General features: G+C 67.0%; 58 protein-coding genes and 1 pseudogene (2 of these 59 only partly in view). 25 read left to right on the forward strand and 34 right to left on the reverse strand.

Annotation, left to right across the window (positions count from 1 at the left end; translation table 11 throughout):
- From ACEN9N_RS09720 to ACEN9N_RS09730, 3 genes are all read left to right on the forward strand, one after another.
- On the forward strand, positions 1-186 hold the end of the coding sequence (locus ACEN9N_RS09720) for a universal stress protein (protein WP_495655957.1). It extends 384 nt beyond the left edge of the window; 186 of the gene's 570 nt are visible here — the last part of the coding sequence; the start codon falls outside the window, past its left edge; its stop codon occupies positions 184-186.
- Between the two features lie 48 nt (positions 187-234).
- Positions 235-846, forward strand: a complete 612-nt coding sequence (locus ACEN9N_RS09725; RefSeq protein WP_495655958.1) for a hypothetical protein — start codon at positions 235-237, stop codon at positions 844-846.
- A 67-nt stretch (positions 847-913) separates the two neighbouring features.
- Entirely contained in the window at positions 914-1,006 is a 93-nt protein-coding gene (locus ACEN9N_RS09730; protein WP_237726022.1) for a helix-turn-helix domain-containing protein, read from the forward strand.
- 7 nt (positions 1,007-1,013) lie between these two features.
- Here ACEN9N_RS09730 and ACEN9N_RS09735 read toward each other — a convergent pair whose 3' ends face one another.
- Together ACEN9N_RS09735 and ACEN9N_RS09740 are read right to left on the reverse strand one after the other, a co-directional pair.
- The gene (locus ACEN9N_RS09735; protein ID WP_495655959.1) at positions 1,014-1,856 is read right to left on the reverse strand and encodes a universal stress protein; all 843 of its coding nucleotides are present in this window, start codon (positions 1,854-1,856) and stop codon (positions 1,014-1,016) included.
- Positions 1,856-2,242, reverse strand: coding sequence for a hypothetical protein (locus ACEN9N_RS09740; RefSeq protein ID WP_495655960.1), 387 nt, complete (start codon positions 2,240-2,242; stop codon positions 1,856-1,858). Before ACEN9N_RS09740 ends, ACEN9N_RS09735 begins: the two co-directional genes overlap by 1 nt.
- 191 nt (positions 2,243-2,433) lie before the next feature.
- Between ACEN9N_RS09740 and ACEN9N_RS09745 the strand changes: the two genes are divergently transcribed.
- The 3 genes from ACEN9N_RS09745 (at position 2,434) to ACEN9N_RS09755 (ending at position 7,745) form a co-directional block, all read left to right on the forward strand.
- Positions 2,434-4,806 (forward strand): phosphoketolase family protein, encoded by a 2,373-nt coding sequence (locus ACEN9N_RS09745; RefSeq protein ID WP_495655961.1) that lies wholly within the window; start codon positions 2,434-2,436, stop codon positions 4,804-4,806.
- A gap of 103 nt (positions 4,807-4,909) precedes the next feature.
- Positions 4,910-5,638 (forward strand): winged helix-turn-helix domain-containing protein, encoded by a 729-nt coding sequence (locus tag ACEN9N_RS09750; protein ID WP_495655962.1) that lies wholly within the window; start codon positions 4,910-4,912, stop codon positions 5,636-5,638.
- Positions 5,631-7,745: a PAS domain S-box protein gene (locus ACEN9N_RS09755; RefSeq protein ID WP_495655963.1), complete on the forward strand. Its 2,115-nt coding sequence runs from the start codon at positions 5,631-5,633 to the stop codon at positions 7,743-7,745. The genes ACEN9N_RS09750 and ACEN9N_RS09755 overlap by 8 nt, the downstream gene beginning before the upstream one ends.
- Positions 7,746-7,778: 33 nt before the next feature.
- On the opposite strand, the gene ACEN9N_RS09760 is transcribed toward ACEN9N_RS09755, so the two are convergent.
- The gene (locus ACEN9N_RS09760; protein WP_495655964.1) at positions 7,779-8,546 is read right to left on the reverse strand and encodes a Crp/Fnr family transcriptional regulator; all 768 of its coding nucleotides are present in this window, start codon (positions 8,544-8,546) and stop codon (positions 7,779-7,781) included.
- A 236-nt stretch (positions 8,547-8,782) separates the two neighbouring features.
- Between ACEN9N_RS09760 and ACEN9N_RS09765 the strand changes: the two genes are divergently transcribed.
- The 4 genes from ACEN9N_RS09765 (at position 8,783) to ACEN9N_RS09780 (ending at position 11,330) form a co-directional block, all read left to right on the forward strand.
- Entirely contained in the window at positions 8,783-9,286 is a 504-nt protein-coding gene (locus tag ACEN9N_RS09765; RefSeq protein WP_478178971.1) for a Rossmann-fold NAD(P)-binding domain-containing protein, read from the forward strand.
- A 137-nt stretch (positions 9,287-9,423) separates the two neighbouring features.
- On the forward strand, positions 9,424-10,077 hold the full coding sequence (locus ACEN9N_RS09770) for a BON domain-containing protein (protein WP_413311906.1): 654 nt from the start codon (positions 9,424-9,426) through the stop codon (positions 10,075-10,077).
- A 2-nt stretch (positions 10,078-10,079) separates the two neighbouring features.
- Complete coding sequence (locus ACEN9N_RS09775; protein WP_413311904.1) at positions 10,080-10,253, forward strand: hypothetical protein; 174 nt, start codon at positions 10,080-10,082, stop codon at positions 10,251-10,253.
- 99 nt (positions 10,254-10,352) lie between these two features.
- Positions 10,353-11,330 carry a zinc-dependent alcohol dehydrogenase family protein gene (locus ACEN9N_RS09780; RefSeq protein ID WP_495656365.1) on the forward strand — a complete coding sequence of 326 codons (978 nt, stop codon included), beginning with the start codon at positions 10,353-10,355 and terminating at the stop codon, positions 11,328-11,330.
- 24 nt (positions 11,331-11,354) lie between these two features.
- Here ACEN9N_RS09780 and ACEN9N_RS09785 read toward each other — a convergent pair whose 3' ends face one another.
- On the reverse strand, positions 11,355-12,707 hold the full coding sequence (locus tag ACEN9N_RS09785; protein ID WP_495655965.1) for an MBL fold metallo-hydrolase RNA specificity domain-containing protein: 1,353 nt from the start codon (positions 12,705-12,707) through the stop codon (positions 11,355-11,357).
- 8 nt (positions 12,708-12,715) lie between these two features.
- Entirely contained in the window at positions 12,716-13,540 is an 825-nt protein-coding gene (locus ACEN9N_RS09790) for a universal stress protein (RefSeq protein ID WP_495655966.1), read from the reverse strand.
- Between the two features lie 187 nt (positions 13,541-13,727).
- Between ACEN9N_RS09790 and mgtA the strand changes: the two genes are divergently transcribed.
- From mgtA to ACEN9N_RS09810, 4 genes are all read left to right on the forward strand, one after another.
- Positions 13,728-16,334 (forward strand): magnesium-translocating P-type ATPase, encoded by a 2,607-nt coding sequence (mgtA, locus tag ACEN9N_RS09795; protein ID WP_495655967.1) that lies wholly within the window; start codon positions 13,728-13,730, stop codon positions 16,332-16,334.
- Complete coding sequence (locus tag ACEN9N_RS09800) at positions 16,331-16,597, forward strand: oleate hydratase (RefSeq protein ID WP_495655968.1); 267 nt, start codon at positions 16,331-16,333, stop codon at positions 16,595-16,597. The genes mgtA and ACEN9N_RS09800 overlap by 4 nt, the downstream gene beginning before the upstream one ends.
- An 82-nt stretch (positions 16,598-16,679) precedes the next feature.
- A complete protein-coding gene (locus tag ACEN9N_RS09805; RefSeq protein ID WP_413311898.1) occupies positions 16,680-16,883 on the forward strand; it encodes a YgaP family membrane protein in 204 nt (67 codons plus the stop codon).
- Positions 16,884-17,042: 159 nt separating this feature from the next.
- Positions 17,043-17,309: a hypothetical protein gene (locus ACEN9N_RS09810; RefSeq protein ID WP_413311896.1), complete on the forward strand. Its 267-nt coding sequence runs from the start codon at positions 17,043-17,045 to the stop codon at positions 17,307-17,309.
- 86 nt (positions 17,310-17,395) lie between these two features.
- On the opposite strand, the gene ACEN9N_RS09815 is transcribed toward ACEN9N_RS09810, so the two are convergent.
- Both ACEN9N_RS09815 and ACEN9N_RS09820 read right to left on the reverse strand, forming a co-directional pair.
- Positions 17,396-17,704 (reverse strand): high-potential iron-sulfur protein, encoded by a 309-nt coding sequence (locus tag ACEN9N_RS09815; protein ID WP_413311894.1) that lies wholly within the window; start codon positions 17,702-17,704, stop codon positions 17,396-17,398.
- On the reverse strand, positions 17,701-17,856 hold the full coding sequence (locus ACEN9N_RS09820; protein ID WP_413311893.1) for a hypothetical protein: 156 nt from the start codon (positions 17,854-17,856) through the stop codon (positions 17,701-17,703). Before ACEN9N_RS09820 ends, ACEN9N_RS09815 begins: the two co-directional genes overlap by 4 nt.
- A gap of 14 nt (positions 17,857-17,870) precedes the next feature.
- On the opposite strand from ACEN9N_RS09820, the gene ACEN9N_RS09825 reads away from it, so the two are divergent.
- Both ACEN9N_RS09825 and ACEN9N_RS09830 read left to right on the forward strand, forming a co-directional pair.
- On the forward strand, positions 17,871-18,407 hold the full coding sequence (locus ACEN9N_RS09825) for a BON domain-containing protein (protein ID WP_413311891.1): 537 nt from the start codon (positions 17,871-17,873) through the stop codon (positions 18,405-18,407).
- Between the two features lie 110 nt (positions 18,408-18,517).
- A complete protein-coding gene (locus ACEN9N_RS09830; protein ID WP_495655969.1) occupies positions 18,518-20,098 on the forward strand; it encodes an oleate hydratase in 1,581 nt (526 codons plus the stop codon).
- Positions 20,099-20,126: 28 nt separating this feature from the next.
- On the opposite strand, the gene ACEN9N_RS09835 is transcribed toward ACEN9N_RS09830, so the two are convergent.
- The 11 genes and pseudogenes from ACEN9N_RS09835 to ACEN9N_RS09885 form a co-directional block, all read right to left on the reverse strand.
- Positions 20,127-20,813: a sulfite exporter TauE/SafE family protein gene (locus ACEN9N_RS09835; protein WP_495655970.1), complete on the reverse strand. Its 687-nt coding sequence runs from the start codon at positions 20,811-20,813 to the stop codon at positions 20,127-20,129.
- Between the two features lie 2 nt (positions 20,814-20,815).
- Positions 20,816-22,189 carry an oxygen-independent coproporphyrinogen III oxidase gene (gene hemN, locus ACEN9N_RS09840; protein WP_495656366.1) on the reverse strand — a complete coding sequence of 458 codons (1,374 nt, stop codon included), beginning with the start codon at positions 22,187-22,189 and terminating at the stop codon, positions 20,816-20,818.
- A gap of 40 nt (positions 22,190-22,229) precedes the next feature.
- A complete protein-coding gene (locus ACEN9N_RS09845) occupies positions 22,230-22,481 on the reverse strand; it encodes a hypothetical protein (RefSeq protein ID WP_495655971.1) in 252 nt (83 codons plus the stop codon).
- Positions 22,478-22,762 (reverse strand): FixH family protein, encoded by a 285-nt coding sequence (locus ACEN9N_RS09850; protein ID WP_413311885.1) that lies wholly within the window; start codon positions 22,760-22,762, stop codon positions 22,478-22,480. The genes ACEN9N_RS09845 and ACEN9N_RS09850 overlap by 4 nt, the downstream gene beginning before the upstream one ends.
- Positions 22,763-22,773: 11 nt before the next feature.
- Positions 22,774-24,199, reverse strand: a pseudogene (gene ccoG, locus ACEN9N_RS09855) (cytochrome c oxidase accessory protein CcoG).
- Positions 24,200-24,221: 22 nt separating this feature from the next.
- Entirely contained in the window at positions 24,222-25,136 is a 915-nt protein-coding gene (gene ccoP, locus ACEN9N_RS09860) for a cytochrome-c oxidase, cbb3-type subunit III (protein WP_007832038.1), read from the reverse strand.
- Positions 25,137-25,149: 13 nt separating this feature from the next.
- The gene (locus ACEN9N_RS09865) at positions 25,150-25,290 is read right to left on the reverse strand and encodes a cbb3-type cytochrome oxidase subunit 3 (protein ID WP_007832039.1); all 141 of its coding nucleotides are present in this window, start codon (positions 25,288-25,290) and stop codon (positions 25,150-25,152) included.
- A gap of 14 nt (positions 25,291-25,304) precedes the next feature.
- Complete coding sequence (gene ccoO, locus ACEN9N_RS09870; RefSeq protein WP_495655972.1) at positions 25,305-25,943, reverse strand: cytochrome-c oxidase, cbb3-type subunit II; 639 nt, start codon at positions 25,941-25,943, stop codon at positions 25,305-25,307.
- Between the two features lie 9 nt (positions 25,944-25,952).
- On the reverse strand, positions 25,953-27,392 hold the full coding sequence (gene ccoN / locus ACEN9N_RS09875) for a cytochrome-c oxidase, cbb3-type subunit I (protein WP_007832041.1): 1,440 nt from the start codon (positions 27,390-27,392) through the stop codon (positions 25,953-25,955).
- A 65-nt stretch (positions 27,393-27,457) separates the two neighbouring features.
- Positions 27,458-27,595 (reverse strand): cbb3-type cytochrome oxidase assembly protein CcoS, encoded by a 138-nt coding sequence (gene ccoS, locus ACEN9N_RS09880; RefSeq protein ID WP_007832042.1) that lies wholly within the window; start codon positions 27,593-27,595, stop codon positions 27,458-27,460.
- A complete protein-coding gene (locus ACEN9N_RS09885) occupies positions 27,595-29,922 on the reverse strand; it encodes a heavy metal translocating P-type ATPase (RefSeq protein ID WP_495655973.1) in 2,328 nt (775 codons plus the stop codon). The genes ccoS and ACEN9N_RS09885 overlap by 1 nt, the downstream gene beginning before the upstream one ends.
- A gap of 101 nt (positions 29,923-30,023) precedes the next feature.
- Here ACEN9N_RS09885 and ACEN9N_RS09890 point away from each other — a divergent pair, with 101 nt between their 5' ends.
- A complete protein-coding gene (locus ACEN9N_RS09890) occupies positions 30,024-30,467 on the forward strand; it encodes a universal stress protein (protein WP_007832046.1) in 444 nt (147 codons plus the stop codon).
- A 251-nt stretch (positions 30,468-30,718) separates the two neighbouring features.
- On the opposite strand, the gene ACEN9N_RS09895 is transcribed toward ACEN9N_RS09890, so the two are convergent.
- Positions 30,719-31,411, reverse strand: a complete 693-nt coding sequence (locus ACEN9N_RS09895) for a GntR family transcriptional regulator (RefSeq protein ID WP_007832047.1) — start codon at positions 31,409-31,411, stop codon at positions 30,719-30,721.
- A gap of 94 nt (positions 31,412-31,505) precedes the next feature.
- Here ACEN9N_RS09895 and araD point away from each other — a divergent pair, with 94 nt between their 5' ends.
- From araD to ACEN9N_RS09935, 8 genes are all read left to right on the forward strand, one after another.
- On the forward strand, positions 31,506-33,233 hold the full coding sequence (araD, locus tag ACEN9N_RS09900; RefSeq protein ID WP_413334982.1) for an L-arabinonate dehydratase: 1,728 nt from the start codon (positions 31,506-31,508) through the stop codon (positions 33,231-33,233).
- A 46-nt stretch (positions 33,234-33,279) separates the two neighbouring features.
- A complete protein-coding gene (locus tag ACEN9N_RS09905; protein WP_495655974.1) occupies positions 33,280-33,990 on the forward strand; it encodes a ribonuclease activity regulator RraA in 711 nt (236 codons plus the stop codon).
- Positions 33,991-34,029: 39 nt separating this feature from the next.
- On the forward strand, positions 34,030-35,010 hold the full coding sequence (locus ACEN9N_RS09910; RefSeq protein WP_007832053.1) for a Bug family tripartite tricarboxylate transporter substrate binding protein: 981 nt from the start codon (positions 34,030-34,032) through the stop codon (positions 35,008-35,010).
- Positions 35,011-35,182: 172 nt separating this feature from the next.
- The gene (locus ACEN9N_RS09915; protein WP_007832065.1) at positions 35,183-36,016 is read left to right on the forward strand and encodes a DUF6502 family protein; all 834 of its coding nucleotides are present in this window, start codon (positions 35,183-35,185) and stop codon (positions 36,014-36,016) included.
- The gene (locus ACEN9N_RS09920) at positions 36,013-37,371 is read left to right on the forward strand and encodes a DUF5666 domain-containing protein (RefSeq protein ID WP_495655975.1); all 1,359 of its coding nucleotides are present in this window, start codon (positions 36,013-36,015) and stop codon (positions 37,369-37,371) included. Before ACEN9N_RS09915 ends, ACEN9N_RS09920 begins: the two co-directional genes overlap by 4 nt.
- A 308-nt stretch (positions 37,372-37,679) precedes the next feature.
- Positions 37,680-38,156: a hypothetical protein gene (locus ACEN9N_RS09925; protein ID WP_007832069.1), complete on the forward strand. Its 477-nt coding sequence runs from the start codon at positions 37,680-37,682 to the stop codon at positions 38,154-38,156.
- 238 nt (positions 38,157-38,394) lie between these two features.
- The gene (locus ACEN9N_RS09930; protein ID WP_495655976.1) at positions 38,395-40,077 is read left to right on the forward strand and encodes a sensor histidine kinase; all 1,683 of its coding nucleotides are present in this window, start codon (positions 38,395-38,397) and stop codon (positions 40,075-40,077) included.
- Positions 40,078-40,102: 25 nt separating this feature from the next.
- Positions 40,103-40,795, forward strand: a complete 693-nt coding sequence (locus ACEN9N_RS09935; protein WP_495655977.1) for a response regulator — start codon at positions 40,103-40,105, stop codon at positions 40,793-40,795.
- Between the two features lie 31 nt (positions 40,796-40,826).
- On the opposite strand, the gene ACEN9N_RS09940 is transcribed toward ACEN9N_RS09935, so the two are convergent.
- From ACEN9N_RS09940 to ACEN9N_RS10010, 15 genes are all read right to left on the reverse strand, one after another.
- A complete protein-coding gene (locus ACEN9N_RS09940; protein ID WP_495655978.1) occupies positions 40,827-41,741 on the reverse strand; it encodes a type II secretion system F family protein in 915 nt (304 codons plus the stop codon).
- A gap of 12 nt (positions 41,742-41,753) precedes the next feature.
- Positions 41,754-42,746, reverse strand: a complete 993-nt coding sequence (locus ACEN9N_RS09945) for a type II secretion system F family protein (RefSeq protein WP_495655979.1) — start codon at positions 42,744-42,746, stop codon at positions 41,754-41,756.
- Positions 42,747-42,755: 9 nt separating this feature from the next.
- The gene (locus ACEN9N_RS09950) at positions 42,756-44,126 is read right to left on the reverse strand and encodes a TadA family conjugal transfer-associated ATPase (RefSeq protein WP_495655980.1); all 1,371 of its coding nucleotides are present in this window, start codon (positions 44,124-44,126) and stop codon (positions 42,756-42,758) included.
- A gap of 36 nt (positions 44,127-44,162) precedes the next feature.
- Positions 44,163-45,314: a CpaE/TadZ family protein gene (locus ACEN9N_RS09955; protein WP_495655981.1), complete on the reverse strand. Its 1,152-nt coding sequence runs from the start codon at positions 45,312-45,314 to the stop codon at positions 44,163-44,165.
- Positions 45,315-45,333: 19 nt separating this feature from the next.
- Positions 45,334-45,762, reverse strand: a complete 429-nt coding sequence (locus ACEN9N_RS09960) for a TadE/TadG family type IV pilus assembly protein (protein ID WP_495655982.1) — start codon at positions 45,760-45,762, stop codon at positions 45,334-45,336.
- The gene (locus ACEN9N_RS09965) at positions 45,759-46,217 is read right to left on the reverse strand and encodes a TadE/TadG family type IV pilus assembly protein (protein WP_495655983.1); all 459 of its coding nucleotides are present in this window, start codon (positions 46,215-46,217) and stop codon (positions 45,759-45,761) included. Before ACEN9N_RS09965 ends, ACEN9N_RS09960 begins: the two co-directional genes overlap by 4 nt.
- Before the next feature lie 10 nt (positions 46,218-46,227).
- The gene (locus ACEN9N_RS09970) at positions 46,228-47,496 is read right to left on the reverse strand and encodes a pilus assembly protein TadG-related protein (protein ID WP_495655984.1); all 1,269 of its coding nucleotides are present in this window, start codon (positions 47,494-47,496) and stop codon (positions 46,228-46,230) included.
- Between the two features lie 42 nt (positions 47,497-47,538).
- Positions 47,539-47,715: a Flp family type IVb pilin gene (locus tag ACEN9N_RS09975; RefSeq protein WP_495655985.1), complete on the reverse strand. Its 177-nt coding sequence runs from the start codon at positions 47,713-47,715 to the stop codon at positions 47,539-47,541.
- Positions 47,716-47,806: 91 nt separating this feature from the next.
- The gene (locus ACEN9N_RS09980; protein ID WP_495655986.1) at positions 47,807-48,016 is read right to left on the reverse strand and encodes a Flp family type IVb pilin; all 210 of its coding nucleotides are present in this window, start codon (positions 48,014-48,016) and stop codon (positions 47,807-47,809) included.
- Between the two features lie 131 nt (positions 48,017-48,147).
- Positions 48,148-48,429, reverse strand: coding sequence for a hypothetical protein (locus tag ACEN9N_RS09985; protein WP_495655987.1), 282 nt, complete (start codon positions 48,427-48,429; stop codon positions 48,148-48,150).
- 11 nt (positions 48,430-48,440) lie between these two features.
- Complete coding sequence (locus ACEN9N_RS09990; protein ID WP_495656367.1) at positions 48,441-49,916, reverse strand: type II and III secretion system protein family protein; 1,476 nt, start codon at positions 49,914-49,916, stop codon at positions 48,441-48,443.
- A 73-nt stretch (positions 49,917-49,989) separates the two neighbouring features.
- Positions 49,990-50,841, reverse strand: coding sequence for a Flp pilus assembly protein CpaB (cpaB, locus tag ACEN9N_RS09995; RefSeq protein WP_495655988.1), 852 nt, complete (start codon positions 50,839-50,841; stop codon positions 49,990-49,992).
- 44 nt (positions 50,842-50,885) lie between these two features.
- Complete coding sequence (locus ACEN9N_RS10000; protein WP_413311844.1) at positions 50,886-51,470, reverse strand: A24 family peptidase; 585 nt, start codon at positions 51,468-51,470, stop codon at positions 50,886-50,888.
- Positions 51,471-51,486: 16 nt separating this feature from the next.
- Positions 51,487-51,633 carry a hypothetical protein gene (locus ACEN9N_RS10005; RefSeq protein WP_200955468.1) on the reverse strand — a complete coding sequence of 49 codons (147 nt, stop codon included), beginning with the start codon at positions 51,631-51,633 and terminating at the stop codon, positions 51,487-51,489.
- A 213-nt stretch (positions 51,634-51,846) separates the two neighbouring features.
- Positions 51,847-54,387 carry the 3' portion of an AAA family ATPase gene (locus ACEN9N_RS10010; RefSeq protein ID WP_495655989.1) on the reverse strand. It continues 96 nt past the right edge of the window, so only the last 2,541 of its 2,637 coding nucleotides appear in the window; the start codon falls outside the window, past its right edge; the stop codon is at positions 51,847-51,849.

A 54,387-nucleotide genomic window follows, 5' to 3' on the forward strand; every position in this document is an offset into this window, starting at 1 on the left:
ATCACGCAGGGCCGCGTCGCCGACATCGTGATCGAGGAAGCCGGCAAGGCCGCCTGCGACCTGATCGTGATGGGCACCCATGGCCGCCGCGGTCTCAGTCGGTTGGCTCTTGGCAGCGACGCCGACCGCGTCGCACGAAGCAGCCCAGTGCCGGTGCTGCTGGTACGTGCTGCAACCGCCCGTTGATCCGTTCGCAGTCCCCCAACCCCTTCATCTTCGACAGACTGGATAAACATGACATCCATCGCACTTCGCGCCCTCGTGGCGTCGACCGCCCTCGCATTCGGTGCCTGCGCCTTCGCCACGGACTACACAGCGCCCGCGCAACTGAGCTCGCCGGAAGGTACGGTCCAGAAAACACGCGATGCCGCCATCCGTGCCGCGCGAGACGCGGAGAAGGCGGCCCGCAAAGCGGCCGATGTCGCCAGGGCCGCCGCGGAAAAGAGCAAGGTCACCACCGGCAAGGTATCCAAGGCCCTGGCCGAAGGTATCCGCCAGGCCGCGCGCAAAGCCGCGCAAGCCGCGACGCGGGTGGAAGAAAAGACCGCCGCCTCGGCCAGCAAGGCGCTCGACGAGAGCAAGGAAGCGGCGCGCGCAGCGCAGGAAGAAAGCGCCAAGGCCGCGGCTGCGTCCAGGGAAGCGTTGGCCAGGGCCGAAGAGTCGGTCGGCCGCTCTGCTCAGGCCGGCAAGGAAGAAGCCGAGAAGGCGGCGCAGGCCACGCGCGAGGCGCTCGACAAGGCGCAGGAAGCCGCACGCTCGGCCGCCAAGGCCGCCGCAGACGCCTCCGCACGTACGCTCGAGGCCATCAAGCATGCGGCCCGCTCGGTGGGTGCCGACAAGAAGTAACGCCCACCCGATCTTCTGAAAGGAAAGCCAGGAGATCGCCGACCAGCTGTCGATCAGCGCGCGGACGGTGTGCGCGCACATAAAGAACATCTGCCGCAAGCTGCGGGTGCACACGCGCGCGCACGCAGTGAACTCAGCCGCCAGCCTGGGGCTGCTCTAGCGGTCCGTCAGTGCGCCATCAGGACCGGGAGGGTGGCGCGCGCCAGCACGTCGCGCGTCACACCGCCCAGCACGCGCTCGCGCAGGCGGGCGTGGCCATAGCCGCCCATCACGAGCAGATCGGCTTCCAGTGCCTCGGCGCGATGCAACAGGGCTTCGGAGATGCGCAGGGATGTCGTCGAGCGCTCGATCGTGGCCTGGACGCCATGACGCAACAACCAGCCGCTCATCGCCCAGGAGGCCGGCGCATGGGCTGTATCTGGTCCGTCGCGCACAAGGGAGAGCAATGTGACGTGCGCCGCCTTGCACAGTAGCGGCATCGCGCCGCGCAGCGAGATCGACGCTTCCCTGCTCCCGTCCCAGGCCACGAGAACCCTGTCAAGAACATGCGCAACGCGCCCCGCACGCGGAACGATGAGCACGGGCCGGCCCGCGTCCAGCATGACCTCCCCGGGCAGCCGGCGCTCCGCATCGCCCACAACTGCAGCTTCGTCCGCCTGCCCCGCGACAATCAGGTCGCTGGCACGACCGAGACGGACGATGGCCTGCGCAGGTTCGCCGTCCACCAGCCGCGTGTCGCAGGGCAGCGGGGTTGCACCCGCGAGCCGGCTGCGAAACACGTGCGCGACGGTTTCGGCCCGCCTGCGAAGGTACAGGGATGCCTCGACGAGGACATCGGCCCCATCTTTCGTGCAGGGAATCGGGCGTGCCGAAGCGCACTCAGCCGGCACGCTGGTCGGCACGATGCCTATGAGGTGGCTGCGATGCAGCCTGGCAAGCCGGGCCGCCAGCAGGGTACGGACCTCGCACCGCTCGGTGTGGTCGAGGTGAACAGAGATGGTCGAAAGCATCACGCTCTTCCTCGCGCTGCGGCCGCCTTGCGGCCGGCATGCTTCCGGTGCGCAAGCTCGGGCGAGGCTGTGACCAGTCTCTCGTGCAAGGTCCGCAAGGCATCGTTCACCACGGCCCGCCGGGTTGGTGCAGCGGCGACTGGAGCAGCCGGCGCGGTTTCATGCGAAAGGCGACCCTCGTCCGGATGCCGGAACGCCTGCATCGGCGCCATGGCCAGAGCCGGCCAGTCCTCGGCCCGCATGACGGCATCCGTCTCGGCGCGGGTCAGTGCGATGCCGTCCTGCAGGATGCGCGATCCGATCGTCTCGAACATCTCGAGCGAGTGCAGCCAGATGCCGTACTGCGCCTTGCACAGCGCCAGCGGAAAAGTGAAGCCGGAGTTCATGGTGTGTCCTCTTGCCCGACGGGGCGTTCACACGAATGCTGACGCCGCACCGCCCTGCCCGGCTTGCGCGGGATCAAGGCAACACAAAGCCACGCCTCCTGTATCGGTTGTTACCGGTTTGAGCGACATCAACCCTGCACACGCTCGCATGCCCATACTGGAACGTCCGTCCACCCAGAAAGCAGCTCGACATGGCCTTCTCCCCTGCACCGGCAATTCCGGACGACGACTTCACGCTGCTCGATGCCTGGTGGCGCGCCGCCAACTACCTCTCGGCGGGCCAGATCTACCTGATGGACAACCCCCTGCTGCGCGAGAAGCTCTCGCTCTCGCACATCAAGCCGCGCCTGCTGGGGCATTGGGGAACGACGCCGGGCCTGAACTTCATCTACGCGCACATGAACCGCGCCATCAATGCGCGGGACCTCGATGCCATCTTCATCGCGGGCCCGGGCCACGGCGGGCCGGGCGTGGTCGCCAACACTTACCTCGAAGGGACCTACAGCGAGGTGTATCCCGCCATCGGGCAGGACGCCGAGGGCCTGCAGCGCCTGTTCACTCAGTTCTCGTTCCCGGGCGGCATTCCGAGCCACGTCGCGCCCGAGACGCCGGGCTCCATCCATGAGGGCGGCGAGCTGGGCTATTCGCTGCTGCACGCCTACGGCGCGGTGTTCGACAACCCTTCGCTGCTGGCCTGCTGCGTGATCGGCGACGGCGAGGCCGAGACCGGTGCGCTGGCGGCGAGCTGGCACTCCAACAAGTTCCTGAACCCGCAACGGGACGGAGCGGTACTGCCGATCCTGCATCTGAACGGCTACAAGATCGCCGGCCCCACTGTGCTGGCGCGCATCGGCGAGGAAGAACTGACGCAGTTGCTGCGTGGCTACGGGCACGAGCCGTACTTCGTCGTGGGCGACGAGCCGGCCGGGATGCACAGGCAGATGGCGGCCGTGCTCGATACAGCGCTGGACAGCATTCGCGCCATCCAGGCCAGCGCCCGCAAGGACGGTTTTCACACGAGGCCGCGCTGGCCCATGATCGTGCTGCGATCTCCCAAGGGCTGGACCGGACCGCGTCAGGTTGACGGCCTGCAAGTCGAAGGCACCTTCCGCGCGCACCAGGTTCCGCTCACCGACTTTGCAGCCAAGCCCGGCCACGTCGAACTGCTCGAACAGTGGCTGCGCAGCTACCGGCCCGAGGAGCTGTTCGATGCGCGCGGCGCCCTGCGCCCCGAAATCGCGGCCCTCGCACCCGTGGGCCTTCGCCGCATGAGTGCCAATCCGCACGCCAACGGCGGACTGCTGCTGAAGGATCTGACGATGCCGCCCTTCCGCGCACACGCCGTGCCGGTGGCTGCGCCGGGCGCGGTCGATGCAGAGGCCACACGCGTCGCGGGCAACTTTCTGCGCGAAGTCATGCGCGCCAATGCACAAGATCGCAACTTCAGGGTGATGGGGCCTGACGAAACCGCGTCGAACCGGCTCGGCGCCCTGTTCGAGGTGACCGAACGTACAACGACCGCCCGGATATGGCCTGGCGACGACCACCTTTCGCCCGATGGCCGCGTGATGGAAGTGCTGAGCGAACACCTTTGCCAAGGCTGGCTCGAAGGCTACCTGCTGACCGGGCGGCACGGCTTCTTCTCGTGCTACGAGGCCTTCATCCACATCATCGACTCGATGTTCAACCAGCATGCCAAGTGGCTGAAGGTCGCGCGCGGCATCGGCTGGCGGCGGCCGATAGCGTCGCTGAACTACCTGCTCACGAGCCACGTCTGGCGGCAGGACCACAACGGCTTCAGCCACCAGGATCCGGGCTTTCTCGATCACGTGGTCAACAAGAAGGCCGAGGTCGTGCGCGTGTACCTGCCGCCGGACGCCAACACCCTGCTCTCGGTGACCGACCATTGCCTGCGCAGCCGCGACTACGTGAACGTCATCGTGGCGGGCAAGCAGCCCGCGCCGCAGTGGCTGGACATCGATGCCGCGGTGCGCCACTGCACCACGGGCCTGGGCATCTGGGAATGGGCGAGCAACGACGAAGGCGGCACACCCGACGTGGTCATGGCCTGCGCCGGTGACGTGCCCACGCTGGAGACGATGGCAGCGGTCGACCTGCTGCGCGAAAAGGTACCGGAGCTGAAGGTGCGGGTCGTGAACGTGGTCGACCTGATGGCGCTGCAGTCGCCTGCCGCGCATCCCCACGGCCTTTCCGATGCCGACTTCGACGCCATCTTCTCCACCGACAGACCGGTGATCTTCGCGTTCCACGGCTACCCGGCGCTGATTCATCGGCTGATCTACAAGCGGCAAAACCACCCCGGCTTCCACGTCCACGGCTATCTCGAGGAAGGGACCACCACCACGCCATTCGACACGACGGTGCTCAACCGGCTGGACCGCTTTCATCTGGCCGCCGATGCCATCGCACACGTGCCGCGCCTGTGCGACAGCACGGGGCATGTGCAGCAGCATCTGCGCGACAGGCTCCTGGAGCACCGGGCCTACATCACCCGCCACGGCCGGGACATGCCGGAGATCGAGAACTGGCGCTGGACGCGATAGCCGGCGGCAGGGCTGCAAGGGGTGCCGCCGGCCAGGCGTGCGTGCTACGCTCATGACGATCCAGGATGTTTACAACATTCGCGCCTTATTTCCTTGCCCACGCATGAAACCTGCCTCCCACATCGCGGTGCTCGACGACGAGGTTGACATCACCCTGCTGCTGGCCAACTACCTGCAGGGCCACGGTTTCCGTGTCACCCAGGTCCATGACGGCCGCGCTCTCACGACGCTGATGGACACCGATCCTGCCGACCTCGTGCTGCTCGATCTCGGCCTGCCCGGCGAAGACGGCTTCTCCATCGCGCGCCGCGTGCGCGAAAGCTGGCGCTGCGGCCTCGTCATCGTCACGGGCCGGGGCGATGCGGTGGACAAGGTGGTGGGCCTCGAGGTGGGCGCCGACGACTACGTCACCAAGCCTTTCGACCTGCGCGAGCTGGTGGCGCGCGTGAAGGCGGTGCTGCGGCGGCTGACGCCCGAGGCGCCCGCAGCCGCGCCAACCGCAGCGGTTTCTCCCGACAAGCTGCTCTTCGCCGGCTGGCAGCTCGACACCGCCGCGCGCAGCCTCAGGAATCCGCAAGGCGAGCAAGTGCCCCTGACCGGCGGCGAGTTCGACCTGCTGCAGGCCTTTGCCCGCCATCCCGGCCGCGTGCTGTCGCGCGACTTCCTGCTCGGGCAGACACGCGGTCGCGAAGCCGCCCCCTTCGATCGCACGATCGACGTGCAGGTCGGCCGGCTGCGCAAGAAGATCGAGGCGGATGCGGACGATCCGCAGCTCATCAAGTCGGTGCGAGGCGCGGGCTACATCCTGGTGCCGTCGGTTTCCCATGGCTGACGCCGCGGACAACCCGCCCTTCCTGCCCGACGCGCCCATCCAGGGCTTGCCGTCGGGCATCGACGAAGGCAGCGTGTTCCGCCTGCTCTTCATCGCCTACCCCGATTCGCTGCTGCTGGTGGACCAGTCCGGCAGCATCATGCTCGCCAACCCTTCGGCAGCCGCGCTGCTGGGCTATGCGGTGGGCGAGCTGGTGGGCCTGAATGTCGACGTGCTGGTGCCCGACAGCATCCGCCCACGCCATGCCTCGTACCGCGAGGCCTATGGCCGCGCGCCCCGCCCCCGTCCGATGGGCACGCACATGGAGCTGGTGGCCAAGCGCAAGGACGGCAGCGAGGTCATGGTCGAGATTGCGCTCAGCCCGCTGCAGAGCCACGGGCTGCCCTTCGTCGTGGCCGCCATCCGCGACATCGGCGCCTACCCGCGCGTGAAGCAGGCGCTGCAGCGCGCGCGCTACAGCGAACACCTGGCCCAGCTGGGGCGCCTGGCGGTCGACACGCGCGACCTGCAGGTGGTGCTCCAGCACGTGCCGGAAATCATCACCACGGCCTTGCAGGTCGAGGTCGCAATGGTATGGCTGCTCGACGGCAACCGCCTCGAGTTCCGGGTGGCCAGCGGCGTCGGCCTGCTCGCCGGCGAGGAGATAGGGGCGCGCATCGCCAACCGCCCCGACACCCCGCCGGGCTTCGTGTTCTCCCAGGGCCGGCCGGTCGTGGTGCCGGACTACCGCAAGGAAGACCGGTTTTCCGTGCCCAAGGCCTACCTCGACTCTGGCCTGGTCAGTGCGCTCGCGGTGCCGCTGACCGACCTGGGGCGCGTGATCGGCATGTTGTCGGTGCGCTCGAAGGAATCCAAGCGCTTCGGCGACGAGGAAGTCCGTTTTCTCGAATCGCTGTCCAGCCTGCTTGCCACCAGCCTGCAGCGCGTGCAGACAGAGGAGGCGCTCAATCATGCCCAGCGGCTCGAAAGCGTCGGCCAGCTCACGGGCGGCATCGCGCACGACTTCAACAACCTGCTGACCGTGATCCAGGGCAACCTCCAGGTTCTGGAAGAGTTGCCTGCCCTCGCGCAAAACGGCTACGTGCAACAGTTGCTGGGCGCTGCCAACCGGGCTTCGCGACGCGGGGCCGAACTCACCGGCAAGCTGCTGGCGTTTTCCCGGCGGCAGGTGCTGCAGCCGGTCGCCATCGATTCTCACGCGCTGCTGCACTCGCTGGCCGACATGCTGCGCCGCACGCTGGACCAGCGCATCCGCATCGAGATCGACACCGCCCCCGGCTGCCCGCCCGTGATGGCGGACCCGGGCCAGCTGGAATCGGCGCTGCTCAACATCGCGATCAATGCACGCGACGCCATGCCTGAAGGAGGCACGCTGCGCTTTTGCACCGAGCTGTGCGGCGCCTTGCCGATGGCGCTGCGCAGCCAGCGCAACGACCCTCGCGGCGATGCATCGGCGCGTTTCGTCGCGATCTCCATCGCCGACAGCGGCACGGGCATGTCCGAGGAGGTGAAGGAGCACGCCTTCGAGCCCTTCTTCACCACCAAGGAGGTCGGCCGCGGCACGGGCCTGGGCCTGAGCACGGTGTACGGCTTCGTCCACCAGTCCCGGGGCGCGGTCGCGATCGACAGCAAGATCGGCCACGGCACCACGGTCACGCTCTATCTGCCGCAACAGGAGGAAGTCCGCCCGCCCGCCGCGGTGGAAGAACCTGCCGGCGAGGCCATTCCATCCGGCCTGCGCGTGATGCTGGTCGAGGACGATGTGGAAGTGCGCAAGGTCGCGAACACCTTCCTGACCACGCTGGGCTGCAAGGTCTTCACCGCCGCCACGGCCGAGCAGGCGTTGTCGGCGCTGGACGCGGGCGCCGGGCCCTTCGACCTGCTGCTGAGCGACATCGCGCTGGGCGCCGGCATGCGCGGCACGCGCCTGGCCTCGGAGATTCAGCAGCGCTTTCCGCAAATGGCCGTGCTGCTGATGTCGGGCTTTTCGTCGGAACTGCTGGATGCCGACCGGGAAGTGCCGCAAAGCTGGGAATTGCTGCGCAAGCCCTACTCGCGCTCTGAACTGGCGCAAGCCATGGCGAAGGTGCTTGCCGGCGGCGCTTGAACGGGCGGGCGGCCGGCCGGCTTGCTGGATTGATTACTGGAGCATCGCGGGCACGGGCGACAGGCAGCGCTGCACGAAGGCGGACAGCGCGCGCACGTCGGGAATCTGCACGTCGCGGCGCCCCTTGGTCGCAAAGCCGATGACGTTGTCGCGCGCCAGCCGCGAGAGCGCCCGGCTCACGCTCTCGAGCGTCATGCCCAGGTAGTTGCCGATCTCGGCGCGCGTCATGCGCAGCGTGATCTCGTCGGTGCGCATGCCGCGCTCGGCCAGCGTCTCCGCCCAGTAGCGCAGGAAGTCGGCCACGCGGGCATCGGCCGGCAGCGTGCAGACGGACATCAGCGAATCCCGGTCGTGCGCGATCTCGCGGCTCATGGCGGCGTGCAGCACCTGCAGCAGTGTCGGGTGGCTGGCGCAGGCGGCCAGCAGGGCCTCGTACGACACGACCCAGATCTCGCCCGTGTCCATGGCCACGGCATCGCACGAATAGCGCCCGCCGGCGATGCCGTCGAAGCCGAGCCAGTCGCCACGGAACTTCAGGCCCACCACCTGCTCGCGCCCGTCGGCCGAGAGATTCACGATCTTGAAGAAGCCCGAATTCAGGATGTAGAGATTGCCGAAGCGCTCGCCCGCCTGGTAGATCGTGTCGCCCGTGTGCACCACGCGGCGCTGGGGGGTGAGTTGCTCGCACAGCAGCTTCAGCGTGTCGGCGGTGTTCCGACCCTCGCAGTCCCGGCCGATGCTCGGCAATGCCAGGCCGGCCGGGACCGGTGCGGTCTTCGAGGGAGTGATGGTGTTGAGCATCTGGATTCCTTGGTGGTCTGTCGCGTGTCGATGGATGGATGCTAGGAAGCCTTCGGCAACGCAATGACAACGGCTGGAGTCGGTGGGTAACGCTCGGAGAATGCAATGTGTCCGGCGTGTATCAACGGCATGGGACGTGCCGCAAATCACATATGTGCACCCCCGTGCTTTGACTTGTATCAAGCCCGGGCCCATCGGGGTCCTTAGCCTTGGCAGGCCACATATCGACCATTTCCATGCCCCTCTCCCACAAGACTTGTGCCCCCGAGGCCGCACCGCAGCTCTCGCCGCTGGAGGTGACGAGCCTGCTGTGCCGAGCGCAGCTGCTCCAGCGCGCCGCACTGGACGGGAGCACCCCGAGGCTGCTGCGCGGCAAGAATCTGGGGCTGCTGTGCGAAATGCCGTCCGACGAGGCACAGGCGCTTTTTCGCAGCGCTGCCGAGGAAATGGGCGCGCACGTGGCGGTCATGCGCCCGGGCCTGTCGCTCGCGAGCGCACAGCAGGAAGTGCAGAACACGGCCCGCATGCTCGGCCGTCTCTACGAAGCCGTGGAATGCCAGGGCCTGGACCCCGAGCTCGTGCAGCGCATCGGCCAGTACGCCGGGATCCCCGTCTTCGACGGCGCTGCCACGAAAGCCCATCCGACCGGGCACCTTGCCGAGTTGCTCGGCGACAGGACCCCGCTGGCCGACAACCGGCGCTTCGTGCTCCAGGCCCTGCTGCTGGACGCCATCGCCTGAGCCGCCTGCCGCACGCCGCGCGCACTTGATCCAGCGCAATGCGGCCGGGCCTCCCGGTTCCTATAGTGAACTCCACGGTCGCAAACGGTTTTCACGCGACGACCGCTCCTCCATTCACTCACCGCAAGGAATCTCCCATGAAGACCGATACCCAATTGCGCAACGACATCCAGGCCGAGTTGAACTGGGCACCCGACGTCAAGACCTCCGACATCGGGGTGATCGTCAAGGACGGCGTGGTCACCCTCACCGGCCACCTGGCCAGCTACGCCGAGAAATACGCCGTCGAGCGCGCCGTGCAGCGCGTGCATGGCGTCAGGGCGCTGGCCATCGAACTGAGCGTGAAGCTGCCTTTCGACAACCAGCGCACCGATGCCGACATCGCCATGGCGGCCGAACGCGCGCTCGAGTGGAACGTGCTCGTGCCCGACGACAAGATCCACCCCATGGTGGAAAAAGGCTGGCTCACGCTCAACGGCGAAGTCGAGTGGGACTATCAGCGCAGCGCCGCCGAAAGCGCGGTATGCAACCTGATGGGCGTGACCGGCGTGTCGAACCTCGTGAAAGTCAAGCCGAAGGTGAGTCCCGCCGATATCGAGAAGAAGATTCACGACGCGCTTTCGCGCCAGGCCGACCGCGAAGCCCGCCAGCTTGCCATCACGGTCAGCGGCTCGCAGGTCACGCTGCGCGGCACGGTCCATTCCTGGACCGAGCGCGACGCGGTGCAGGGCGCCGCATGGGCCACCCCGGGCGTTACGGTGGTGGTGAACGACCTGCTCGTGGACGCCTGAGCATGCGCGTCGCGCTCGTCACCGGCGGCAGCAGCGGCATCCTGTCGGCCATTCCGGCCGGCCGCCTGGCCACGCCGGGGGAGATCGCGCGCGGCGCGGCGTCCCTCGGCGCCGACGAGTCCGCGTTCGTCAACGGCATCACACTGTCGATCAACGGCGGCAAGTACATGGCCTGAGGCGGCAACGCCCGGGCGTTTTTTTCAGCGAGACCTGCCATGCATGTCATCTCCGCGACACAAGCCACTCTCGATCCCCGCGTACGGAGCGAGCCGACCATGTGCGCCATGGTGCTGAACGCAGCGCTGCTGCCGCTCGAACTGGAGCAACGCAACATCCCAAAGCCTGGGCCCGGCGAGCTTCGCCTTCGCGTTCTGGCCTGCGCGGTCTGCCGTACTGACCTGCACATCGTCGATGGCGAGTTGCCGCTGCCCGTGCTGCCGATCGTGCCGGGTCACGAGATCGTGGGCGTGGTGGAAGAGACCGGCTCCGGGGGAACAGACTATCGCGTGGGTGACCTCGTCGGCGTGCCCTGGTTGGGCCACACCTGCGACTGCTGTGCCTTCTGCGCGGAGGGCCGCGAGAACCTCTGCGACACGCCGCGCTTCACCGGCTACCACCGCGATGGCGGCTTCGCGAGCCATGTGATTGCCGAGGCCGCGTTCTGCCTTCCACTGGCCATGCCCAAAGCCGATGCCGCCCGCATTGCCCCCCTGCTCTGTGCGGGCCTGATCGGGTGGCGCAGCCTGAAGGCAGCCGGCGAAGGCGTGCGCCGGCTGGGCATCTTCGGTTTCGGCGCCGCGGCGCACCTGGTAGCGCAAGCGGCCATTGCGCAAGGTCGCGAGGTCTTCGCATTCACCCGGCCCGCGGACCTTGCGACACAGGCCTTCGCCCGCAGCCTCGGCGCCGTGTGGGCTGGCCGCTCGTTCGAGCCGCTGGACGCGGCCATCATCTTCGCGCCCGCCGGCGAGCTGGTACCGGCCGCGCTGCGTGTCGTGCGCAAGGGCGGCCGGGTTGTGTGCGGCGGCATCCACATGAGCGACATCCCGGCCTTCCCGTACCGGCTGCTGTGGGAGGAACGCAGCGTTGTCTCGGTGGCGAACCTCACGCGCGCCGATGCGAAGGAGTTCCTGGCATTCGCGCAGGCGCATCCGCTGCAGGTGCACATCAGGACCTATCCGCTCGCGCAGGCCAACGAAGCGCTGGCCGATCTGCGCGCGGGCCGCATCGAGGGCGCCGCGGTGCTGGTGCCCTGAACGGGAGCCCGCGCGCCGGGCGCTTCAGAGCTCCCGCGATTCGCGGTAGTCGGGCACCGTGCACGGCCAGCCGTGGCGCTCCTCGATGGCCAGCCGCAATGCATCGGCAGCCACCGGCTCTCCGTGGGTCACGAACACCCGGCGCGGCGCGCGCTGTGCATCGAGCCAGGCGAGCAGCTCGTCGCGGTCGGCATGGGCCGACAGGGTCTCCAGGTTCGCGACCTCCGCGCGTACCGGCACGTAGGCGCCGTGGATCTTGATCGCGTCGGCGCCGGCCACCATGGCCGCGCCGCGCGTGCCGGCGGCCTGGAAGCCTGCGAAAAGGATGGTGTTTCTGGCGTCGGGTGCGTAGGCCTTCAGGTGGTGCAGCACGCGCCCGCCGGTGGCCATGCCGCTGGCCGACACGATGATCGAAGGAAAGCCCAGGGTGTTCAACCGCCGGGATTCCTCGATCGTGTTGACGATAGTGGTTTTCCCCTGCATGGCGGCGCATTGTTCGGCGCTCAAGCGGTGTTCGTCCAGGTGCTTGCCATAGATGCGCGTGGCATCCGCCGCCATCGGGCTGTTGAGGTATACCGGCATGTCGGGAATGCGCCGCGCCTTCTTGAGCAGCTGGATGCAATGCAGCAGCGTCTGCGCGCGTCCGACGGCAAAGGCCGGAATCACCACGATGCCTCCGCGCGCGGCCGTGCGGTTGATCACGCCCGCCAGTTCGGCCAGCGTGTCCGACGCCGGATGCCTGCGATTGCCATAGGTCGACTCCACCACCACGTAGTCTGCCGGTTCGGCGACTTCGGGCGGGCGCATCAGCAGGTCCTGGCTGCGTCCCAGGTCGCCCGAGAACAGGATGCTCGAGCCTTCCCAGCCGACGCGCAGGCTGCCGGCGCCCAGGATGTGGCCCGCCCTGCGCAGTTGCCAGGTCCAGCCGGGCCAAGGGGAGCACTCCTGGCCGAACGGGACGACCTCGAAGCGCTTGAGGGCCGCGCGCGCGTCCTGCTCGGTGTAAAGCGGCAAGGCGGGCTTGTGCTTCGAATGGCCGTGACGGTTGGCGAAGTCGGCGTCTTCCTCCTGCAGGCGGCCCGAGTCGGGCAGCAGCAGTTCGCAAAGCTCACGGGTGGCCGAGGTGCAGTACACCCGGCCCTTGAAGCCGAGCTGCACCAGCCGCGGCACGAAGCCGCTGTGGTCCATGTGCGCGTGCGTCAGCAGCACGGCATCGATCGCGGCTGCGTCGACCGGCAGCGCTTCCCAGTTGCGAAGGCGCAGCTGCTTCAGCCCCTGGAAGAGGCCGCAATCGACGAGCAGCCGCCGGCCTTCGTGCGTCAGCAGGTACTTCGAGCCGGTGACGGAGCCCGTGCCGCCGAGAAAGTCGATGCGCATGGTGTGCCTCAGTGCGACATGAGCACGGGCAAGGTCATCCACTGGAGCATGGACAGCGTGGCGCCGCCCATCACCCATTCGCGCGCCCGGCTGTGGCCATAGCAGCCCATTACCAGCATGTCCGAACTCAGATCCGCGGCAAAGGACAGCAGCTTGTTGCCGACGTCGTCGTCGTTGTCGCCGCCGGGATGCAGCGTGATGTTCTGGACGCCTTGCGTCCGCAGGTAGTCCTGCAGGCGCTGCAGCGAAGCCTCGGCGTCTTCGCCGTAGGCCACGACGTGCACCCGGGCCGCCTTGCGGAGCCAAGGCAGCGATGCTGTGACGGCCCGCGCGGACTCCCGTGTTTCCTTCCATGCCACCAGCACATTGCGGCCGATGGCTCCGACCGCACCCGCATAAGGCAGCACCAGTGCCGGCCGGCCGCTCTGCACCAGCACGCTGGGCAGGAAATCGCCGGGCAGCTCGCCGTCCATCGGGTCGCTCCGGTCGCGCTGACCGAGGATCATCAGGTCGGTATAGAGCGCGTGCCGCGCGAAGCCCCAGGGTCCATCGCTCTCCGGCTCGGCCCAGTGCAGGCGCTGCGAACCTGCGCTGTGTTCGATGAAGGTGGCGTGCATCCTGTCGCGCGCGTCCTTGTCGATCTCCTGCATGATCGCGACTGCTTCCGCCGCGGCCTCGATGGCGTACGGGTAGCGCATGAGTGCGGAAAGGGTGCACGGCCGGGCGGTCACTTCGGCATCGAAAGTCTCCGCGAGCTGGCGCGCCAGCTTGATGCGCTCCACCGCACGGGCCGAGCCGTCAAGGTGAAGCAGGATGGATTTGGGGGTCTGCATGAGGGCTCCTTGGACTGACGGGCTTTGGATGGGACGACCTTAGGCCTGCTCGAATCGCACAGCCTTGCGCTGAATCAATCGCCCGCGAACTAACTTCCACGCGACAGCGCCGATGCTTGATCGAGCGCAAGGCCGGGCCGGCACGCATGCCTAGCCTTGGGCTTCGCATCAACAACATCCAGCTGCGGTGACCCATCCTTCACAAACCGGCACCTCCGCCCCCGAAGCCTGGTGGCTCGGTGCGGACACCGTCGAGGCGGCCGGTCTGTCGCAGTTGCAGGCCGATGAAGCGCTGGTGCGCTGGGGGCCCAACAGCTTCGAGCCACAGGAAAAGCACTCGCTGGCGTTTCAGTTCCTCGCGCGGCTGCGCAATCCACTGATCCTGATACTGCTCACGGCCAGCGCGATCTCGGCGGCGACCGGCGACGTCACCAACGCCGTCATCATCGTGCTGATGGTGCTGCTGAGCGTGACGCTCGACTTCGTGCAGGAGCACCGCGCCAGCAACGCCGCCGAGAAGCTGCGCGCTTCGGTGGCGCTGCGTGCCCGAGTGGTGCGCGACGGCGCGTCGCTGGAGATTCCCGTGACCGAGGTCATGCCGGGCGACCTGGTGCTGCTGTCCGCCGGCGACCGCGTGCCGGCAGACGGACTGGTACTGCATGCGCGCGACTTCTTCGTCAACCAGAGCCTGCTGACCGGCGAGTCCTACCCCGTCGAGAAACACGCCGGCTCTGTGGCCGGCACAGCCACGGAGCTGCAGGACGCCCTCAACGCGGTGTTCATGGGCAGCACCGTGGTCAGCGGCAGCGCCCGGGTCCGCGTCATGGCCATCGGCCGGCACACAGCCCTTGGCGAGGTGGCGCACAGCATCCAGGCCGAACCGCCGCCCACCGCATTCGAGTTGGGCATGCATCGCTTCGGCATGATGATCCTGCGGGTCACGCTGCTGCTGGTGTTGTTCGTGCTTCTGGTCAACGTGCTGCTGCAGCGCCCGCTGCTCGAATCCTTCCTGTTCGCGGTGGCGCTGGCTGTAGGCCTCACCCCCGAGTTGCTGCCGATGGTGGTGTCGGTAACGCTCTCGCGCGGCGCGATCCGGCTTGCAGCGCACCGCGTGATCGTCAAGCGCCTGGCTTCGATCCAGAACCTTGGCGCAATGGACGTTCTGTGCACCGACAAAACAGGCACCCTGACCGAGGCCCGCATCAGCCTGACGCAATGCGCGGATGCCGACGGCCGCGACAGCCCCCGGGTGCTGATGCTGGCGCACCTCAACAGCAGCTTCGAGAGCGGCTTGAAGAGTCCGCTGGACGAGGCGGTGCTGGCGCACCCGATGGACACCGCCGCCTGGACGAAGATCGACGAGGTGCCCTTCGACTTCGAGCGTCGGCGCGTCTCGGTGCTGCTCGACCGGGGCGATGCGCGCTGGCTGGTGGTGAAGGGTGCTCCGGACGATGTGCTCGCGCTGTGCGACCGCTTCGAGCGCGACGAAGGCCGCACGGTCGCGCCGCTCGACGCTGCCGCCCTGATCGAGCTGCATGATCGTTGCCACGCGCTGGAGCGCCAGGGTCTGCGTGTGCTGGGCGTGGCCTGGCGCGACGTGCCTGCGGATCATCCGCATGCCGACGTGCGCGATGAGAGCTCGCTGGTCTTCGCCGGTTTCGCCGCCTTCATCGATCCACCGAAGGCCGGTGCCGGCGAGGCGCTGGCCGCGCTGGCGAAGAGCGGTGTGAGCGTGAAGATCGTGAGCGGCGACAGCGAACTCGTGACCCAGCACCTGTGCACGCTGCTGAACATTCCCGTGGCAGGCGTGCTGACAGGCCAGGAGATCGCGGCCATGGACGAGACCGCGCTGCGCGCCCGGGTGGGCCGCACTACGCTCTTTTGCCGCGTCAATCCGGCCCAGAAAAACCGCATCATCCTTGCGCTGCGGGCGCGGGGCCACGTGGTGGGCTACCTGGGCGACGGCATCAACGACGCGCCGGCACTGCGTTCGGCCGACGTGGGACTGACCGTCGACAGCGCGGTCGACGTGGCGCGCGAGGTGGCGGACATCGTCATGCTCGACCACGATCTCGCGGTGCTGCACGAAGGCGTGCTGGAAGGACGACGCACCTTCGGCAACGTCATGAAGTACATCATGATGGGAACGAGCTCGAACTTCGGGAACATGCTGAGCATGGCGGGCGCCTCGCTGTTCCTGCCCTTCCTGCCGATGCTGCCCGTGCAGATCCTGCTCAACAACGTGCTCTACGACCTGTCGCAGGCCGCGATTCCGCTGGATCGCGTCGACGCCGGCGACCTGCGCCGACCGCGCACGCTCGACATGACGTTCATCCGACGCTACATGTGGCTGTTCGGTGCCATCAGCTCGGCTTTCGACGTGCTGACCTTCTGGCTGCTGATCCAGGTGCTGCATGCGGACGCGACACTGTTCCGCACCGCGTGGTTCGTCGAGTCGCTGGCCACGCAGGTGCTGGTGATCTTCGTGATCCGCACGCGCGGAAAGCCCTGGGCCAGCAGGCCCGGCGCCGCGCTCACCGCCGCTTGCCTGGTGGTTGTGGTCACTGCCCTGCTGCTGCCGTTCACACCGCCTGGCCGCTTCTTCCATTTCGAGCCGCCGCCCGCAATCTTCTTCGTGTGGCTGGCCGGCATGCTGACTGCCTACCTGGCGCTCGCCGAGGTGGCCAAGCGCTTCTTCTATGCCCGCCTGACGGGCGCCACGCACCACGACTGGTCGAAGAAGAAACCGCGGCGTCCGTCGTCTCTCCCGCTCACCAAAGGCACCACTCCATGACCTCTTTCCAACAGGCCTGCATCATCGGTAGCGCATCGAACCGCCCGCCCGTCATACCGGCCGGCGCGAAGAACTTCGCCCTGCTGGGCCAGTACGTGGAGATTCCAGAGGAAGTGGTCTTCACCACGGTCGCGTACTCGGTGCGCGGCGCGATGCACGGGGTGTACGGACTCATGGGCCTGGACCTCGAGGTGCCGCCCATCTACCACGGCATCGCCGATCCGAAGGCGGCGCTCGCGAGCCTGCGCACGCTGACGGGTTGACGTGCGAAGCTTGATCCATCTCAACACCCACCGCCGGTCGGGCACGCAAGATTCTTCTCCAACCACCCAAGGAGAAAGTCACATGCCTTTCCTTTCGAAGAATATCGGAATCCTCGACCGCGCGCTGCGCATCGGCGCGGGCTTGCTGCTGGTCGTACTGGCGGTCAAGGGAATCATCGGGTTCTGGGGCTACATCGGCGTGGTGCCGCTGCTGACGGGCATGGTCGGCAGTTGCCCAGCCTACACCCTCTTCGGCTTCAACACCTGCTCGCACAGCGAGCGCTGAGCTACGGACGCCGCATTGCGAGGCACCGAATGTCCGTCTATCTGATGCTGTTCATCGGGCTGTGCGCGGCACTGGGCATCACTGCCCTGTGGGGGGTGATGCAGCTCTTCATCACGTGGATCACCCTCGATTGAGGATCATGGAGGCGCTGCGATGTGCATGGCCCTGCTCAGGAAACTCGCCACGGCGAAGCTGCCTTGCACCGAGGCCGCCCTGGCGACGATCGACAGGCTGCGCGTGCTCGAAGCCGCCGGGCACGTCAAGGTGCGGATTCCTCCTGCCCACGTGGACTGCGACGACTGTCTGCGCCAGGACGCAGCCACGGTATTCGAGATCACGTCCCGGGGATGGAAGACCCTTGCCGCGGATGCGCCCGAAGAGGAAGCACCACGGTTCAGCGGCACCAGGCGTCGATCTGGCGAATGAGGTCCGACCACAGGGTCTGTAACGCCACGGCCGGCAGCAGACCAGCCACCCGCACACCCCAGTCTGGCGTGGGGCGACAAGAGGCGCTAGGCCTTTTTTGCCCAGGCGCTGCACCAGCCCTTTGCGCTCACGGGCTTCCCCGGAAACAATGCGCAATTGCCAGTGGTATCCGTCGGCTTGGACTGCCAGAGGGCGCAGCCGTTGCACAGTTGGGCGTTGTCGTGCTTCGGAAACCTCTTCGCGTCGGCCTTCGCTGAATCGGCGACATATCCCAGGGCCGCGGCCTGTGGGTCTTTTTCGTCGAGTCGGGCTTCTGCGAACGCGCCGGTGGCAGAGACGGCTGCCCCCGTTGCGGCCAGCGTGAGCATGAAAGTTCGGCGGCTGGAGGATTTCATCGTGAGTCTTTCGTGGTGTGTGAAGTGGGTGTCGAGCCGTCCTGCGCGGGAATGCGCTCGTTCAACCCCGCGAGCACGAGAACGCTTGTGGCCAGAAGCGTGGCGACGCAGAACCCCAGAAATTGCAGGGTTCCGTTCAATGTAATGTTCATGGGACGACCTCGTGATGGGCGAATGGGATTGCCTGCGGTCATTCTTGAGCGAGCGGCTGCAAGCGGCCTTGCGCAGGATCAATCCCGGAGCGGTTACCCAGCATGTTCATCAGTCCTTGTTCGCGATGCGCGGATCAGGAACGCGCGCATTGCATCGAAGCTTGCGCTGGCGCAAGGTGTTCTTCTTCTCGATCGGCAAGATCGCGTCATCCCCAAGAAGGACACAAGACATGAACGCACCCGATGTGCCGTTGCGCCTTCCGACCTATGCACCGCCGGAAACTCTCGCCTCCCTCCGTTTTCAAGAAAGGATTGCCATGAACCCGGACATTCAGCTCAGACACGATGTCTTCGCCCAGCTCAACTGGGATCCGGCCGTCAACGCCTGCGATGTCGACGTGCGCGTGACCAATGGCGTGGTGACCCTGGTTGGCAGGGTGGCCGACGAGGCCCAGCGGGCAGCCGCGGAACGCGCCGCACGCCGCACTGAGGGCCTGACGACACTGCTGAACGGACTTACCGTCCGGCCTGCAGCGGTGATCGCGCGGTGATCACGGCCACCGGCCGGGGGCTGCTGCGCTGCATCAAGCCGCGGCCCCGCCAGTGGCCTTAGCCTTGTGCCGCCCCCACGGTGCTTCATCGCTTTCCCGAGGAATATTCCATGCCCCCTTTCAACCAGGCCTACATCGTCGGCAGCGGTATCGGCGCGCTGAGTGCGGCCGTGCTGCTGATACGCGACGCAGGCATGCACGGTTCACGCATCCGCATCCTCGAGGAATCGCCGTTGCCCGGCGGCGCACTCGACGGCGCGGGCAACGCGAGCCAAGGCTACGTGACGCGCGGCGGCCGCATGTTCACGGACGAGACTTACACCTGCCTGTGGAACGTGCTGGACAGCATCCCATCGCTGGACACGCCTTCGCGCACGGTGCACGAGGAGGTCCGCGCCTTCAACCAGCAACTGCTTTCGCATGCGCGTGCGCGGCTGATCGACCGACACCACCGCATCATCGATGCCAGCGACCTCGGCTTCGACCTGCAGGACCGGCTGGAGTTGATGCGCCTGCTGGCCACGCCGGAACGCGCGCTGGGTGCAAAGCCCATCGAGGAATACTTCTCGCCGCACTTTCTCGACACCAACTTCTGGGCCATGTGGCGCACCACCTTCGCATTCCAGAACTGGCACAGCGCGGTCGAACTCAGGCGCTACATGCTGCGCTTCCTGCAGGAGCTGCCGCGCATCCACACCCTGGGTGGCGTTCGCCGCACCACGCTCAACCAGTACGACACCATCGTGCGACCCATGGTGAAGTGGCTGCTGGTGCACGGTGTACTTTTCGAGTTCGGCACGCGCGTGGTCGACGTGGGCTTCGCCGACGCCAGCAGCGGCCTGCGGCTTCAGACGCTGCACGCCCTGCGCGACGGCCGCCCGCTGTCCTACCACCTGGGGCCGGACGACTGCGCCCTTCTCACGCTCGGCTCCATGACAGCCGATTCGCGCAACGGCAACGACCACCAAGCGCCCGAACTCGTGCGCGACCAGCGCGATGGCGCCTGGACGCTCTGGAAGAACATGGCCCGCAAGGCACCCGGCTTCGGCCGGCCCGAAACCTTTTGCGGCCACGTCGACGAGAGCAAGTGGGCATCGTTCACGCTGACCATGAACAGCCCGCTTCTGCTGCAGCGCATCCAGGCCTTCTCGGGCAACGAGCCCGGCACCGGCGGCCTCATGACCTTCAAGGACTCCAGCTGGCTGATGTCGATCGTGGTTCCACATTCGCCGCACTTCGACGAACAGCCAGACGGGGTGTACACGCTCTGGGGCTACGGCCTGCTGCAGGAAACTCAGGGCAACTTCATCGACCGGACGATGGCACAGGCGACCGGACAGGACATACTGACCGAGCTCATGCATCACCTGGGCTTCGAGGACATCCTCGAAGAGGTGCGGCAAACCACCACCGTGGTGCCCGTGATGATGCCGTACATCACCAGCGAATTCGAATGCCGGTCCCTGTCGGACCGACCGCCCGTCCGTCCGCCCGGCGCCAGCAACTTCGCCTTGCTCGGCCAGTACGTGGAAATCCCGGAGGATGTGGTCTTCACGGTCGAGTATTCGGTGCGTGGCGCCATGCATGGCGTCTACGGGCTCATGGACGTGAAGAAGGAGGTGCCGCCCATCTACCACGGCATCGCCGATGCGAAGGTCGCGCTGGCCAGTCTGCGCACGCTGATGGGCTGAGCGCGCAGCAGGCTCGCCTCGACCTTGCTCAGCCGCACCAGGCCGCTACCTGCCGTGTGATGTCCGACCACAGCGCCTGCAGCGCCACCGCCGAAAGCAGCACCCCGGCCAGGCGCGCACCCCAGGTGCCACGGCCATTCCAGCGCAACCGCCGCCACAGCCAGGGCGCCAGCAGCAACGACAAGCCACTACCGGCCGCGAACGATGCCATCGCGCCGGCGCCCTGCAACGGGTTGCTGCCAAGGCTGGCCAGCATCAGCGCCGAATACAACAGCCCGCACGGCATGGCGAACCACAGTGCGCCCGTCGCCAGCACGCCCAGCGGGGTGCTGGCGGCCAGTGGCCGCAGCCGCGCCTCGAGCAGGCGGCCCGTGCGTTGCGCCCACAGTGGCTGTCGTCCCGTGGCCGCCAACATCGCACCCCAGGCGAACACGAACACATGCAACAACACCCACAGCGGTTTCAACGCCGCGATATGGGTGCCCGCCAGGGCCAGGCTGTCGACGCTCGCCGCGGCGACCGCGCCCGCAGCGGCATAGCCGGCAATGCGCCCCACATGAAACGCGGCAGGTGCCGACGATGCCAATGCGCCGCCGCCGGCCCTGGCCGGCACGATGCGGATCACAGCCGCAGACGCCGCACCGCACATGGCCACGCAGTGCGGGCCTCCGGCCAGGCCCATCAGCAGCGCAGCGCCGGCGAGTGCGGTCTGCATGGTCAGACCACGCGCGAAAAGCGCTCGCGATGAGCGCCGCAGTACTTGTCGAACACCATGGCGACGGCGCGCACGAGGAACCAGCCCCGCGGCGTCACCTTGATGTCGTGGTCGGTCAGGCGCACCAGCCCCTGTGCGACCAGCGGCCCAAGCGCGGCGAATTCGGCCGCGAAGCAATGGCGGAAATCGACCGTGTGTGCCTCGCCCATGGCGTCGAAGTCGACATGGCCGCGGCACATCAGCGCCATGATCACGTCGCGCCGAAGCAAGTCGTCGCGCGACAATGCCAGCCCCCGCACCACCGGCAGGCGGTGTTGATCAAGCAGGTCGTAGTAGTTCTCCAGCGTCTTGGCGTTCTGGCTGTAGGTGGCGCCCATGCGGCCGATGGCGGATACGCCCAGTGCGACCAGATCGCCATCCGGCTGGGTGCTGTAGCCCTGGAAATCTCGGTGCAGCCGGCCGTTGCGCTTGGCTACGGCCAGCGGGTCGCCGGGCAACGCGAAGTGGTCCATGCCGATGTACACATAGCCCGCATCCCTCAGCACCTCGATGGCGCGCGCCAGCATCCGCACCCGGATGGGAGCGTCGGGCAGGTCTTCGGCCAGGATGCGTCGTTGCGGCTTGAAGCGCTCCGGCAGGTGCGCGTAGGCATATAGCGCGATGCGGTCCGGCCGCAACATGCACAGCTGCGCCAGCGTGCGCTCGAACGACGCGTCGTTCTGACGCGGCAGCCCGTAGATCAGGTCCACGTTGACCGACTCGAAACCCAACGCCCGCGCGTCGGCCATCAGCGCGAACACTCGCTCGGCAGGCTGGATGCGGTGCACCGCACGCTGCACGTCGGGGTCGAAATCCTGCACACCGAAGCTCAGGCGGTTGAATCCGAGCGACGCCAGGTGCGCCAGGCGGCCGGTGTCGACCGTGCGCGGATCGATTTCGATGGACTGCTCGCCGTCGGTCGCGAAGTCGAAGACGCCGCGCAGCATGGCCATGAGCCCGGTCAGCTCTGCGTCGTCGAGGAAGGTGGGCGAGCCACCGCCGAGGTGCAGCTGGCTCACGACCGTGCCCGGCCCGAGCTGCGCGGCCTGCAGCGCTGCCTCGCACGCGAGGTAGTCCAGGTAATGCCGCGCCTTCTCGTGGTGCCGCGTGATGACCTTGTTGCAGGCGCAGTAGTAGCACAGCGATTCGCAAAACGGGATGTGCACGTACATCGACAGCGGTGCAGCCTGCGCGCCATCCGCGCGCCGCCGGCGCACGGCGCGCGCGTGGTCTTCGGCGCCGAAGGCCTCTACGAAGCGGTCGGCCGTGGGATAGGAGGTATAGCGCGGTCCGGGCACGTCGAACTGACGCAGCAGCTCGGCCGGCAACGAGGGCATGATGGGGTCGACGGTGGTGGAAATCATCTTGAACGCCAAGTCACAGGTCATGCCGAAGGAGGGCGCCACCGGTGGGCGGAGCCAGCAATGCGGTGCATGCACTCGACGCCGCCGCCATCAGCCAGAACACGAAGAACGAGGCCGTATAGATGCCCTGGCGCGACATGTGCAGCACATCGGCACCGCAATACACGCTGAGCGGATCGACCATCGCGAAGACCAGGACCTCCATGCCGCAGGCAACGAGGAAGGACGGCCACAGCACGGCCATGACCTGGTGCTGTGCGTTCATGGCGCCCTCTTTCTCGCTGGCGACGGCAGGTCGCTTGCCGGCGTGGCCGCATGGTTGCGCGCGGCGAGCGCGGGCATCGAGTCCTTGCCGGCCAGCGTCCGGTTGATCTCGATGCCCTCGCGGTAGTAGTCCTCGGACACAAGGGCGTCGGGCCGGTGCCACGCGACCCAGAAGGTCGCGACGCTCGCGACCACCACCAGCGCCGGTCCGCCGATCACCATCCACACCAGCGGGTACCGCCACCACGCGGCGGCGACCGGTTCGTTCGTTGTTGCAATCATGTCGATACCTTTCAGCGCGGCACCAGGAAGACCGCTTTTTCGGAGACCTGCGCGCCGCCACCTTCTTCTCGTACGTCGAAGTACACGGTGTGCGAGCCCGAGGGCGTCACGCCGTAGGGCAACTGCAGGCGCACCGCCACCCAGCGCGACTGGGCGGCGTCCACCGTCACCGCCGGCTCGGACGCCACGGCCACTCCATCGAGACCGCGCGCGGAAATCGCATAGCGGCGCTGTTGCTCGGTGGCATTCATGATCTGCAGCCGATAGACGTTTTCCAGCCGACCTCCCTCGACGATGCGCGCCAGCGAAGCGCGGTCGCGCACCACGTCGACCTTGAACGGCGTGCGTGCGACCAGGCTGGCCAGAAGGCCGGACACCAGCACCGCGAGGATGGCCGTGTAGGCCAGCACGCGCGCCCGCAGCACGCGGCGCAGCAGCTGCGGGCGCGTCCAGCGGCCCTCCATGCCGTTCTGCGTGTCGTAGCGGATGAGGCGCGGCGGATACGCCATCTTTTGCATCACCGTATCGCAGGCATCCACGCACAGGCCGCAGCCGATGCACTCGTACTGCAGCCCCTGGCGGATGTCGATGCCGGTTGGGCAGACCTGCACGCACAGGCCGCAGTCGATGCAGTCGCCCAGCGCCAGCGTGCGCGGGTCGGGCCCCTTGCGGCGAGCCGCGCTGCGGGTCATAGGTGACGATGAGCGTGTCGCGGTCGAACATGGCGCTCTGGAAGCGCGCATAGGGGCACATGTACTTGCACACCTGCTCGCGCATGAAGCCGGCGTTGCCATAGGTCGCGAAGCCGTAGAAAAACACCCAGAACACCTCCCACGAACCCATCTGCGCCTGCAGGAAGGCCATGCCAAGTTCGCGAATGGGCGTGAAGTAGCCCACGAAGGTGAAGCCGGTCCACATCGCGATGCCGATCCACACGATGTGCTTGAACCATTTCTTCACGAGCTTCTCGAGCGACATCGGCTCGGCGTCCAGCCGCATGCGTGCGGTGCGGTTTCCCTCTATCCGGTGTTCCACCCACATGAATATCTCGGTGTAGACGGTTTGCGGACAGGCATAGCCGCACCACAGCCGCCCCGCCACGGCGGTGAACAGGAAGAGCGAGAGCGCGCTGATGACCAGCAGGCCCGAGAGGTAGATCAGGTCCTGCGGGTACAGCACCAGCCCGAAGACGTAGAAGCGCCGCGCGGCCAGGTCGAAGAGCACCATCTGGCGCTCGCCCCACTGCACCCATGGCAGGCCGTAGAAGACAAGCTGCGTGAGGAAGACCACGGCCCAGCGCCAGCGCGCGAACATGCCGTGCACGCTGCGGGGGTAGATTTTCTTCGAGGCCTCGTAGAGTCCGACGCCTTCGCCGGGCCCTCCGGACTCGCCGGCTTCGCTGGCCACGGCAACGATGGGAATGATCTTGCGAGACATGAGGCAGCGGCTGCGGTGCCAGTCAGGGCGTGGCCGCCGGCGGGTTCGAGAAAGCCCACACGTACGAGGCGAGCAGCTTGATCTGCGCCTCGGTCAGGCGCCCTTCCTGCGCTGGCATCACGTTGTGCTTTCCCTCGTTGATCATCTGCACGATGGCCGCCTCGCCGTAGCCATGCAGCCAGATCTTGTCGTTCAGGCGGGGCGCGCCCAGGGCCTCGTTGCCCACGCCGCCGATGCCGTGGCAGGCCGCACAGGCGGTGAACTTCGGCTTGCCCAGCCCAGCCCGCAGCGAGTCGTGCGGCTCGCCCGACAGGCTCAGCACGTAGTTGGCGACGTTCTTCACGTCGTCCGGCGTGCCCACCGCCGCCGCCATGGGCGGCATCGTGCCGACCCGGCCCTTGGTGATGGTCTCGACAATCTTGTCGGGCGCACCGCCGTGCAGCCAGTCCTTGTCCGTGAGGTTCGGAAAGCCCTTGCTGCCGCGCGCGTCGGAGCCATGGCACTGCGCGCAGTTGTTCATGAACAGCCGCTCGCCGATGGCCCTGGCCTGCGGGTCTCGCGCAACCTCTTCCGCCGGCAGGGTCGCATACCTGTCGTACACCGGCGCCAGTTCGCGCGTGGCCCTGGCGACCTCGGTGTCGTACTCGGCGCGCGAGGTCCAGTCGGACTGCCCCTTGAAGCTGCCGAGTCCCGGAAAGATCGCCAGGTACGCCAGGCCGAACGCGATGGTCAGCACGAAGAGGCCCACCCACCACAGCGGCAGCGGGTTGTTGGCCTCGCGCAGATCCTCGTCCCACACATGGCCCGTGGTGTTGTCCGCGTCGGCCGCTACGCGCTTGCGTGCCGTGAGCCACAGCAGCAGCACGCAGCCGGCGATGCTCAGCAGCGAGAGCACCGCGACGTAGTCGGACCAGAAATGACTGATGAAGTCGCTCATCTCGGTTCTCCGTTCAGTCCTGCTCGAAAGGCAGGCGTGCGGCTTCCTCGAAGCCCTTCGCGTTGCGCCGTGCGCAGGCCCACGCGACGATGCCGATGAAGACGATGAAGCAGGCGACGGTGGCGCCGACGCGCAGGGTGGTGATGTCGATCATGTGTTCAGTCCTCGCTACTTGAGCGCCAGGCCCAGCGATTGCAGGTAGGCCACGGTGGCCTCCATCTCGGTCTTGCCCTTCACCTCGTCTGAGGCCTTGGCGATCTCCTCGTCGGTGTAGGGCACGCCCACGCTGCGCAGCGCGCGCATGTGGCTGGGCAGTGCATCGGCGTCGATTGCACTCTTTTCCAGCCATGAATAGGCCGGCATGTTCGACTCGGGCACCAGGTCGCGCGGATTGTTCAGGTGGATGCGGTGCCACTCGTCGCTGTACTTTCCGCCCACGCGCTGCAGGTCGGGGCCGGTGCGCTTGCTGCCCCACTGGAACGGATGGTCGTAGACGAATTCGCCAGCCACCGAATAGTGGCCGTAGCGCAGCGTCTCCGAGCGGAAGGGCCGGATCATCTGCGAGTGGCAGTTGTAGCAGCCCTCGCGCAGGTAGACGTCGCGCCCGGCCAGCTGCAGCGGCGTGAGCGGCTTCACGCCCTGCACCGCCTCGGTGGTCGACTTCTGGAAGAAGAGCGGCACGATCTCCACCAGGCCGCCCACGGCCACGACGAAGAGGATCAGCACAATCATCAGCAGGTTGTTGGTTTCGACCTTCTCGTGCGTGAAGCCCGTGGTCTTCGGTGTGTTCGGAGTGTTCGGATTCATCGTGCGTCCTCAGGCGTGGGCCATGGCGGCGGGCGGGATCTCGGCGCGCACCGAGCGGCCCGAGATGACAGTCATCCAGACGTTCCAGGCCATCACCAGCATCCCCGAGAGGTACAGCAGCCCGCCCAGCGCCCGCACCACGTAGAACGGGAAGGTCGCCTTCACGCTCTCCACGAAGGTGTAGGTGAGCGTGCCGTCGGGATTGATAGCGCGCCACATCAGGCCCTGCATCACGCCGGCGATCCACATGGCGGCGATGTACAGCACGATGCCGACGGTGGCGATCCAGAAGTGCGCCTCGATGGCCTTCACGCTGTACATGGTGGTGCGGCCGTACATGCGCGGGATCAGGTAGTACAGCGAGCCCATGGTGATGAAGCCCACCCAGCCCAGCGCCCCGGAGTGCACGTGGCCGATGGTCCAGTCGGTGTAGTGGCTCAGGGCGTTGACGGTCTTGATGGACATCATCGGCCCCTCGAAGGTCGACATGCCGTAGAACGACAGCGAGACGATCAGGAAACGCAGGATCGGGTCGGTGCGCAGCTTGTGCCAGGCGCCCGAGAGCGTCATCAGGCCGTTGATCATGCCGCCCCAGCTCGGCGCCAGCAGGATCAGCGAGAACACCATGCCCAGCGACTGCGTCCAGTCGGGCAGCGCGGTGTAGTGCAGGTGGTGCGGACCGGCCCACATGTAGGTGAAGATCAGCGCCCAGAAGTGCACGATCGAGAGCCGATACGAGTACACCGGCCGGCCCGCCTGCTTGGGGATGTAGTAGTACATCATTCCCAGGAAGCCGGCCGTGAGGAAGAAGCCCACCGCGTTGTGGCCGTACCACCACTGCACCATCGCGTCCTGCACGCCCGCGTAGGCCGAGTAGCTCTTCATCCAGCCGGCGGGCACCTCGGCGCTGTTGACGATGTGCAGCAGCGCCACCGCGATGATGAAGGCTCCGAAGAACCAGTTGGCCACGTAGATGTGGCGCACCTTGCGCATGCCGATGGTGCCGAAGAACACGATGGCGTAGGCCACCCAGACCACGGCGATCAGCAGGTCGATGGGCCATTCGAGTTCGGCGTATTCCTTGCCGCTGGTGTAGCCCATGGGCAGGCTGATGGCGGCCGCCACGATGACCAGTTGCCAGCCCCAGAACACGAAGGACGCGAGCGCCGGCGCGAACAGCCGGACCTGGCAGGTGCGCTGCACCACGTGAAAGCTGGTGGCCATCAGGGCGCAGCCGCCGAACGCGAAGATCACCGCATTGGTGTGCAGCGGGCGAAGCCGGCCGTAGCTCAGCCAGGGAATGCCGAGGTTGAGCTCGGGCCAGGCCAGCTGCGACGCGATGACCACGCCGACCAGCATGCCGACCACTCCCCAGACCACCGACATGAGCGCGAACTGCCGCACGACGGTGTCGTCGTAGCTGGCCGCGGGTGGGTTCGTTGTTTGCATCGTGATGCCCTCGAATGATTTGCGGGCAGTGTCCCTGCGGGTCCGCCCGGTCGGGTTGATGCAGATCAATCGTTTCGCAGGATGCGGTCGCCTTCGACCTCGATGTCCTCGAACTGGCCGCGCTCGACGGCCCACCACAGCCCGCCGAGGATGGCGAGCACCAGCACCACGGACAGCGGCACGAGGAGGAAGAGAATGTCCATCAGCCCACCGCCCTCTTCACGTCGACCCCCGGTGCGGCCAGCCGCGCCGCGTTCAGCACGACCACCAGCGAGCTCGCGGCCATACCCAGGCCGGCGAGCCACGCGGGCAGCCAGCCCGCCACCGCCAGCGGTACGCACAGCGCGTTGTAGGCCGCGGCCCAGAACAGGTTCTGCCGCACCACGCGCAGCGTGCGGCGAGCCTGCGCGATGGCCCTTGGCACAGCCGACAGCGCGCCGCCAGGCACCACGAAGTCGGCACGCGAGCGCGACAGCGGAACCGCATCGCCAAAGGCGAACGAGGCGTTGGCGCGCGCCAGGCTCGGGCCATCGTTGAGCCCGTCGCCGACCATGGCCACCTCGCGGCCCGCGGCTTGCAACTGCCAAAGCACTTCGAGCTTGTCTTCGGGCGTGCAGTCGCCCTGCGCCGCGGCAATGCCGGCTTGCGCCGCAACGGCGCGCACCGCCGCGTCGCGGTCGCCCGACAGCAGGCGCACCGCGATGCCCTGTTCCTTGAGCGCAGCCACGGCTTCGGCTGCATCGGGGCGCAGTTCCTCCGCCAGGACGAAGCTCGCGAGCCAGCCCTGGTCGTCGCTCATGTGGATCTGCGGCGCATCGACCTGCAATGCGGGCACGTCGCAGAAGGCCGCGGCGCCGAGGCGCAGCGGATGCGCAGTGCGGTCGCTTCCGCTGCTGCGGACAACGTGGGCTTCGATGCCCTGCCCTGCCGTCTCCGCCAGGTGCAGCACCTTCCAGTCGGGCAGCGCGCGGAATTGGGCTTGCCATGCGCTGGCGAGCGCGCGCGCGGCCGGATGCAGCGACTGCGCCCCGAGCGCCGCGCCGATCTCCAGCGCATCGCCGGGCATCAGCCCGCGCCGGCAGTACACGCGCTCCAGCCGCGGCGTGCCGCCGGTGAGCGTGCCGGTCTTGTCGATCACTACCGTGTCGACGGAAGCCAGTGCTTCGAGCGCCTGCAGGTTCGAGGCCAGCACGCCGCCGCGCGCCAGCGCGCCCGCGCTCGCCAGCATGGCGGCCGGCGTGGCCAGCGACAGCGCGCAGGGGCAGGTAACGATCAGCACGGCCACGGCCACCATCAGCGCCCGTCCAGGGTCGATGTGCCACCACACCAGCGCGGCGGCCGCCGCAGCGGCCAGCACAGCCCAGAGGAAGGGCCGCGCCACGCGGTCGGCCAGTTGCGCGAGCCGCGGCTTGCCCAGGGCGGCTCCGTCCATCAGCCGCACGATCTGCGCGAAGCGCGTGCCCTCGCCCACCGACTCGATGCGCACCTGCACCAGGACCCCGAGGTTGTGGCTGCCCGCCAGCACGCGGCTGCCGCACGGACGAGGCACGGGACGAGACTCGCCTGTGAGCAGGGCCTCGTCGGCGCAGGTGTCGCCCTCGATCACCACGCCGTCGGCCGGAAAGGCCTCACCCGGTCGTACGCGCACCACGTCTCCCACGGCAAGGCGCCGCACCGTCACGCGCACCCATCCGCCATTGGCCTCCAGGCGCTCCACGCTGTCGGGCAGCCGGTGCATCAGCGCTTCGAGCGCGCCCGCCGTTCGGTTGCGCAGCCGCGCCTCGAGCCAGCGGCCGGTGAGCAGGAAGAAGACGAACATCGTCAGCGAATCGAAATAGACCTCGTGCCCCAGCGGCCCCGCGCGATCGAAGGTTGCCGCGCTGCTGACGGCGAAGGTGATCAGCACGCCGAAGGCCACGGGCAGGTCCATGCCGATGCGGCCGATGCGCAGGTCGCGCCATGCGCTTCGGAAGAAGGGTCCGCAGGAGAAGAGAACCACCGGCAGCGTCAGCACCCAGGAGGCCCAGCGCAGGAGTTGCGCCGCATCGGCGCTCATGTCGCCGGGGCGCGCGATGTAGGCCGGGTAGGCGTACATCATCACCTGCATCATGCACAGGCCCGAGACCAGCCAGCGCCACAGGGCCAGCCGCGATTCGCGCTCGCGCAGGGCACTCGCGGACCGGTCGCCGCCCGGCAGCAGCGCGTAGCCTGCCTTCGCGCAGGCCTCGAACCAGCGGGACGGCCGGGTCACGGCCGGCGACCACACGATGCGCGCGCCCCGGCTCGCCGCGTTGACCTGCACGTCGCTCACGCCGGGCACCTGGCGCAGCGCGGCCTCGACGGTGAAGGCGCAGGCCGCGCAGTGCATGCCCTCGACCACCACCTGTGATTCCCAGCAGCCGTCGGCCGCGTCCAGTGGGCGGCCGAAGCCGGGCCATTCGCCGGGGTCGTCCAGCACCTGCCATGCCTCGTCGACAGGGGAAGGAAGCGATGGGATCGGGGCGTACTGGGGGGCGAGCGCGGCATTCATCGGGCGAGGCTAAGGGCGGTGCCTCGCAAGCCGTTTGATCTGCGTCAAGCCCGCCGGCCCGGGTGTGCCTAACCTCGGCAGCACGCCTCCCGGAGATTCCCATGTTCAAACGCATCCTCGTCGCCACCGACGGGTCCGCTCTTTCCAGGAAGGCCGTCAAGAGCGCGATCGCGCTGGCGGCCCAGAACGACGCGGACCTGGTCGCGCTGACCGTCGTTCCCCGCTATCCGAAGAGTTTCTTCGAGGGGTCGATGTCGTTCTCGGCCGAAGACATTGGCCGCATCGAGAAGCAGTGGGCGGACAAGGCGCAGGCGACGCTCGACGCCGTTCGCGACCGGGCGCTGGCACAGGGCGTGCGCATCAGGACGGCCCAGGCCAGCTCCGACCTGGTCGCCGAATCGATCATCGCGGCCGCGAAGAAGAACAGGAGCGATCTCATCGTGATGGCGTCGCACGGGCGCAAGGGCATCAAGCGCCTCTTGCTGGGAAGTGAAACCCAGCAGGTCCTGACGCGCTCGCTGCTGCCGGTGCTGGTGTTGCGGTAGCAGGCCCCGTGCCGATCGGCGAGGAGCCGAGGAGCCAAAAAAAACCGGCATGCCGGGCTTTTTCTCGATCGATGTTGCCGCTAGGCGGCCCGCCGAATCCGCCGATGCGCAGGGGCGCTGCTCGCGCTGCGCTGCGGCGAGAAGGTCCAGTTCTTGTTCTTCCGGACCACGGAAGCGACTCCGGCTTCGTCCGCGTCCACGAGGATCGTGCCCGGCAGCCGGTCCACCACCTTGGCGGCCTTGAGCGCGGATCAGGACGTGGCCACGTAGTCCGGATATTGCCGGCAGATCTCGTCCACCGCGCTGAGCGTGCCCGACAGGTGCCGGCGCAATGCCGCTTGCGCCGCCGCCGGGTCCCTTGCCTCGATGCCGCGCACGATGGCGCGGTGGTCGCGCAGGATCGCCTCGGTCTTGCCGGCGGTGGGCAGGTGCAGGCGGCGCAGCCTGTCGACGTGGCCCGAGACACGCCCTACCAGTTCCCACAGGCTGGCGACGCCGCCGGCCTCGTACATCAGGTGATGGAAGGCGCGGTCGGCGCCGACGAAATCGCCATAGCGCTGTGCCGTCGACAACGCCGCCTGCTGCGCGATGACGGCCTTCATCTGCTCGACCAGCCCCGCCGGCGGCTCCAGCGCGAGCTGGTGCACCAGCTCCAGCTCGATCGAGCGGCGCAGGAAATGCGCCTCCCGGGCCGCCGCGATGTCGATGCGGCTGACCAGCGTGGCGTGCTGCGGGAACACGTCCACCAGCCCTTCCTCGTTGAGCCGCAGCAGCGCTTCGCGCACCGGGGTCTGGCTCACGCCGAAGCGGTCGGCCAGTTCCTGCCGCGCCAGCACGGTACCCGGCACCAGGTCCAGCGAGAGGATGGCGTCGCGCAGCTTCTCCGTCACCTGCGGCGCGGCGAGGCGGGTGCGGTCGAGTCGAAATTTGGGAAGTGCACTCATCGGGCCGGATTGTGGCATTGACGTACTAATATATTAGTGTTTTAATCCCGCCGACATTGCCCCGCCGCGCCTTGCGCCCACAGAGACAACCCCCATGAAACGCCACTACGAATCCCTGCGCAGCGCACGCTGGTTCGCACCCGACGACTTCCGTTCCTTCGGCCACCGCTCGCGCGTGCTGCAGATGGGCTACAGCCACGCCGACTGGATGGGCAAGCCGCTCATCGCCATCGTCAACACCTGGAGCGATGCCAACCAGTGCCACTCGCACTTCAAGCAGCGGGTGGAGGACGTCAAGCGCGGCATCCTGCAGGCCGGTGGCTTCCCGCTCGAGCTGCCGGCTATCTCGCTGTCGGAAAGCATGGTCAAGCCCACCACCATGCTCTATCGCAACTTCCTGGCCATGGAAACGGAAGAGCTGCTGCGCAGCCACCCGGTGGACGGCGCGGTGCTGATGGGCGGCTGCGACAAGACCACGCCCGGCCTCACGATGGGCGCGATCAGCATGGGCATTCCCTTCATCTACCTGCCCGCCGGCCCCATGCTGCGCGGCAACTGGAAGGGCAAGGTGCTGGGCTCGGGCTCCGACGCCTTCAAGTACTGGGACGAGCGCCGCGCCGGCCGGCTGAGCGACCAGGCCTGGGCGGAGATGGAAGCAGGCATCGCGCGCAGCCACGGCACCTGCATGACCATGGGCACCGCGGCCACCATGATGGGCATCGCCGAGGCCGTCGGACTGACCCTGCCGGGCGCCTCCAGCATTCCCGCGGCCGACGCCAACCACATCCGCATGAGCGCCGACTGCGGCCGCCGCATCGTCGACATGGTGTGGGAAGACTGGACGCCCGCGAAGATGCTCACGCGCGCCAGCTTCGAGAACGGCATCGCCTGCGCGATGGCCATGGGCTGCAGCACCAACGCCATCGTCCACCTGATCGCGATGTCACGCCGCGCCGGCCATGCAGTGAGCCTGGACGCCTTCGACGACTTCAGCCGCCGCGTGCCCGTCATCGCCAACATCCGCCCCAGCGGCGACGCCTACCTGATGGAAGACTTCTTCTACGCCGGCGGCCTGCCGGCGATGCTGGAGCGCATCCGCGGCCACCTGAAGACCGAAGCGCTGACGGTCAACGGCCGCACCCTCGGCGAGAACATCGCGGGCGCCGAGGTCTACAACGACGACGTCATCCGGCCGCTCGCCAACCCCATCTACGCCGAAGGCGCGCTGGCCGTGCTGCGCGGCAACCTCGCGCCCGACGGCGTCGTGATCAAGCCCAGCGCCTGCGCGCCGCACCTGCTGCGGCACACCGGCCGCGCACTGGTGTTCGACGACTATCCATCGCTCAAGAAGGCGGTCGACGACCCCGAACTCGACGTGACGGCCGACGACATCCTGGTGCTGCGCAACGCCGGCCCGCGTGGCGCCGGCATGCCCGAGTGGGGCATGCTGCCGATTCCCACCAAGCTGCTCAGGCAGGGCGTGACAGACATGCTGCGCCTGTCCGACGCACGCATGAGCGGCACCAGCTACGGCGGCTGCCTGCTGCACTGCTCGCCCGAGGCGGCCATCGGCGGCCCGCTGGCACTGGTGAAGACCGGCGACCGCATCACCGTGGATGTGCCCGCACGGCGCATCCACCTCGACGTCGACGACGCGGAACTGGCTCGCCGCAGGGCCGCATGGACGCCGCCGCCGCCGCGCTACGAGCGCGGCTACGGCTGGATGTTCGGCCGCCACATCAAGCAGGCCAACGAAGGCTGCGACTTCGACTTCCTCGAAACCGGCTTCGGCAAGCCGGTGCCCGAGCCCGACATCTTCTGATCCGACTGCCCTCCCCCTTTTTTAATTTCGAGAACGGAGACAACACGTGAATCCCGCCACCCGCGACCTGCTCATGAAGGTGAGCACCGCCACCCTGTGCACCGCCCTGTTCAAGCGCGGCCTGCGCAACCAGTTCATCCAGGAGGTGCGACCGCTCGACGCCGGCTTGCCGAACATGGTGGGCGAAGCCTTCACGCTGCGCTACATGCCGGCGCGCGAAGACCTGAACCAGATCAGCGTTTTTCTCGACCGCGACCATCCGCAGCGCAAGGCGGTGGAGCAATGCCCCGAAGGCGCCGTGCTGGTGATCGACAGCCGAAAAGATGCGCGTGCCGCATCGGCCGGCGGCATTCTGGTCACGCGGCTGATGAAGCGTGGCGTGGCCGGCGTGGTCACGGACGGGGGCTTCCGCGACAGCCCCGACATTGCCAAGCTGGGCTTCCCGGCCTACCACCGCCGCCCGAGCGCGCCGACCAACCTCACGCTGCACCAGGCCATCGACATCAACGTGCCCATCGGCTGCGGCGACGCGCCGGTGTTCCCCGGCGACGTGATCGTGGGCGACGCGGAGGGCGTGATCGTCATTCCGGCCCACATGGCCGACGAGATCGCCGCCGAAGCGACCGAGATGACCGCCTTCGAGGACTTCGTGCAGGAAAAGGTGCTCGAAGGCCGCTCCATCCTCGGCCTGTATCCGCCCACCGAGGAACAAAGCCGCGCCGACTTCGCGTCCTGGCGCAGCGCCCGCGGCCGCTGAAGCCCTTTCTCTCTCCCCAATTCCCGAAGAGACAAATCCATGAAATTCATCCGTGGCGCCGCGGCGCTGTTCCTGGCTGCGCTCGCCCCCGTGGCCACCTGGGCCCAGGCCTCCGATTGGCCGGCCGCCAAGCCGATCGTCTACGTCGTGCCCTTCACCGCCGGCGGATCCACCGATATCGTGGCGCGCACGCTGGCCCAGAAGCTGGGTGACAGCCTCAAGCAGTCGGTGGTGGTCGACAACAAGCCCGGCCAGGCCGGCGGCATCGGAGCGGCCTATGTCGCCAAGGCCAAGCCCGATGGCTACACGCTGCTTGGCGGCACCATCAGCACGCACGCCATCAACGCGAGTCTGTACAAGAACCTGCCCTACGACCCAATGAAGGACTTCGAGCCCGTCTCGCTGGTCGCGCGCCTGCCCAACGTGCTGATCGTCAACAGCCAGCTCGGCGTGAACTCGGTGGCCGAACTGGTGGCACTGCTGAAGAAAGACGAGAGCAAGCGCACCTTTGCCTCTTCCGGCGCCGGCACCTCCACCCACCTGGCCGGCGAGATGTTCGGCGACCTCATCGGCGTGAAGCTCACCCACGTGCCGTACAAGGGCACGCCGCCGGCCATGACCGACGTGGCCGCTGGGCTGGTGCCCTTCATGTTCGACCAGGTGACGGCCGCACTGCCGCTGGTGAAGAGCGGCAAGCTCAAGCTGCTGGCCGTGACCACGGGCAAGCGCATCGCCCTGACGCCCGAGCTGCCGACCATGATCGAATCGGGCATTCCCGGCTTCGAGATGTCGTCGTGGCAGGCCGTGTACGCACCCAAGGGCACGCCCAAGCCGATCGTCCAGCGCCTGAATGCCGAAATCGTCAAGGCGCTCAAGCAGCCCGACGTGCAGGCCCGGCTCTCGGACCAGTTGGCGATGGAGATCGTGGGAAGTACGCCGGAAGAACTGCGTGATCACATGGCCAGGGAGATTCCGCGCTGGGCCGCACTGGTGAAGAAATCGGGCGCCGTGGCCGACTGACCACCTTCTGCCTTCGGCCCGCCATTCAGCAAAACGATCCAGATCGGCAAAAAGTGGTCCAAAGCTTTCACATGGGTGCAGTTGCACAGGACAATAGCGTAATACCCGTGGTCGGCAGCCAGCGCTGCCGTCCCTTTTCGAACCGCACCTTCAGGAATAATCGCTCGCCTCCATGGAACACCGGCTGGACTGGGCCCTTGCCGCCTGCGCTCGCATTCTTCGTCCGGTGGTCCGGCTGGCCCTCGCCATGGGGGTCAAGCATCCGCACCTCGAGGAACTGCTGCGCGACCTGCTGATCGAGGAAGCACAGCGAACCTGGCGCAGCCAGGGCGTGCCCAAGCCCAACCTGAGCCAGCTTTCGGTGACCACCGGCCTGAACCGCAAGGCGGTGACCGCCAAGGTACGGGCCACCGTCGATCCCCTGCCCCACACCGAGCTGTCGGCAGCGGCCAAGACTTTCACGTTGTGGCTGCAGATGCTGACCCAGGACGACTCCTTCCGGCGCCTGCCCATCACCACCGGCAATGCCGCCCCCTCCTTCGAGACCGTGGCGCGCATGAGCAGCCGCGGCAACGTGCACCACCGCACCATCCTCGACGAACTGGTGCGCCTGAACATGGTGACCGAGGACGAAGGCGTGGTCGAACTCACGACCGACGGCTTCGTGCCTGTGCAAAACCTCCAGTCCATGCTCGCCTTCCTCGGTGACAACGGCCGCGACCATCTGCTGGCGGCTGTCTCCAACACACTGGGCGAGGAGCCCAGGATGCTCGAGCGCGCGGTGTACGCGCGCGGGCTGACGCTGCAGGAATGCGAGCAGATCCAGCGCCTCGCGCGGGAGCGCTGGGCGACCCTGCACCACGAACTGGCGCAGGAAATGACGCGGGCGGTCGACAGCGCCCCCGCCGGTGCCAAGGCGCGCATCCGCGTCGGCATCTACACCTATTACGAAGACGAGAGCGCGCCTGCGCCGCCCCGTCCCCCTGAAAGCGAGCCCCCGCGATGAACAACATCAAGAAACCCCACCGGCTCATGCTCGGTCTTTTGTACGTCGCCCTCGTGGCCCTGCTGCTGTCCTGCGGCGGGGGTGGAGACAGTGCCAGCGGCGGCTCGGTGGCGGGCGTCGGCAGCGGTAGTGCAGCCGGTACGGCGACGGCAAGCGCAGACGCCTCGGCCGGAACCGGCACAGGTGCCACCGGCGACGCATCCGGAACGGGCAGCGGCACCGGCGGCGATACGAGCACCGCCAGCAACGGCAGCACCGACGGCTCCGGCGTGGGTTCGGGCGGCACCGGCGTGACTGCCGACGCCGCCGGCATCGGCGCGGCGGACGGCCTGGGCAGCATCATCCTCAACGGGCTGCGCTACAACACCGACGGCGCCGCCATCACCATCGAGGATGCCACCGAACTGCAGATCGGCATCAGTGCACGCGTTGCCGGCAAGGTCGACGCGGACTTCACCAGCGGCGTCGCCACCCAGGTCGTGTCGGCCGCGGAACTGCGCGGTGCGGTCTCGGCCATCGACATCCCCGCCGGCAGCTTCGTCGTGATGGGCACCACCGTGAGCATCGACTCGGCCACCGTCTGGGCCGACGCGAGCGGGCTGGCCGACGTCGTCTCGGGCAGCATCGTGCAGGTGTGGGGCCTGCCCGGTGCGCCGGGCACCCTGCGCGCCACCCGGATTCAGGTCGCTCCAACCCTGAGCGCCCCTCTGGTCACAGGCACCGTGGAGAACATCGATAGCGCGCGCAAGACCTTCATGCTCGGGCAGCTGACGATCGATTTCGGCGCGGCTGCGTTCACGGGCCTGGACGCATCGTCGCTCGCCAACGGGACCATCGTGCGCGTCCGGGGCACCGCCGCGCCGTTCGCGAACCTGCTCGTGGCCACGAAGGTAGAGGGCTGGTATGCCATTCCGGTGAACAACGGCATCGCTGTCCAGCTGGCGGGCGTCATCACCGACTTCGCCTCGCGCGGCTCGTTCAAGGTTTTGGGCACGCCGGTCGATGCGACCAACGCGCTGATCACGGGCGGACCCGTGGGCTCGCTCGGCAATGGCGTGAAGGTCGAGGTCGACGGCTTCATGTCCGGCGGCGTGCTTGTGGTGAAGAAACTGCGCATCCGCAACATTCCGGGCACCGGCGGCCCGGCCTCGTTCACGCTGATCGGTGCCATTGGCACCTATTTGTCGTCCGCCGATTTCAGGGTGCAAGGCAGGCCCGTGAACGCCGGAGCGCCCGGCGTCGTCTTCGAGAACGGCACCGCCGCGGACCTGGCCAATGGACGGCGCGTTACCGTGGTGGGAGACCGCGTGGTCAACGGTGTGCTGATCGCGCAGCGGGTGACGTTCACGCCTTGACCCATCGAGCGCCCGCGACGATGGACGCCCTCTCGATTCACGCCCCAGCCTTCCCGCCTATCGACAAGGCCGGTCGGTTGCTGTACAACAAAACGCCTAAAGTGAAAAAATCACATTTAAGGCGCCAATGCCCTATCTCCGTCGTGACGAACGGCATACATGCAGCCACGGCTTTCCGTCCGTGGTTTCGTCACGCGTCCTGAAGGGGTTTGCGGGAGGCGGCGCAGTCCAGGTGCTTCGACGGGGAAACCCGCTCGCATCCCCTCCCCATGTCTCGATGCGCACATCCAGTGCGGACAGGAGCATGTATGCCGCTCACCCTCCTCCTTCGGCTTCTTCACGAGAGATTTCCGGTGACGCTTACAGCCGAGCCGGACATCAGGCACGCCGCGGTTCTGCTTGCGACCGGACTTGTCGAAGCCGAATTCCATCTGGATGACCTTGGCTACCAAAAGTACGAGAGTGCCGTGGTGTTCACCATCACGGACGAAGGGCACGCGGAGATCGCTGGCCTTCGCTCCAGCCGCGCTGCAGCGGCCGACGGTCCGAAGTGGCCCCTCATGCCGCTCGACTACCTGCGCAAGATCGGAAACTCGGTCTTCCCCCTGCGCACCGACGATCCGGCAGAAATCAACTCGGTGGCCGTACTGAATGCTGCTGGCATGGTGGAAGCCACGCTTCCCCCGCCCTGCCGCGCCAGGCAAACCCAGCAGAAGTTCAGGCAGGCGGTCATCCTGCGGGTGACTCCCCTGGGGCAGACTGCGCTGGTCGCGCGGCGGACCTGAATCCGCGCGCTCGACAGCGGCTTCGCTGTTTCGCACGGGAAAGGTACCTGCAATCAGCGCGCTTTTTTGCTGATCGGCGGAGCCGCTCCCCCGGCAGCGGTCTGAAAACCCCTTCAGACCCACGATTGAAACCATGTGTAACAAACGTCACGATGTGACGAAAGGTTTCAATTTGCATTGTCTTCGACTACGAAAGTAGTAATGTGAAACCTTCACACACATCGCTCGCCCTCTTTCCATGCTCACACGCACCACTGCCCCCGATGTCGACGCGAGCATTGCTGCGGATGCTCTCATGGTGGCCCGCATGCGCCTCGTGCTGTCTTTTGCGGCGCTGCTCGCCGTCGCCGTCGACGCGGGTGACCACCGGCAGCAGGTTTCGGGGGCGGTCTGGTTGGCCTTTTCCGGTTACATCCTGCATAGCCTGCTGGTGTACGGGTGCACCCGCATCGGCCGCCCGTATTTCCAGGGCAAGGCCATCCACTGGTCCGACGTGCTGTGGTTCACGCTGATCGTGTTCGTGACCGACGGCGTCCAGAGCCTTTTCTTCCTGTTCTACTTTTTCGCGATCCTGACCTCCTCGTTCCGCTGGGGCTTCGAGGAAGGCGCCCGTGTAACTATTGCATCGGTCGCCTCTTTTGCAGCCTGCGGCCTCGCCACCAGCACTGGCGACGACACGCCGCAGCTGCTGATGCGCGCGACGTTCCTGCTGGCCCTGGGGCACATGATCGTGCACTGGGGCGGCTCCAAGCTGGCCCTGCAGCGGCGCCTGGCACTGCTGGGCGATGTCAGCCAGCTGTCCAACCCGCGGTTCGGCGCAGGCCGCACCATCGCCCGCACGATGGAAAAGACGCTGGCCTTCTTCCGGGCGAGCCACTGCATCCTCCTGACGCGCGACACCTCCACCGGCGACTGGATCCTGCGCACGCTGCGCAAGGACGACGCCTGCGAACACGTCAGCGTCGAGACGATCGGGCGCATCGCCGAGTCGCCGCTCATGGCGCTGGCACCGGACCTCACCGTGGTCAGCAGCCGCATGCCCTGGCCCCTGAGCCGCCTGTGGCCACAAAGCCATGCCCTCGAAGCCGGCGCGAGCGGCTGGCGCGTCGAGGACGAGGAAGGCGCGCAGCGCTGCGCCGCCGTGGCCGCCATGCTGGAGGCCCGCAGCTTCATCAGCGCTCCGCTGCCGATGCGGCTGGGCGAGGGCCGGGTCTTCGTGTCATCCGGCGACGGGCTGTTCAACAAGTCCGACGCCCTGTTCCTGGCACACCTCATGGAGCAGATCTTCCCGGTCATCGAGACCATCGAAGTGCTCGACCGGATGGCCTCCGAAGCCGCCTCCGCGGAGCGCCTGAAGATCGCGCTGGACCTGCACGACACGGCCGTGCAGCCCTACATCGGCCTGCGGATGGGCCTGTGCGCACTGCTCAAGAAGGCCACCACCGACAACCCGCTGCGCGAGGATCTCGACAAGCTCGCAAGCGTGGCCGACGGCGTGATCGCGGACCTGCGCCGCTATGCCGGCGCGGTCAAGCACGGCGCGAACAGCCCCTGCGGGCTCGTGCTGCCCCACCTGCATCGCCAGGCCGAGCGCATCAAGGGGCTCTACGGCATAGAGATCGCCGTCGCCGTGGATGGCCAGGTCCTGCTGGACGACCGTATGACTGCGGAAGTCCTGCAAATGGTCGGCGAAGGGCTGAACAACATTTGCAAGCACACCCACGCGCACCACGGCAGCATCCGCCTCGGCTGCAAGAACGGGCGGCTGCACCTGCGCATCGAGAACGAAGCCTGCGAAGAGGGTTTCACGAAATTCCGCCCCCGTTCCATCACCGAACGCGCCGCCGCCCTCGGCGGGCGGGCGCAGGTCCGCCAGTGCATCAGCGGCGGCACCGCGGTGGTGGTGGAAATTCCCATCTGAAAAAAGACAAGACCAGGAGCCCGTCATGCAACCTGTTGCCCATTCCATCGGCGTTCTGCTCGTTGACGACCACCAGACGATGCTGTGGGGCCTGTCCAGGCTGATCGACGGGGAACAACCGCGCATGAAGGTGGTCGGCACCGCCAGCAGCTGCGAAGACGCCGTGGCGACGGCGGCAAGCCTCGCGCCCGACGTCGTCGTGCTCGACCTGGACCTGGACGGCCATTGCGCCATCGACATCCTGCCCAGCCTACTGTCGAACGAGGTGTCGCGCGTCTTCGTGCTCACCGCGGAGCGCGAACAGCGCATGCTCGACCTTGCCGTGCTGCACGGCGCCCGCGGCGTCATGCGCAAGGACGCTTCGGCACAGCAGGTGCTCGAGACCATCGAACGCGTCTACAACGGCGAGCTTTGCGTCGATCCGCAGACCATGGGCCGCGTCTTCTCCCAGCTGACCTCGGCGAAGAAGCCGCCGAAGGCCGACCCCGAAGCCGCCAAGCTGGCCAGCCTGACGCAGAAGGAGCGCGAGATCATCCGCGTCGTGGTTGCGGGCAGCGGTGCCTCGAACAAGGCGCTGGCCGCAAAGCTCTTCGTCACCGAGCACACGCTGCGCAACCATCTCACCTCGATCTACCAGAAGCTCGGCGTGACGAACCGCCTCGAGCTGTACATCCACGCGGTGAAGCATCAGCTCGACGCGGCGGCTGTCGCGCACTGAGCCGCCGCCGCGCCGGGTTTCCCCGGGGTACTCAAGTCGTCCCGTTCAGCATCGGGATGATCATCCGGACGACGCGGATTGCCGCCGGCGTGAGGATGACCGCCGAGATGCAGGGAAAGATGCACAGCACCAGCGGCACCAGCATCTTGGTCGGAACTTTGGCTGCCAGTTCTTCTGCGCGAACCTGCCGCTTGTGGCGGAGATCGTCGGAAAACACGCGCAGCGATTCACCGATGCTGGTGCCGAAGCGGTCCGACTGCGTCAGCATGGTCGCGAAGGTGGCTATCTCCTCCACGCCCGTGCGCAGCGCCAGGTTGCGCAGCGATTTCTCGCGCGTGCTGCCGGCGCGCATTTCCAGGTTGGTCCAGTGCAGTTCCTGCGCGAGGGCCGCGCTCTTGACCTGGATTTCCTCCGTGACCTTGGCCAGGCCGGCGTCCAGCCCCAACCCCGCCTCGACGCAGACAAGCATCAAATCGGCGGCATCGGGAAAGTTCTCGAATATCTCGCGGCGACGCGCGCGAATCAGCAGGTGCAGCGCCAGGTTGGGCAGGTAGCAGCCGGCCAGCGCCGCCACAGCGAGCCACAGCATCATCACCGTGCCGTCCGCCGCACCCGTCGTCCGCATTCCCAGGAACGCGAGCGCGGCAAAGCCCAGCGGCAGCAGCGTCTTCATGCCGAAATAGACCAGGTAGGCGTCCGGGTAGCGAATGCCGGCGTTCAGGAACCGCACGCGCAGCGGCGACAGGTCGGCGTCGCTGGTGGGCGATGACAACTGCGCGAAGGGACCGACCAGCCGGACGGCGGTTTCGGTCCATGCCGACTTGCCGGCCGACGGCGCCACCGCCTTAAGGCGCTGCTCGGTGCGCGTTGGAGACAGCCAGGCCGTCAGGCCGCCGACGGCCAGCGACACGGCGAGGAAGACGAGGATGGGAAACAGCATGGTCATGGCTCTTCTCCTTCAAACGCGAATCTTCACGATCTTGCGCAGGAGCACGATGCCCACGAGCATCAGCACCAGCATGTACTTGAGGACCGTCTGCCCGATCGGGTCCGTCCACAACGGCGCCATAAATTCGGGATTGAAGACGTTCAAGAGTGCCACCAGGGCGAACGGCATGAGCCCCAGGATCCAAGCCGACAGGCGTCCTTCGGACGACAGCACCCGCACCCGCGCGAGCAGCTTGAGCCGATCGCGAATGAGCCGGCTCAGGTTGCCCAGCACCTCCGTCAGGTTGCCACCGGAGTCGCGCTGTATCAAAACCGCCACCACGAAGTAGCGCAGGTCGGTAAGCGGCACGCGCTCGCTGAGATTGGTCAGCGCCTGCTGCAGCGAGACGCCGAAATTCACCTCGTCGGCGACCATGCGAAACTCGCTGGCGATCGGGTCGGTCATTTCGTCGCCGATCATTTGCACGCCGCTCGCGAACGAATGCCCGGCGCGCAGGGCGCGCGTCACCAGGTCCAGCGCTTCCGGGAGCTGCTTCTCCATACAGGCCAGCCTGCGGCTGCGCTGGTGCTGCAGGTACATCACTGGAAGCATCGCCGCGCCGCTTCCGACGGCGAGTGACGGCAGCACCGGCTGGCGAGCCATCCACATCGTCGCGAAGAACGCAAACACGCCGAGCACACCGCACGCCAGCAGGAAGCTGGAAACCGTCCAGTCCAGCCCCGCCTGCAGGATGAAGCGGTCCAGCCGGTGCGCCCGCGGCAGCGTCAGCAGCATGCGCTGCAGCCATGGCACTTCGCTGAGCATGCGCTCCTTGGCCAGGTGGGCCTGCGACGTGCGGTCGCTCGCTGCAGAAAACGCCTGCAGCCGCTTCTCGATCTTGCGCGCCTCGGGCCCCTTGTAGGAGCGCCACAGCAGGTACAGGCCCTCGATCATCAGCAGCACGGTCACGAAGACCAGCACGGCGGCAGTGATGAGCGCATTGCCGCCCAGGTTGTTGAACATGATCGCCTCCTATTCGTAGTGCTTGCCCGGCTCGAACATGGTGTCGGGCAGATCCACGCCGTAGGCATGCAGCCGCTCCGCGAACTTCGGCCTGACGCCCGTCGCCTGGAAATGGCCGCGCACCAGGCCGTCGGGACCCATGCCGGTCTGGTGGAAGGTAAAGATCTCCTGCATGGTGACCACCTCCCCTTCCATGCCGGTGATCTCCTGGATGCTGGTGACCTTGCGCCGCCCGTCGACCAGCCGCAGGACCTGGACGACCACCGTGATGGCCGAGGCGATCTGCTGGCGCACGGTGCGGTGCGGCAGGTTCAGGTTCGCCATGCCGATCATGTTCTCCAGCCGCGCCAGCGCGTCGCGCGGCGTGTTGGCGTGGATGGTGGTGAGCGAGCCTTCGTGGCCGGTGTTCATTGCCTGCAGCATGTCGACCGCCTCTGCGCCGCGCACCTCGCCGATCACGATGCGGTCGGGCCGCATGCGCAGCGCGTTGCGCACCAGCGCGCGCTGCGTGATCTCGCCCTTGCCCTCGATGTTCATCGGCCGCGTCTCCATGCGCGCCACGTGCGGCTGCTGCAGCTGGAGCTCCGCGGCGTCCTCGATGGTGATGATGCGCTCGGTCGGCGGAATGAACCCCGAGAGGATGTTCAGCAACGTGGTCTTGCCTGCGCCCGTGCCGCCGGAGATGAGCATGTTCACCTTCGCCTGGGCCAGCCCCTCGAGCATCTGCGCCATCGGCGGCGTCAGCGTCTTGAGCTCGTTCACGAGGTTCTCCATGCGCAGCGGAATCTTCGCGAAGCGCCGGATCGACATCATCGGCCCGTCGAGCGCCACCGGCGCAATGACCGCGTTGACGCGCGAACCGTCGGGCAGCCGCGCATCGACCATGGGGCTGGACTCGTCGATGCGCCGCCCCACCAGCGAGACGATCTTGTCGATGATGCGCAGCAGGTGCTTCTCGTCGGTGAAGCTCACATTGGTCAGCTCCAGCCGGCCTCGCCGCTCGACGTAGATCTTCTCGTGCGAGTTGACCAGGATGTCCGAGACCGACGGGTCGGCCATCAGCAGCTCGATCGGCCCGAAGCCGAGCATCTCGTGCTGGATGTCGCGGATCAGCGTGCGCCGCTCGATGTCGTTGAGCGCCTCGGGCTCCTCCTGCAGCAGCCGCCCGACCATGGTCGAGATTTCCTGGCGCAGCACGTCGGGCTTCAGGGTTTCGAGCGCCGCGAGGTCGAAGCGGTCGAGCAGCTTCAGGTGCATGCGCTCCTTCAGCAGCTTGTAGGCGTCCGACGCAAAGGGCGAGGCGGTCAGGTCGGCGGCGTGGGCCGCCTGCCCGTGGCCGGGGTCGGTCTCGACCGCATTGAGCTGTTCTCTGAATGACATGGGAACCTGCCTTGCTGTTGAAGAATGAATCGGAACTCAGGCTCGGCGAAAGAGTCGCCCGATGAAACCGGGCGCCGCTTCCTGCCGCGGGCTGAGCGTGTGGGCGATTTCGGCGAGCCGCTTGGCGAGTGCGCTGCCGCGCGACATCTCCACCAGTGGCACGCCCTGATTGATGGACGCATCCACGTCCTTGCCGCCGTCCGGAACGATCGTGAGCGTCGCCCCGACGAGCGAGCGGCGCATGTCCGACAGCCCGATCTCCCCTCCCCCGGCGCTGCGGTTCACGAGCAGCTCGACCTTGCCGGGCGCATAGCCCAGCGACTTGAACACCTGCATGAGGCGCGTCACGTTGCGGATATGCGGCAGGCTCGGCTGCAGCACCGGAAAGATGCGGTCCGCGCGGTCCAGCACGCGGATTGCGAGCGTGTCGATGCGCGGGCCGAGGTCGAACAGCACGAAGTCGTACATCGTCAGCGCGACCTGCAGGATGGCATCGACGTGCTCGGCCTTGACGTCCATCGCTCGCGAGAGGTCCTCGGGCGCTGGCAGGATGCTGAAGCCCGGTGCCACGCGCACCACGCTGGCCGCGAGAAGCGAAGCGTCGAGGCGGCCGATGTCGCGCGCGACGTCCGCCATCGTGGAACTCGGCCGCAGGTCGCTGACGTACGACAGCGCATCGCCGAACTGCAGGTTCAGGTCGATCAGCAGCACCGAGCGCTCGCGCGAGAGCTGGTAGGCGATGTTGGTCGCGAGAAAGGTCGATCCGCTGCCGCCCTTGCAAGGCATGAATGCCACCACCTGGCCGGGGCTGCGCGCCTGCGTGCTGGCCATCTTGAGCGCGATGCGCTCAACGGCGGCCTCAAGCGCGGCGGTGTCGGAGGGCGACGGCAGCACCTCGCGCACTCCCGCGCGCATCGCGTGGATCAGGAACTCTGGGGTCTGCATGGCACACAGCAGCACCACCGCGATCGCCGGGTACTGCAGCGTGAGCTTCTCCACCAGTGCCAGCTCCTGAAGGTCGCAGCACATGCCGTCGACCAGCAGAAGCTCCGGAGCCGCCTTCTCGACGACCCCCTGCATGCGGCTCTTGCCGCCCTCGAACAGCGACACCTGGTGGGAGCGCGCCTCGAGGACCTTGCGCATGTCCTGGAGATGATTCGGATTGGGGGAAATGATGGCGATCTTCATGGTCGTGTCCGGTGTGTTGCTAGGAGCAGATGGCCGCGCTGTTCGGGTCCTTGCGCATCACCTCGCGCGGCAGGTAGGTGGAGAACGTCGGCATCGGGATCAGCGGTGCAGTGGCTCCCACGATGGGCGAGATCCATTGATAGTTCAGGCCGGTGATGCTCACGGTGACGCCCTCGCAGGTCGATGCCGTGCAGCCCGACGGCGCCCACGCCACCGACACGGTGCTGATTTGCGGCAGCAGCGCCCTCATGCGGGCTAGCACGAGTGCCTGCTGGCCCGTGTCGTCGCACACCACGGCATACCTGGCCCCCTCGCGTGTTGCCTCCTGGGCCGCACTCCACGTGAACAGCATGCGGGAGAAGTCCACGATGCCCAGAACGAGCATGAGGAAGATGAGCAGCCCCAGGGCGAACTCGACGGTCGTCGCGCCGTTGACATGGTGTCTCATGACGGAGCCCTCATGGTGGCGGTGATGTCGCTGAAGACGATATTGCCGTTCGCATCCGCAAAGACCACGCCTATCACCGAAGGAAACATCGAATGGAAGGTATAGCTGCTGACGCGCACCGTGACCGTGGTGATGATCGGGTTCGCACCGGCCGACTGCCAGGTGCAGCAACTGCCGGCCGGCACGTTCGACAGGCTCAACCCGCGCGCCAGCGGCGAACCGGTACCGCCGGTATTGCCGTACACGACCAGGTTGCGTGCCTCGGTAACGTGGGTGCCGGGCGTCTGTACCGACAGGTAGCGCACCGCATCGCGGGTCGACTTGACGACCGCGTTGTATTCGTACATTGCGCGGCCGAATTCGGTGGTGATGAAGGTCAGCAGCAGCAGCAGCGGTGTGATGAGCGCCAGTTCGACCAGTGCCGCACCATGCTGGGTGCGATGGGACTTTTTCATGTTGCTCACCTCATCTCACCAGGACCGGAACCAGCGGGCCTGCCGCTCCGCCGGCCAGCCCGCTGGTGGTGCAGGGGCTGGTGGCAGAACCCGCGTTGCCGCGGAACTCCAGCCATGTGTCGCTCATCGGGATCTGCAGTGGCTGCAGCATCAGCATGCACGCATAGTCGATCACATGGTTGCCGCCGTCGATGACCGGCACCGTAACGATGCGGCGGTCCAGGCCGTACTGCTTGTGACCACCCGCAACGTTTCCGGGCGCTGCCAGTTTCTGAAAGCTGCTGAGGGACAGTCCCGTGATCGATTCGCAGCTATTTGCGCCGTTCACTTTCGTTCCGGTGTCGGCGCAGGATGCGAAGGCGGCCCGCTTGGTCACGAAATTCTGGGCGGTTGCGGGTGATCCGGGCGCGGGGCCATCGTAGGCATTGAACTGCGCGGGCCAGGTGAGCGAGGTATAGGCATAGCCGGTGTAATCAGGCCGCCCAACGCTCGGATCGCCGGTGTTCTTGTAGATGCCGAAGCGCTGGTTCCAGACATCGGCCACCGAGGTCTGCACGCCGGGGGTGCCGAGCGTGTCGCCCACTTTGGTGCCGCAGTGGTTGTTGAGCTCGGATTCGGTTTCCGAGGCGCTATTGCTGCCGTCGAGGTTGGCCCAGCCGATCTCGCCGCCGGCGGATGCGTTCTGCGCCTGGATCAACTTCACCCAGTCGCCTACGTTGAGCCCGTAGTTCGGTGCAACGCCTCCGGGCTTCGGCTTGAGTGCGACGGGAATCGGACAGGTGGTCTGTGCGCTGGCACGGGTTGCGACCGCACTGGCCGCGACACTGCCCGTCGCGGGATAGGCGGCGGCATTCCCGGAGAAGGCACCCATGGCCCTCATGAGCCAGATGACGATGTTGGGCTGCGTGTGCACGCACTGCGCATAGGTGGCGACGAGGGGATCGGTCGTGGATGCATAGGCAGCATCGCGGAACGTGATTTCAGTGGCCACGATCTGGCCCTGCCCGCTCCAGGTGGCTGACTGCATATTCACCCGGTTCGCGTTGCCGGCTGTCTGGCCGGCACTCTTTGCCCGCGTGATCGCCGAGCCCTGCTTGTCGAGTTCGCGCGCAGCGGCCAGCGCACAACTGTCCACCGCCGTCTGCAGTTCGGTCCTGACGACGAACAGATGTCCGAAATCGAGCGCGATGCCCATGAAGCCCAGAAGGAACAACATGAGCAGCGCGGCGGTGACGATCATCGCGCCGCCTTGACGGTGATGAAGACTGCGGACTTGCATGATCGACTCCTCGAGAGGTGACTGCGGTTCGCTGAATCAGGCTCAGGAGCAACCCGAACCGTCGAGGCAGCCGGTGACTTTCGCGATGAAGTTGTCGAAGGTGCCGTCGGTCACCAGCGGCTGCAACGCAAGGATCAGCGCAATGGAGACGACGGCGATGATGAGCGCGTACTCGATCACCTGGGCGCCGCTTTCGCCCCGCAGAAATGACTTGAACATGATGAGGACCTCGCTTCTGTGTTGGGCAAGCTGGTTGAGCGGCAGGCGGTGGGCATCGGACAAGCCGGCCCGCCACCCGCCCTCGGTCCGCTTATGGGCAGGACGTTCCGGTGAGGCAATTGGTCACATGCGTGATGAAGGTCGTGAAGCCGCCGCCGGTCCCGGTAAGCCCCTTCAGCAAGACGATCAGCGCAATCGAAACGACGGCGATGATCAGCGCGTATTCGATGACCTGGGCGCCTTCCTCGTCACGGAGGAAACCACGGGAGGATTGGCCGATGGCCTTGAAAAAGTTGTTCATGAGTCTTTCCTTTAAAGGTTCAAATAAACGAATGGAACTCGTTGGTTCATCAAACGGGTTGGGGAAACTGGGTTGTTGCAGATCGTGGTGTTCTCCTTTCCGAATTGGAGGGTTGAGAATGAAAACCGCGGTCACTTGGTGCCACCACCAATCGTTCCGCCGATGTTGATGACGTTGACAGCTGGTGGCGGTGTCTTGTACGACTCGTGGTACTGCACCATCGACTCGCGCGCCGAGCGGCCGTCCATGCCCGCGACGGGATTGCCGTCCCGGCCTGCATCGGGATTGATCGTCATCTTCCTTTTCGCGTCGCGCACCGCATCGCCAAAGCGCGCGTCGTAGTTGGGTGTGACGTGGGAGCATCCGGTGCCCAGGAGCAGCGTCAGCGCGAGAGTGGTCGACTTGATGAACATGGTGTTGCTCCTCACTGGATATCGGTGGCCGGTGCAGCCGGTGCCGGGGTGGCGCTTTCGAGGCTGCCGTTCAGATAGACCTCTGCACGGCTGGGAACGACGTGGTTGTCGGTCGGCAGTCGGGGCGACTCGACCAGCGGCCGGACCATGCGGGGCGTGATGACGAACATCAGCTCGGTCTGGTCGTTCTGAAACTCGGTGCTGCGGAACAACGCTCCCATCACCGGCACTTCGCCCAATCCGGGGTAGCGCTTGATGGACTCGGTGACGTTGCTCTTGATGAGCCCCGCGATCACGAAGCTCTGCCCGTCGTTGAGTTGCACGGTAGTGTCGGCACGGCGCACCGTGAGCGATGGCAACACGGCGGTCACGCCACCGATGGTGGTGAAAGGCGAACCGGTCTGCGACAGGTCCGACACCTCCGAGACCATCTTGAGATTGACGCGGCCGCCATTGAGCACGGTCGGTGTGAACTTGACCCCGATGCCGAACTCCTTTTCTTCCAGCGTGATGTTCGTCCCGCCGCCGCCAGCGGCGTTTTGCGCCACCGGAATAAAGATCTTGCCGCCCGACAGGAAGCTCGCCTGCTGGCCGCTGATGGCCATGATGTTGGGCTCAGCCAGGATGCGCACCAGGCCGTCGTCCTTCTGGCCGTCGATGCCGATCGACGTGCGGCCGATCCTCAGCGCTTCGATCAAGCCGCCACCGCCGCTCAGGAAATTGGAGATCAGCGAATAGCTGTTGAGGCCGCCGTTGCCGGAGCGGTTCAAGCCGACGCGTGCGCCCAGCCGGTCCAGCAGGGTCTTGCTGATCTCGGCGATTTTCACTTCGAGCATGACCTGCTGCGGCGCCGTGACCCGCAGCAGGTTCACAACCTTCTTGCCGTCGGCGCCGTAGGCCGACGCAAGGCTCATCACGTCGTCGAGCTTGAGCGCATCGCTGATCTCGCCGGTGAGCACGATGGATTTTTCCGCGCTGCGCACGCGGATGCGGCTCTCCTCCGGCATCAGCTCTGCCAGCTTGGACTGCAGCGCTCCCGGATCGATGGTGACGATCACATCCTTGATGTAGCAAGTGCCGTCCGCACTCTGCAGCACGACGTTCATCGAGCCCGCCTGGCGGCCGCGGAAGAACAGGTCGGTCGGGCTCAGCAGCGTCACGTCGACATCGGCAATGCCGTCGCCGGCATTCGCAGCCGCGGCCGGTGCAGGCGGCGCCATGCCCGCCGGCACGGCAGCCGCCGCGGGCGCCCGGCTCGGCGGCTGCCCGCTGACCACGATGCGGACGACGCGGGCCTTCAGCGGGATGACCACCGACTTGCCCAGCACGGCCTGCGTTGGCTGGTCGTCCGGAATGATGGCGGTGCAGCGCCGGGTGGCTGGCGCCGCCGGTGCCGCGGGCGCCGCGGGCGCCGCGGCGGCGGCGGTGGCGGCCGCAGCCGCGGCAGGCACCGCGAGTTCGGCGGAGATGGCGGGGGCCGCCATCATCGTGAGTGCCGCCAGCAACCAGGCGGGGGTGGGAGAGAGATAGTGCACTTGGTGTTCCTCCTGGAGGTTTGGATCAGAAGCAGGCGAGAGAGCGAGCGGCGTTCTGGATCACTTCCACGCACTGGGATGCAGTCGCCGTGACGGGGCCGGTGCGCGCCACACGCGGCCGGGCCGGTGGCGCCGCTGCCACCGTGGTGGCGATCGGCAGGATTTCCTTCTCGCCGAACAACTGGCCCTTGGTGATGCCGCCCGTTGCGACGGTGGTCTTGTCCATCTGGTTGCGCAGCACGAGCGACAGGGTTCCCACGCTGCGTGCCAGGTCGAGCTTTTCGGAGTCCTCGAGCGAGAGCTCCAGCGTCACGGCGCTCACCACCTTCGGCTTGGTGTCGTCGCGGTTGGCCTCTTGTGCAACCGCCAGCACCAGGACCTTCTCCAGCACGGTCTTGCTGATCTGGCTGTTCTGCTCGCCCTTGGCCTTGTCCTTGTCCTGCTGGGCGTTGACCATCACGTCGACGTAGTTGCCCGGCAGTGCGAAGCCGGCAACGCCGACCACGTCGTTGACGCGCACCGTCATGGCCCGCTTGCCGCTGGCGATCACTGCCGACAGCCCGCCCTGGGTGCCCACCGGCGCCAGCTTGCCTTCCATGATCGCTTCGCCGCGCAGCACGCCGACCTTCACCACGCGGTCGTTCAGCGCCTTGATGTCGCTGAACGAACCGCTCGGTATGGAGCCGCTGGGCCAGTCGACCGTGGAGAGCATCTGCGCGTTGACGCGGCTGCCCAGTTCGATGTCGACGGCGGCCACGACCACCTTGTTGGAGGCGATTCCGCCTTGCCGCGATATCCACCCGGTCGCATAGACCGCGGCGGCCAGCCCTGTGAGCAAGGCCAGAAAGATCAGCCCGAGCGCCTTGATGTTCTTCATGTGAACCTCGCGTTGGATGAGAAATTGGTGAATGAATGAAAGGACTAGACGTAGCCCAGCTGGTGCGCAAGCACGTTGATCACCGTGCCCGCCGCAATGCAGATTCCGTAGGGCAGCTTCCCGACGGACTGCTCCGCCGGAACGTGCCCGCTGGGACGAATTCCCACGATGCTGGAGACCGCCATGCCCTGTGCCACAGCCTTGACATTGGCCAGCATGTGCCCGAGGCGGCGCCGATGGATCGCGAAGGCCAGGGCCACCACGCCGCCGACGATGAAGGTGCAGAGCACTGCCATCAGCGTCTGCTGGGGCCCGAGGAAGGCACCTGCCATCGCCATCAGCTTGACGTCGCCGGCACCCATGATCCCGATCACATAGAACGTCAGCATTGCGCCGAAGCCGACGGCCAGTCCGCCGAATGCGCTCAATGCGCCCACGGTGGGCGTGCGGGCTGCAAGTGTTCCGGCGATGAGCGCGAAGAGCGCGCCACCGAAGGTCAGCCAGTTGGGAATGCGGTAGAAGCGCCAGTCGCTGACGGCGGCCACGCCGAGCAGCGCGAAGAGCGCGAGCATGCGAATGTCGGAAACCAGCATTCCCAGCAGTTCGAGAACGGCGATGAATTCCTGCATGGTGGGCTCCGCGGGTTCAGGCGCTGCGCCGGATGGCGAGCCACAGGAGCAGGCACACGACCACCACGAGCGCACCGATCAGCGCGAACTCCATGAATGACATGCCTGCGTCTTCGCGCAGCAGGTTCATGAAGAGTCTCGGCGGCAGTGCGAGCGTTTGCATGTGTGTTCCCCGGTTGTCGTTGCCGGCCTGAACCGCCTGTTTGCCCGGTATGGGCAGAAGCGTTCGGCCTGGGGATGACTTTAGGAATCACGCCGCCTTCGCACATGAGCGAAGCGCCCCTTTGCGGGGGAGCCAAGCGCCCTGCCCGCGCGGGGTCGGGGCCATGACAAAGCGCCTATGCGCAGCGCATCGAACCGCGCCGCGGGTTGTGGGCTACGGGATGTTTCGCGCCACGACCCCGAGATCCCGCCAGATGTCGGGGTGGCAGCTGAAGATAAGGATCTGGTGCCGCGCCGCCGCGTCGTACAGCACCCGCTTCATCTGCCGCAGACGCTCTTCGTCGGTGTTGACCAGGGCATCGTCGAGGATGAGCAGGGTCGGCTTGCTCGCTTCCTTCAGCAGGTCCGCATAGGCCAGCCGGGCGACGACGCCCATCTGCTCCCGTGCGCCCACGCTGAGTTCCGCGAAGTCCCCGCTCTGGGCGCCGCGCAGGCCCTGCCGCGTGATGCGGCCCGGCGAGAGGTCGTCGCCGACCTCGACCTGTGCACCGGGAAAAAGAATCTGCAGGTAGTGGTCGAGGTGCTTCTGCAGCGGCGCGCGCAGGCGCCGCGCCAGGGCCGAGCGCTTCTCGCGCAACAGCTTCAGCAGGTGGTCCAGCGCCTTCGCACGGCGTTCGAGTTCGGTGCAGCGCCGCGCGGCATGCTCGAGTTCGCGCTGCTTCTCCGACGCTGCTTCTTCCTGGCCCAGCGCGCCCCTGGTTTCCAGTTCGACCTCGAGCCGGGTGATCTCGTTGGCCCGCTGGCTGTGCGTGGCTTCGGCTTGCCTTGCGCTGCGCTCCAGCCGTTCCACGTCCTGCGCGAGCACGGGCAGGTTGACGGTCTGCAACTGCTGTGCGAGTTCGGCGACCTTGTACTGCAGGGCCGATTGCTGTGCCCGCGCATCCGTCAGGGCTGCGCCGGCCTCCGCCTTGCGGGAGGCGCGCATCGGGTCGTCCAGCGTGGCTTTCACCGCCGCGAGTTCATCCCCAGCCGCCCTGACCTGCTCCCGCGCATTGCCGGCAGCGATCTTGGCGTCGTTGAGCGCTGCGGATGCGGCCTCCAGCGCGGCACGCGCGACGCTCTCTTCCGACTCCGCCTGCGCACTCGACGGCACCGCCGCGCCGGCCGCAGGTGCCGGCGGCATGTTCTGCAGAACCTGCCGCGCTTGCGCGAGCCGGGCTTCGCGCATGGCGATGTCGGCAGCGAGCGCGCTCAATCCCTTGGGGGCGAGCGCAGCCAGCACGGCCTCTGCCGCGCCGGCTTCGCCCTTGCGCAGCGCTTGCAGCCGCACGCGCTCCTCCACGGCCGCCACGCTCTCGGCGCGCAGGCTTTGGAGCAGCGCGGCAATTTCGTCGCGCGCACGGTCCCGCTCGATGGCGAGGCTCTCCAGGTCGGCCCCGCCCGGCAGCACCGTGATGCGGCCGATGCCTTCGATCTCGATGTCGGTCCGCGCGATGACGGTCTGGCGCTTCGAGCCGGAAAGCTCGATGCCGGCGACCCGCACCCTCGCCGCGGGCTGCAGTTCGAACTCCAGGGCCGTTGCGACCGCATCGAGCCTGGCCTGTGCGGTGCGAAGCGCATCGGCGCAACGCTGAAGCTGCTTGAGCTCGCCTTCGGGCACCGCGAGCGCCTGGGCTTCGGCCTGCAGGCGCGAGACCTTGTCCTGCTCGCTCCTTGCCTTCTCGTGGCTCTGTACGAGCGCTGCAAGCTGCTCGGCCAGGCTTTCGACGGCTCTCTCCTGCGCAATGCGCGAAGCTGCCTGCCGCGCCGCGCGCAGGTTTTCACGTGCGGCGGCATCGGCCTGCGCCGCTGCCGCGTGGCGAGGCTCCCACGCCTGCAGTTCGCCCAACGCCTTGGCCAGGCCCTCGTGAACCGCCTGCAGGTTCCTTTGCCGCAGGACGACCGTGGCTTCCTCGCGCTCCATCGCCTGCAGCTGGGTCCGCCAGGAATTCACCTGGGCGGCGACCTGCTTGAGCACGGCGTCCTGCGCGTTCTTCCGGTCGTTCAACCCCTTGGCTTCGTCCAGCCGCTGCTGTGCAACGACGAGCTGCTCGCGCAATGCCGCCCAGGGCCGCGCGGCTTCGTCGCGCTGGTGGTCGCGGCGCAGGCCGGACAGGCGGTCCACGCCGGACCGATAGGCCTCGATGTCGGCGTGCAGCCGTTCGAGTTCGGCCTCGAGATCCGTGCGCAGCCTGATGGCATCGGCGAAGGCGCCACGCGGCGTTCCGGCCGAGGGGGTGAGCAGTTCGTTGCGTTCGCCTTCCACCGCCTTCAGCACCGCATCGCCATGGCTGGAAGCCAGTTCGCCCAGCGATTCGCCGAGCGCGTTGCGCAGGTGGTCGCTGGCGAAGCCCACGGCGCCGGCAATGTCGTGCGAGGTGCCCTGCTTGATCCACAGCAGCCCCGGAATGCCCATGTGCTCCGGCGTGCTGGCGCCCTTGCCCGGAAAGCGAAAGCCCAGCAGCGCCGCCAGGTGGTCTTCCGCCACAGCGCCGTCCATGGCCTTGCCGTCGATGACGAGCTCGCAGCGTTTCTTGCCGAGGAAGGCCTTGGTGAGCCGGCACGGCTTGCCGTCGAGTTCGAAGTCGAGCTCGACCGTGGGCGTCACCGAACTTTCTCCCCACGGCCGCAGGTGCTCGACCGCGCTCGAGCGATGCCGCTCGAAGAAGGCGGCGCGAATGGCCTCGGCGACGGTGGACTTGCCCGACTCGTTGGG

It is taken from the genome of Variovorax sp. Varisp46 (genome assembly GCF_059491885.1).

Bases quoted from the DNA above. Each gene is read 5' to 3' on its own strand.
- ACEN9N_RS09725 (WP_495655958.1), top strand. From the start codon at position 235: ATGACATCCATCGCACTTCGCGCCCTCGTGGCGTCGACCGCCCTCGCA.
- ACEN9N_RS09735 (WP_495655959.1), bottom strand. From the start codon at position 1,856: ATGCTTTCGACCATCTCTGTTCACCTCGACCACACCGAGCGGTGCGAG.
- ACEN9N_RS09740 (WP_495655960.1), bottom strand. From the start codon at position 2,242: ATGAACTCCGGCTTCACTTTTCCGCTGGCGCTGTGCAAGGCGCAGTAC.
- ACEN9N_RS09745 (WP_495655961.1), top strand. From the start codon at position 2,434: ATGGCCTTCTCCCCTGCACCGGCAATTCCGGACGACGACTTCACGCTG.
- ACEN9N_RS09750 (WP_495655962.1), top strand. From the start codon at position 4,910: ATGAAACCTGCCTCCCACATCGCGGTGCTCGACGACGAGGTTGACATC.
- ACEN9N_RS09755 (WP_495655963.1), top strand. From the start codon at position 5,631: ATGGCTGACGCCGCGGACAACCCGCCCTTCCTGCCCGACGCGCCCATC.
- ACEN9N_RS09760 (WP_495655964.1), bottom strand. From the start codon at position 8,546: ATGCTCAACACCATCACTCCCTCGAAGACCGCACCGGTCCCGGCCGGC.
- ACEN9N_RS09765 (WP_478178971.1), top strand. From the start codon at position 8,783: ATGCCCCTCTCCCACAAGACTTGTGCCCCCGAGGCCGCACCGCAGCTC.
- ACEN9N_RS09770 (WP_413311906.1), top strand. From the start codon at position 9,424: ATGAAGACCGATACCCAATTGCGCAACGACATCCAGGCCGAGTTGAAC.
- ACEN9N_RS09775 (WP_413311904.1), top strand. From the start codon at position 10,080: ATGCGCGTCGCGCTCGTCACCGGCGGCAGCAGCGGCATCCTGTCGGCC.
- ACEN9N_RS09780 (WP_495656365.1), top strand. From the start codon at position 10,353: ATGTGCGCCATGGTGCTGAACGCAGCGCTGCTGCCGCTCGAACTGGAG.
- ACEN9N_RS09785 (WP_495655965.1), bottom strand. From the start codon at position 12,707: ATGCGCATCGACTTTCTCGGCGGCACGGGCTCCGTCACCGGCTCGAAG.
- ACEN9N_RS09790 (WP_495655966.1), bottom strand. From the start codon at position 13,540: ATGCAGACCCCCAAATCCATCCTGCTTCACCTTGACGGCTCGGCCCGT.
- ACEN9N_RS09800 (WP_495655968.1), top strand. From the start codon at position 16,331: ATGACCTCTTTCCAACAGGCCTGCATCATCGGTAGCGCATCGAACCGC.
- ACEN9N_RS09805 (WP_413311898.1), top strand. From the start codon at position 16,680: ATGCCTTTCCTTTCGAAGAATATCGGAATCCTCGACCGCGCGCTGCGC.
- ACEN9N_RS09810 (WP_413311896.1), top strand. From the start codon at position 17,043: ATGGCCCTGCTCAGGAAACTCGCCACGGCGAAGCTGCCTTGCACCGAG.
- ACEN9N_RS09815 (WP_413311894.1), bottom strand. From the start codon at position 17,704: ATGAAATCCTCCAGCCGCCGAACTTTCATGCTCACGCTGGCCGCAACG.
- ACEN9N_RS09820 (WP_413311893.1), bottom strand. From the start codon at position 17,856: ATGAACATTACATTGAACGGAACCCTGCAATTTCTGGGGTTCTGCGTC.
- ACEN9N_RS09825 (WP_413311891.1), top strand. From the start codon at position 17,871: ATGGGCGAATGGGATTGCCTGCGGTCATTCTTGAGCGAGCGGCTGCAA.
- ACEN9N_RS09830 (WP_495655969.1), top strand. From the start codon at position 18,518: ATGCCCCCTTTCAACCAGGCCTACATCGTCGGCAGCGGTATCGGCGCG.
- ACEN9N_RS09835 (WP_495655970.1), bottom strand. From the start codon at position 20,813: ATGCAGACCGCACTCGCCGGCGCTGCGCTGCTGATGGGCCTGGCCGGA.
- hemN (WP_495656366.1), bottom strand. From the start codon at position 22,189: ATGCCCTCGTTGCCGGCCGAGCTGCTGCGTCAGTTCGACGTGCCCGGA.
- ACEN9N_RS09845 (WP_495655971.1), bottom strand. From the start codon at position 22,481: ATGAACGCACAGCACCAGGTCATGGCCGTGCTGTGGCCGTCCTTCCTC.
- ACEN9N_RS09850 (WP_413311885.1), bottom strand. From the start codon at position 22,762: ATGATTGCAACAACGAACGAACCGGTCGCCGCCGCGTGGTGGCGGTAC.
- ccoP (WP_007832038.1), bottom strand. From the start codon at position 25,136: ATGAGCGACTTCATCAGTCATTTCTGGTCCGACTACGTCGCGGTGCTC.
- ACEN9N_RS09865 (WP_007832039.1), bottom strand. From the start codon at position 25,290: ATGATCGACATCACCACCCTGCGCGTCGGCGCCACCGTCGCCTGCTTC.
- ccoO (WP_495655972.1), bottom strand. From the start codon at position 25,943: ATGAATCCGAACACTCCGAACACACCGAAGACCACGGGCTTCACGCAC.
- ccoN (WP_007832041.1), bottom strand. From the start codon at position 27,392: ATGCAAACAACGAACCCACCCGCGGCCAGCTACGACGACACCGTCGTG.
- ccoS (WP_007832042.1), bottom strand. From the start codon at position 27,595: ATGGACATTCTCTTCCTCCTCGTGCCGCTGTCCGTGGTGCTGGTGCTC.
- ACEN9N_RS09885 (WP_495655973.1), bottom strand. From the start codon at position 29,922: ATGAATGCCGCGCTCGCCCCCCAGTACGCCCCGATCCCATCGCTTCCT.
- ACEN9N_RS09890 (WP_007832046.1), top strand. From the start codon at position 30,024: ATGTTCAAACGCATCCTCGTCGCCACCGACGGGTCCGCTCTTTCCAGG.
- ACEN9N_RS09895 (WP_007832047.1), bottom strand. From the start codon at position 31,411: ATGAGTGCACTTCCCAAATTTCGACTCGACCGCACCCGCCTCGCCGCG.
- araD (WP_413334982.1), top strand. From the start codon at position 31,506: ATGAAACGCCACTACGAATCCCTGCGCAGCGCACGCTGGTTCGCACCC.
- ACEN9N_RS09910 (WP_007832053.1), top strand. From the start codon at position 34,030: ATGAAATTCATCCGTGGCGCCGCGGCGCTGTTCCTGGCTGCGCTCGCC.
- ACEN9N_RS09915 (WP_007832065.1), top strand. From the start codon at position 35,183: ATGGAACACCGGCTGGACTGGGCCCTTGCCGCCTGCGCTCGCATTCTT.
- ACEN9N_RS09920 (WP_495655975.1), top strand. From the start codon at position 36,013: ATGAACAACATCAAGAAACCCCACCGGCTCATGCTCGGTCTTTTGTAC.
- ACEN9N_RS09925 (WP_007832069.1), top strand. From the start codon at position 37,680: ATGCCGCTCACCCTCCTCCTTCGGCTTCTTCACGAGAGATTTCCGGTG.
- ACEN9N_RS09930 (WP_495655976.1), top strand. From the start codon at position 38,395: ATGCTCACACGCACCACTGCCCCCGATGTCGACGCGAGCATTGCTGCG.
- ACEN9N_RS09935 (WP_495655977.1), top strand. From the start codon at position 40,103: ATGCAACCTGTTGCCCATTCCATCGGCGTTCTGCTCGTTGACGACCAC.
- ACEN9N_RS09940 (WP_495655978.1), bottom strand. From the start codon at position 41,741: ATGACCATGCTGTTTCCCATCCTCGTCTTCCTCGCCGTGTCGCTGGCC.
- ACEN9N_RS09945 (WP_495655979.1), bottom strand. From the start codon at position 42,746: ATGTTCAACAACCTGGGCGGCAATGCGCTCATCACTGCCGCCGTGCTG.
- ACEN9N_RS09950 (WP_495655980.1), bottom strand. From the start codon at position 44,126: ATGTCATTCAGAGAACAGCTCAATGCGGTCGAGACCGACCCCGGCCAC.
- ACEN9N_RS09955 (WP_495655981.1), bottom strand. From the start codon at position 45,314: ATGAAGATCGCCATCATTTCCCCCAATCCGAATCATCTCCAGGACATG.
- ACEN9N_RS09960 (WP_495655982.1), bottom strand. From the start codon at position 45,762: ATGAGACACCATGTCAACGGCGCGACGACCGTCGAGTTCGCCCTGGGG.
- ACEN9N_RS09965 (WP_495655983.1), bottom strand. From the start codon at position 46,217: ATGAAAAAGTCCCATCGCACCCAGCATGGTGCGGCACTGGTCGAACTG.
- ACEN9N_RS09970 (WP_495655984.1), bottom strand. From the start codon at position 47,496: ATGCAAGTCCGCAGTCTTCATCACCGTCAAGGCGGCGCGATGATCGTC.
- ACEN9N_RS09975 (WP_495655985.1), bottom strand. From the start codon at position 47,715: ATGTTCAAGTCATTTCTGCGGGGCGAAAGCGGCGCCCAGGTGATCGAG.
- ACEN9N_RS09980 (WP_495655986.1), bottom strand. From the start codon at position 48,016: ATGAACAACTTTTTCAAGGCCATCGGCCAATCCTCCCGTGGTTTCCTC.
- ACEN9N_RS09985 (WP_495655987.1), bottom strand. From the start codon at position 48,429: ATGTTCATCAAGTCGACCACTCTCGCGCTGACGCTGCTCCTGGGCACC.
- ACEN9N_RS09990 (WP_495656367.1), bottom strand. From the start codon at position 49,916: ATGATGGCGGCCCCCGCCATCTCCGCCGAACTCGCGGTGCCTGCCGCG.
- cpaB (WP_495655988.1), bottom strand. From the start codon at position 50,841: ATGAAGAACATCAAGGCGCTCGGGCTGATCTTTCTGGCCTTGCTCACA.
- ACEN9N_RS10000 (WP_413311844.1), bottom strand. From the start codon at position 51,470: ATGCAGGAATTCATCGCCGTTCTCGAACTGCTGGGAATGCTGGTTTCC.
- ACEN9N_RS10005 (WP_200955468.1), bottom strand. From the start codon at position 51,633: ATGCAAACGCTCGCACTGCCGCCGAGACTCTTCATGAACCTGCTGCGC.